54 protein-coding genes and 4 pseudogenes (2 of these 58 cut by a window edge) are annotated in these 55,766 nt (G+C 59.5%); 32 read left to right on the forward strand and 26 right to left on the reverse strand.

Annotated elements, in window-relative coordinates:
* Positions 1-107, forward strand: partial view of a siroheme synthase CysG gene (cysG, locus tag AC1RBR_RS10765; RefSeq protein WP_443532401.1) — the end only. Its footprint begins 1,288 nt before the window's first position; the window shows 107 of its 1,395 coding nt (coding positions 1,289-1,395); its start codon lies beyond the left edge, outside the window; its stop codon occupies positions 105-107.
* A gap of 117 nt (positions 108-224) precedes the next feature.
* Here cysG and AC1RBR_RS10770 read toward each other — a convergent pair whose 3' ends face one another.
* The 8 genes from AC1RBR_RS10770 to AC1RBR_RS10805 form a co-directional block, all read right to left on the reverse strand.
* Positions 225-1,226: a glutathione S-transferase family protein gene (locus AC1RBR_RS10770; RefSeq protein ID WP_492564272.1), complete on the reverse strand. Its 1,002-nt coding sequence runs from the start codon at positions 1,224-1,226 to the stop codon at positions 225-227.
* A 91-nt stretch (positions 1,227-1,317) separates the two neighbouring features.
* Positions 1,318-2,319: a glycosyl transferase family protein gene (locus AC1RBR_RS10775; protein WP_492564274.1), complete on the reverse strand. Its 1,002-nt coding sequence runs from the start codon at positions 2,317-2,319 to the stop codon at positions 1,318-1,320.
* Positions 2,316-2,651: a TusE/DsrC/DsvC family sulfur relay protein gene (locus AC1RBR_RS10780; RefSeq protein WP_492564275.1), complete on the reverse strand. Its 336-nt coding sequence runs from the start codon at positions 2,649-2,651 to the stop codon at positions 2,316-2,318. Before AC1RBR_RS10780 ends, AC1RBR_RS10775 begins: the two co-directional genes overlap by 4 nt.
* On the reverse strand, positions 2,648-2,941 hold the full coding sequence (gene tusB, locus AC1RBR_RS10785) for a sulfurtransferase complex subunit TusB (protein ID WP_047295098.1): 294 nt from the start codon (positions 2,939-2,941) through the stop codon (positions 2,648-2,650). The genes AC1RBR_RS10780 and tusB overlap by 4 nt, the downstream gene beginning before the upstream one ends.
* Positions 2,941-3,297, reverse strand: a complete 357-nt coding sequence (gene tusC, locus AC1RBR_RS10790; RefSeq protein WP_492564277.1) for a sulfurtransferase complex subunit TusC — start codon at positions 3,295-3,297, stop codon at positions 2,941-2,943. The genes tusB and tusC overlap by 1 nt, the downstream gene beginning before the upstream one ends.
* A 1-nt stretch (position 3,298) precedes the next feature.
* Positions 3,299-3,691, reverse strand: a complete 393-nt coding sequence (gene tusD / locus AC1RBR_RS10795) for a sulfurtransferase complex subunit TusD (protein ID WP_047602022.1) — start codon at positions 3,689-3,691, stop codon at positions 3,299-3,301.
* A gap of 180 nt (positions 3,692-3,871) precedes the next feature.
* Complete coding sequence (locus AC1RBR_RS10800) at positions 3,872-4,576, reverse strand: YoaK family protein (protein WP_204894805.1); 705 nt, start codon at positions 4,574-4,576, stop codon at positions 3,872-3,874.
* A gap of 25 nt (positions 4,577-4,601) precedes the next feature.
* The gene (locus AC1RBR_RS10805; RefSeq protein ID WP_492564280.1) at positions 4,602-4,931 is read right to left on the reverse strand and encodes a DUF6388 family protein; all 330 of its coding nucleotides are present in this window, start codon (positions 4,929-4,931) and stop codon (positions 4,602-4,604) included.
* Between the two features lie 134 nt (positions 4,932-5,065).
* On the opposite strand from AC1RBR_RS10805, the gene AC1RBR_RS10810 reads away from it, so the two are divergent.
* Positions 5,066-5,416 carry a hypothetical protein gene (locus AC1RBR_RS10810; protein ID WP_097088098.1) on the forward strand — a complete coding sequence of 117 codons (351 nt, stop codon included), beginning with the start codon at positions 5,066-5,068 and terminating at the stop codon, positions 5,414-5,416.
* Positions 5,417-5,528: 112 nt separating this feature from the next.
* On the opposite strand, the gene AC1RBR_RS10815 is transcribed toward AC1RBR_RS10810, so the two are convergent.
* On the reverse strand, positions 5,529-5,954 hold the full coding sequence (locus AC1RBR_RS10815; protein ID WP_098968166.1) for a GNAT family N-acetyltransferase: 426 nt from the start codon (positions 5,952-5,954) through the stop codon (positions 5,529-5,531).
* 147 nt (positions 5,955-6,101) lie between these two features.
* Here AC1RBR_RS10815 and AC1RBR_RS10820 point away from each other — a divergent pair, with 147 nt between their 5' ends.
* From AC1RBR_RS10820 to AC1RBR_RS10830, 3 genes and pseudogenes are all read left to right on the forward strand, one after another.
* Positions 6,102-6,539, forward strand: a complete 438-nt coding sequence (locus AC1RBR_RS10820) for a hemerythrin domain-containing protein (RefSeq protein WP_492564282.1) — start codon at positions 6,102-6,104, stop codon at positions 6,537-6,539.
* A 222-nt stretch (positions 6,540-6,761) separates the two neighbouring features.
* Positions 6,762-7,397, forward strand: a complete 636-nt coding sequence (locus AC1RBR_RS10825) for a lytic polysaccharide monooxygenase auxiliary activity family 9 protein (RefSeq protein ID WP_492564284.1) — start codon at positions 6,762-6,764, stop codon at positions 7,395-7,397.
* Positions 7,398-7,437: 40 nt separating this feature from the next.
* Positions 7,438-8,460 (forward strand): annotated as a pseudogene (locus AC1RBR_RS10830) (chitinase); the annotation flags it as partial.
* A 108-nt stretch (positions 8,461-8,568) separates the two neighbouring features.
* Here the strand turns inward: AC1RBR_RS10830 and pdxR are convergent.
* A complete protein-coding gene (gene pdxR, locus AC1RBR_RS10835) occupies positions 8,569-10,029 on the reverse strand; it encodes a MocR-like pyridoxine biosynthesis transcription factor PdxR (RefSeq protein ID WP_492564286.1) in 1,461 nt (486 codons plus the stop codon).
* 188 nt (positions 10,030-10,217) lie between these two features.
* Here pdxR and AC1RBR_RS10840 point away from each other — a divergent pair, with 188 nt between their 5' ends.
* From AC1RBR_RS10840 to AC1RBR_RS10890, 11 genes and pseudogenes are all read left to right on the forward strand, one after another.
* Positions 10,218-11,759, forward strand: coding sequence for an FAD/NAD(P)-binding protein (locus AC1RBR_RS10840; protein WP_492564287.1), 1,542 nt, complete (start codon positions 10,218-10,220; stop codon positions 11,757-11,759).
* Positions 11,756-12,967, forward strand: coding sequence for an MFS transporter (locus AC1RBR_RS10845; protein ID WP_095138972.1), 1,212 nt, complete (start codon positions 11,756-11,758; stop codon positions 12,965-12,967). Before AC1RBR_RS10840 ends, AC1RBR_RS10845 begins: the two co-directional genes overlap by 4 nt.
* Before the next feature lie 47 nt (positions 12,968-13,014).
* A pseudogene (locus AC1RBR_RS10850) lies at positions 13,015-14,208 on the forward strand (pyridoxal phosphate-dependent aminotransferase); the annotation flags it as partial.
* Between the two features lie 209 nt (positions 14,209-14,417).
* Positions 14,418-15,197 carry a YqcI/YcgG family protein gene (locus AC1RBR_RS10855; RefSeq protein ID WP_492564289.1) on the forward strand — a complete coding sequence of 260 codons (780 nt, stop codon included), beginning with the start codon at positions 14,418-14,420 and terminating at the stop codon, positions 15,195-15,197.
* Positions 15,197-16,036: an arginase family protein gene (locus AC1RBR_RS10860; protein ID WP_115985544.1), complete on the forward strand. Its 840-nt coding sequence runs from the start codon at positions 15,197-15,199 to the stop codon at positions 16,034-16,036. Before AC1RBR_RS10855 ends, AC1RBR_RS10860 begins: the two co-directional genes overlap by 1 nt.
* Entirely contained in the window at positions 16,029-16,886 is an 858-nt protein-coding gene (gene dapF / locus AC1RBR_RS10865) for a diaminopimelate epimerase (RefSeq protein WP_167797070.1), read from the forward strand. Before AC1RBR_RS10860 ends, dapF begins: the two co-directional genes overlap by 8 nt.
* Positions 16,873-17,835 (forward strand): cysteine synthase A, encoded by a 963-nt coding sequence (gene cysK / locus AC1RBR_RS10870; protein ID WP_027614693.1) that lies wholly within the window; start codon positions 16,873-16,875, stop codon positions 17,833-17,835. The genes dapF and cysK overlap by 14 nt, the downstream gene beginning before the upstream one ends.
* A 48-nt stretch (positions 17,836-17,883) precedes the next feature.
* On the forward strand, positions 17,884-19,035 hold the full coding sequence (metX, locus tag AC1RBR_RS10875; protein WP_081730311.1) for a homoserine O-acetyltransferase MetX: 1,152 nt from the start codon (positions 17,884-17,886) through the stop codon (positions 19,033-19,035).
* On the forward strand, positions 19,022-19,765 hold the full coding sequence (locus AC1RBR_RS10880; RefSeq protein WP_096795626.1) for an SDR family oxidoreductase: 744 nt from the start codon (positions 19,022-19,024) through the stop codon (positions 19,763-19,765). The genes metX and AC1RBR_RS10880 overlap by 14 nt, the downstream gene beginning before the upstream one ends.
* A 48-nt stretch (positions 19,766-19,813) precedes the next feature.
* Positions 19,814-20,728, forward strand: a complete 915-nt coding sequence (gene dcsG, locus AC1RBR_RS10885; RefSeq protein ID WP_492564292.1) for a D-cycloserine synthetase — start codon at positions 19,814-19,816, stop codon at positions 20,726-20,728.
* A gap of 108 nt (positions 20,729-20,836) precedes the next feature.
* A complete protein-coding gene (locus AC1RBR_RS10890; protein ID WP_492564294.1) occupies positions 20,837-21,427 on the forward strand; it encodes an NUDIX domain-containing protein in 591 nt (196 codons plus the stop codon).
* A gap of 126 nt (positions 21,428-21,553) precedes the next feature.
* Here the strand turns inward: AC1RBR_RS10890 and AC1RBR_RS10895 are convergent, their stop codons facing one another.
* On the reverse strand, positions 21,554-22,069 hold the full coding sequence (locus AC1RBR_RS10895) for a methylated-DNA--[protein]-cysteine S-methyltransferase (protein WP_492564295.1): 516 nt from the start codon (positions 22,067-22,069) through the stop codon (positions 21,554-21,556).
* A 150-nt stretch (positions 22,070-22,219) separates the two neighbouring features.
* Between AC1RBR_RS10895 and ggt the strand changes: the two genes are divergently transcribed.
* Both ggt and AC1RBR_RS10905 read left to right on the forward strand, forming a co-directional pair.
* A complete protein-coding gene (gene ggt, locus AC1RBR_RS10900; protein ID WP_095138990.1) occupies positions 22,220-23,947 on the forward strand; it encodes a gamma-glutamyltransferase in 1,728 nt (575 codons plus the stop codon).
* 69 nt (positions 23,948-24,016) lie between these two features.
* Positions 24,017-24,550, forward strand: coding sequence for a cysteine hydrolase family protein (locus AC1RBR_RS10905; protein WP_492564297.1), 534 nt, complete (start codon positions 24,017-24,019; stop codon positions 24,548-24,550).
* Positions 24,551-24,927: 377 nt separating this feature from the next.
* On the opposite strand, the gene AC1RBR_RS10910 is transcribed toward AC1RBR_RS10905, so the two are convergent.
* Positions 24,928-25,569, reverse strand: coding sequence for a TetR/AcrR family transcriptional regulator (locus AC1RBR_RS10910; RefSeq protein ID WP_492564299.1), 642 nt, complete (start codon positions 25,567-25,569; stop codon positions 24,928-24,930).
* Positions 25,570-25,808: 239 nt separating this feature from the next.
* Between AC1RBR_RS10910 and AC1RBR_RS10915 the strand changes: the two genes are divergently transcribed.
* Positions 25,809-26,444 carry a hypothetical protein gene (locus tag AC1RBR_RS10915; protein ID WP_492564301.1) on the forward strand — a complete coding sequence of 212 codons (636 nt, stop codon included), beginning with the start codon at positions 25,809-25,811 and terminating at the stop codon, positions 26,442-26,444.
* A gap of 42 nt (positions 26,445-26,486) precedes the next feature.
* Here AC1RBR_RS10915 and AC1RBR_RS10920 read toward each other — a convergent pair whose 3' ends face one another.
* Positions 26,487-27,032 carry a hypothetical protein gene (locus AC1RBR_RS10920; protein ID WP_047601640.1) on the reverse strand — a complete coding sequence of 182 codons (546 nt, stop codon included), beginning with the start codon at positions 27,030-27,032 and terminating at the stop codon, positions 26,487-26,489.
* An 83-nt stretch (positions 27,033-27,115) separates the two neighbouring features.
* Positions 27,116-27,406: a DUF7693 family protein gene (locus AC1RBR_RS10925; protein ID WP_492564303.1), complete on the reverse strand. Its 291-nt coding sequence runs from the start codon at positions 27,404-27,406 to the stop codon at positions 27,116-27,118.
* A 158-nt stretch (positions 27,407-27,564) separates the two neighbouring features.
* On the opposite strand from AC1RBR_RS10925, the gene AC1RBR_RS10930 reads away from it, so the two are divergent.
* On the forward strand, positions 27,565-29,010 hold the full coding sequence (locus tag AC1RBR_RS10930) for a SulP family inorganic anion transporter (RefSeq protein ID WP_253149988.1): 1,446 nt from the start codon (positions 27,565-27,567) through the stop codon (positions 29,008-29,010).
* Between the two features lie 114 nt (positions 29,011-29,124).
* On the opposite strand, the gene AC1RBR_RS10935 is transcribed toward AC1RBR_RS10930, so the two are convergent.
* On the reverse strand, positions 29,125-30,018 hold the full coding sequence (locus tag AC1RBR_RS10935; protein WP_492564305.1) for a DMT family transporter: 894 nt from the start codon (positions 30,016-30,018) through the stop codon (positions 29,125-29,127).
* Positions 30,019-30,106: 88 nt separating this feature from the next.
* Between AC1RBR_RS10935 and AC1RBR_RS10940 the strand changes: the two genes are divergently transcribed.
* Positions 30,107-31,438 (forward strand): aminotransferase-like domain-containing protein, encoded by a 1,332-nt coding sequence (locus AC1RBR_RS10940; RefSeq protein WP_096795617.1) that lies wholly within the window; start codon positions 30,107-30,109, stop codon positions 31,436-31,438.
* Between the two features lie 65 nt (positions 31,439-31,503).
* Complete coding sequence (locus tag AC1RBR_RS10945; RefSeq protein ID WP_095139012.1) at positions 31,504-31,890, forward strand: c-type cytochrome; 387 nt, start codon at positions 31,504-31,506, stop codon at positions 31,888-31,890.
* A gap of 63 nt (positions 31,891-31,953) precedes the next feature.
* On the opposite strand, the gene AC1RBR_RS10950 is transcribed toward AC1RBR_RS10945, so the two are convergent.
* The 3 genes and pseudogenes from AC1RBR_RS10950 to AC1RBR_RS10960 form a co-directional block, all read right to left on the reverse strand.
* Positions 31,954-33,597, reverse strand: a complete 1,644-nt coding sequence (locus tag AC1RBR_RS10950; RefSeq protein ID WP_492564306.1) for a sensor domain-containing diguanylate cyclase — start codon at positions 33,595-33,597, stop codon at positions 31,954-31,956.
* 227 nt (positions 33,598-33,824) lie between these two features.
* Positions 33,825-34,304, reverse strand: coding sequence for a phage infection protein (locus AC1RBR_RS10955; protein ID WP_492564308.1), 480 nt, complete (start codon positions 34,302-34,304; stop codon positions 33,825-33,827).
* A 124-nt stretch (positions 34,305-34,428) separates the two neighbouring features.
* A pseudogene (locus tag AC1RBR_RS10960) lies at positions 34,429-34,997 on the reverse strand (chorismate mutase).
* 126 nt (positions 34,998-35,123) lie between these two features.
* Here AC1RBR_RS10960 and AC1RBR_RS10965 point away from each other — a divergent pair.
* The 3 genes from AC1RBR_RS10965 (at position 35,124) to AC1RBR_RS10975 (ending at position 38,238) form a co-directional block, all read left to right on the forward strand.
* On the forward strand, positions 35,124-36,482 hold the full coding sequence (locus AC1RBR_RS10965; RefSeq protein WP_492564310.1) for an MATE family efflux transporter: 1,359 nt from the start codon (positions 35,124-35,126) through the stop codon (positions 36,480-36,482).
* Between the two features lie 107 nt (positions 36,483-36,589).
* On the forward strand, positions 36,590-37,585 hold the full coding sequence (locus AC1RBR_RS10970) for an acyltransferase family protein (RefSeq protein ID WP_492564312.1): 996 nt from the start codon (positions 36,590-36,592) through the stop codon (positions 37,583-37,585).
* 92 nt (positions 37,586-37,677) lie between these two features.
* A complete protein-coding gene (locus tag AC1RBR_RS10975) occupies positions 37,678-38,238 on the forward strand; it encodes a YceI family protein (protein ID WP_492564314.1) in 561 nt (186 codons plus the stop codon).
* Between the two features lie 15 nt (positions 38,239-38,253).
* On the opposite strand, the gene AC1RBR_RS10980 is transcribed toward AC1RBR_RS10975, so the two are convergent.
* The 3 genes from AC1RBR_RS10980 to AC1RBR_RS10990 form a co-directional block, all read right to left on the reverse strand.
* Positions 38,254-38,466: a YXWGXW repeat-containing protein gene (locus AC1RBR_RS10980; RefSeq protein WP_027614713.1), complete on the reverse strand. Its 213-nt coding sequence runs from the start codon at positions 38,464-38,466 to the stop codon at positions 38,254-38,256.
* Between the two features lie 41 nt (positions 38,467-38,507).
* Positions 38,508-38,831 (reverse strand): YXWGXW repeat-containing protein, encoded by a 324-nt coding sequence (locus AC1RBR_RS10985; protein WP_492564315.1) that lies wholly within the window; start codon positions 38,829-38,831, stop codon positions 38,508-38,510.
* Positions 38,832-38,969: 138 nt separating this feature from the next.
* Positions 38,970-39,941 (reverse strand): IS110 family RNA-guided transposase, encoded by a 972-nt coding sequence (locus tag AC1RBR_RS10990; protein ID WP_492563214.1) that lies wholly within the window; start codon positions 39,939-39,941, stop codon positions 38,970-38,972.
* A gap of 372 nt (positions 39,942-40,313) precedes the next feature.
* Between AC1RBR_RS10990 and AC1RBR_RS10995 the strand changes: the two genes are divergently transcribed.
* Positions 40,314-41,000 carry a GNAT family N-acetyltransferase gene (locus AC1RBR_RS10995; RefSeq protein WP_492564317.1) on the forward strand — a complete coding sequence of 229 codons (687 nt, stop codon included), beginning with the start codon at positions 40,314-40,316 and terminating at the stop codon, positions 40,998-41,000.
* 193 nt (positions 41,001-41,193) lie between these two features.
* On the opposite strand, the gene AC1RBR_RS11000 is transcribed toward AC1RBR_RS10995, so the two are convergent.
* Complete coding sequence (locus AC1RBR_RS11000) at positions 41,194-41,832, reverse strand: TetR/AcrR family transcriptional regulator (RefSeq protein WP_443532466.1); 639 nt, start codon at positions 41,830-41,832, stop codon at positions 41,194-41,196.
* An 86-nt stretch (positions 41,833-41,918) separates the two neighbouring features.
* Here AC1RBR_RS11000 and AC1RBR_RS11005 point away from each other — a divergent pair, with 86 nt between their 5' ends.
* A complete protein-coding gene (locus AC1RBR_RS11005) occupies positions 41,919-42,506 on the forward strand; it encodes an NAD(P)H-dependent oxidoreductase (RefSeq protein ID WP_095139033.1) in 588 nt (195 codons plus the stop codon).
* Between the two features lie 93 nt (positions 42,507-42,599).
* Here the strand turns inward: AC1RBR_RS11005 and AC1RBR_RS11010 are convergent, their stop codons facing one another.
* A complete protein-coding gene (locus AC1RBR_RS11010; RefSeq protein ID WP_443532468.1) occupies positions 42,600-43,718 on the reverse strand; it encodes a DmpA family aminopeptidase in 1,119 nt (372 codons plus the stop codon).
* 147 nt (positions 43,719-43,865) lie between these two features.
* Positions 43,866-44,981 carry a polyamine ABC transporter substrate-binding protein gene (locus tag AC1RBR_RS11015; protein WP_492564319.1) on the reverse strand — a complete coding sequence of 372 codons (1,116 nt, stop codon included), beginning with the start codon at positions 44,979-44,981 and terminating at the stop codon, positions 43,866-43,868.
* Between the two features lie 111 nt (positions 44,982-45,092).
* Here AC1RBR_RS11015 and AC1RBR_RS11020 point away from each other — a divergent pair, with 111 nt between their 5' ends.
* Together AC1RBR_RS11020 and AC1RBR_RS11025 are read left to right on the forward strand one after the other, a co-directional pair.
* Complete coding sequence (locus tag AC1RBR_RS11020; RefSeq protein ID WP_492564321.1) at positions 45,093-45,872, forward strand: helix-turn-helix transcriptional regulator; 780 nt, start codon at positions 45,093-45,095, stop codon at positions 45,870-45,872.
* Between the two features lie 662 nt (positions 45,873-46,534).
* A pseudogene (locus AC1RBR_RS11025) lies at positions 46,535-46,909 on the forward strand (DUF6124 family protein).
* A gap of 126 nt (positions 46,910-47,035) precedes the next feature.
* On the opposite strand, the gene AC1RBR_RS11030 reads toward AC1RBR_RS11025, so the two are convergent.
* Complete coding sequence (locus tag AC1RBR_RS11030) at positions 47,036-52,114, reverse strand: hypothetical protein (protein ID WP_492564323.1); 5,079 nt, start codon at positions 52,112-52,114, stop codon at positions 47,036-47,038.
* 356 nt (positions 52,115-52,470) lie between these two features.
* Positions 52,471-53,412, reverse strand: coding sequence for a class I SAM-dependent methyltransferase (locus AC1RBR_RS11035; protein ID WP_492564324.1), 942 nt, complete (start codon positions 53,410-53,412; stop codon positions 52,471-52,473).
* Positions 53,413-53,611: 199 nt separating this feature from the next.
* On the opposite strand from AC1RBR_RS11035, the gene AC1RBR_RS11040 reads away from it, so the two are divergent.
* From AC1RBR_RS11040 to AC1RBR_RS11050, 3 genes are all read left to right on the forward strand, one after another.
* The gene (locus AC1RBR_RS11040) at positions 53,612-54,025 is read left to right on the forward strand and encodes a response regulator (protein WP_443536391.1); all 414 of its coding nucleotides are present in this window, start codon (positions 53,612-53,614) and stop codon (positions 54,023-54,025) included.
* Positions 54,026-54,103: 78 nt separating this feature from the next.
* Positions 54,104-54,772: an HAD-IA family hydrolase gene (locus AC1RBR_RS11045; protein ID WP_492564326.1), complete on the forward strand. Its 669-nt coding sequence runs from the start codon at positions 54,104-54,106 to the stop codon at positions 54,770-54,772.
* 968 nt (positions 54,773-55,740) lie between these two features.
* A protein-coding gene (locus AC1RBR_RS11050) for an SDR family NAD(P)-dependent oxidoreductase (RefSeq protein WP_492564328.1) crosses the window boundary here: on the forward strand, positions 55,741-55,766 show its 5' end (the start). 772 nt of this gene lie beyond the right edge of the window; 26 of the gene's 798 nt are visible here — the first part of the coding sequence; its start codon is at positions 55,741-55,743; the stop codon falls past the right edge of the window.

Raw genomic sequence — 55,766 nt, forward strand, 5'->3', positions numbered from 1 at the left:
TGGTGGCGGAGCATGAAGTGCATGCGCCGACGCTGGTGATCGTCGGCGAAGTGGTGCAGCTGCGCGAGAAACTGGCGTGGTTTGAAGGGGCTCAGGCGCAAGTCTGAAAACCGAGTTGCCCTCATTCGCGAGCAAGCCCGCTCCCACATTGGATCTGTGTCATGCACAAATCATCTGTGGGAGCGGGCTTGCTCGCGAAGAGGCCCTCAAAAACACCGAATCAATTAACCCCGCCGCCAAACTCCTTTCCCACTCAGCCGCACCCGATCATGGGCGATGGTGAAATCCTGTTCCGGCCCCTTCGGCACAACCCCCGTCGGATTGATGGTTTTGTGGCTACCGTAGTAGTGATTTTTGATGTGCTGAAAATCCACCGTCTCGGCTATCCCCGGCCACTGATACAGCTCACGCAGCCAGTTCGACAGGTTCGGATAATCGGCAATTCGCCGCAAATTACACTTGAAGTGCCCGTGATACACCGCGTCGAAGCGAATCATCGTGGTGAACAGGCGCACGTCTGCCTCAGTCAGGTATTCGCCCGTCAAATAACGGTTGGCGCCCAGCACCCGCTCCAGATGATCCAGCTCGGCAAACACTTCATCGTACGCCTCTTCATAGGCCTGTTGCGAGGTGGCGAAGCCGGCGCGGTACACGCCATTGTTCACCGCCGGATAAATCCGTTCGTTCAGTGCATCGATCTCGCCGCGTAACGGTGCCGGATAAAAGTCCAGCTCGTTACCGGTCAGGTCATCGAAGGCGCTGTTGAACATGCGGATGATTTCCGCTGATTCATTGCTGACGATGCGCTTGAGTTTTTTGTCCCACAACACCGGCACCGTGACGCGCCCGGTGTAGTTCGGGGTGTCGGCGGTGTAGCGCTGGTGCATGAAGTCAAAGTGGTCGAGCTTGTCGCCAGTCGAGCCAAGCGCCTTGTCGAAGGTCCAGCCGTTTTCCAGCATCAGCCAGCTGACCACGGACACGTCGATCAGGCTTTCCAGGCCTTTGAGCTTGCGCAGAATCAACGTGCGGTGTGCCCACGGGCAGGCGAGCGACACATACAGGTGATAGCGCCCGGCTTCGGCGGCAAAACCGCCTTCACCGCTCGGCCCGGGCTGGCCGGCAGTGGTGACCCAATTGCGCCGTTGCGCCTGTTCGCGCTGAAAGGCGCCGTCTTTGCTGCTTTCGTACCACTTGTCCTGCCAGTGGCCATCGACGAGTAAACCCATGATCAAGACTCCTGATTCCAATAAGCGTTGGAGCCGAGTCTATTCCGATGAGTTCGAACAAAAAGCGCAAAGATCGGGCGTCTATGATCGGTTAAATCGATTTGTTGCGCGCCGCCCAGTACTGCTCGGCAGTTGCGAACGCTTGCTCGCGGCTTTGACCGAGGCCGCGCAGGGCCAAGGCCATGGTTGAAATCAGGGCCATTTGCGGATAGCTGTCGACCACCTCGCCGCGCCACACAGCCTTGAGATGTTCGACGTCCAGCGAGGCCGGTTTGACGTGGCGCTGGCTCGACAGTTGCGGCCATTCCTCGTCCCAGCTCTCGCCGCCCTTGGTGCCGTACAGATGGCTGTCGGCATCCGGGTTGATCTCGATTTCGCCGCCGTCACCCTTGACCACGATCGCCGTGTCGCCGAGCAGACCACTGGCCTCGCGATGTACCGCTTGATAGCCCGGATGAAAAATACTTTGCAGGCCACACCGCGCGCGCAGCGGGTTGAGGATGCGTGCCAGCGAATGGATCGGCGAGCGCAGGCCCATGGTGTTGCGCAGGTCGATCATCTTCTGCAACTGCGGCGCCCAGTCGATCAGCGGCATGAACGCCAGACCGCCGTTGTCCAGCGCGCTGCCGACCTGCTGCCAAGTGCGGCACAGCGGGATGTTCAGTTCGCCAAGCAGTTGTTCGGTGTACAGGCGCCCGGCGGTGTGCGCGCCGCCGCCGTGCATGAAAATCCGCACGCCGTGTTGCGCCAGGCACTTGGCCGACAGCAGGTACCACGGCAGATGGCGTTTCTTGCCGGCATAGGTCGGCCAGTCCAGATCAACATTCAGCGCCGGTGCCTGCAAGCGCTCGCGCAAGGCTTCGGTGAAACCGGCCATTTCCTCGGCGCTTTCTTCCTTGTGCCGCAGCAGCATCAGAAAGGCCCCGAGCTGGGTGTCTTCGACTTTGTTGTCGAGCACCATGCCCATGGCCTCCCGCGCTTCTTCACGGGTCAGGTCGCGAGCACCGCGTTTGCCCTTGCCGAGGATCCGTACGAACTGCGCGAACGGGTGCTCGGCGGGCGTTTCAAGGGTCAGCGCTGGAAAGTCGGTCATAAGCAATTCGTCGGTTTGGGCAGGCCCGCCAGTTTCGCGGCGAGTTTGGCAGGGGTGCCTTTGAACAGTCGGTTCAGGTGCAGGCTGTTGCCTTTGTCCGGGCCGAGTTTGAGTGCGGTGTACTTGATCAGCGGGCGGGTGGCCGGCGACAGCTGGAATTCCGCGTAAAAGCTGCGCAGCAGGTCGAGGACTTCCCAGTGTTCGGGGGTCAGGTCGATGTCTTCAGCAGCGGCGAGGGCGCTGGCAACGTCATGGGACCAGTCGTCGAGGTCGACCAGAAAGCCGTCCTTGTCCAGTTCGATGGCGCGGGCGCCGACATTCATCGAGTTCATAGCCAACTGTTGACCTTGTCGTGGTGGATCGACAGTTCGACGAAGGCCGGGTAATCGATGGCTTCGGCCCAGTCGGGAGCAACGATGGCACGGGCCTGCAGGTCTTCCGCGAGGGCGAACAGCTTGACCCGGCGCTCGTTCAGCGTGGCGAATGGCGCAGTGCCCGGTTGCAGGGCGTAGACCGCGTCGCCGGATAACAGCAAGGCGTCGGCAGCGCCGATCACGCGCAGGCAACTGTTCAGGCGCTCGTCGCCGAACGGGGAATGAGACAACACATGCAAAGTCGACATCAGAGGGTGATCACCTGGTCGTAACGGTCAATAAGGGCGGTGATTTCGCTGGCGCCGAGCGGCTGCGCTTCGTCCAGCGACAGACTGCTCAGACCACGATTGCTGGCGCTGTCGGCGCAGTAGAACAGCTCTTCAACGCCGAACATCGGCAGCGCCTGCAGGTTGGCGCTGAGATCTTTCTGTTGCAGAACCTTGGCGTTCTGTCCGGCGACCAGTTGCAACACGCCATCGTCGAGAAACAGCAGGCCGATCGGCAGATCGAACGCGCCACCGGCGAGGACGATGTCCAGCGCTTCGCGGGCGCCAGGGCCGGACCATGGCGACTGGCGGCTGATGATCAACAGGGATTTGGCCATCTCACGCGCCTCCGAAGCAGATCAGTCGATCGGCGTCCTGCACCGCATCGTGCAACTGGCCGAGGCCGGACAATTCCCACGGCGCGCTGACCGCGACGGCATCACGCTGGTAGCGTTTGGCTTCTTCGTCATTCAGTACGCCACGGCGCAAGGCGGCGGCGATGCACACTACGCCGTCCAGTTGCTGCTCGGTGATGAACGCGCGCCACTGTTTGGGCAGGTCCAGCTCGTCCTGCGGGGTGACCACCGCGTCGGAGGCGTTGTACACACCGTCCTGATAAAAAAACAGCCGGACAATCTCATGCCCGCCGGCCAGCGCAGCCTGCGCAAACAGCAGGGCACGGCGCGAGGAGGGCGCATGGGCGGCGGAAAACAGCGCAATGGCGAACTTCATGACGGACTCGATCAGCAAAACTGCGGCCATGATAAAGCTTTATGACGGCATCCGCGAAACCGAAGTCAGGCGCATGCCCTCTGTGGGAGCGGGCTTGCTCGCGAAGGCGTTGGGTCATTCAAAAAGTCTTTGACTGATGCACCGCTTTCGCGAGCAAGCCCGCTCCCACTGGATCGTCTTTCAACGGGGCATATAGCCCAGTTGCCAACGCCGCGGAATGCTCAGGGACAGCACGCCCAGCACCGCCGCCAGCAAGCCGCTGGCGAACAATGCCCGAAGCCCGAAATGCTGCTCCAGCAGCGCGCCGAGAATCGCGCCGATGAACATCCCGCTCCACGGCACCAGTTGCACCCGCCAGCCATTACGCCGCTCGCCGAGCATCCAGCGCCCTAGTCCACGGCCGAACCGCGACAGCGCTCCGGTCACGTAGGTCAGGCCCACCGGCAGGCCATTCACTTCCTCGACCGCCGCGTTGAGCATGCCCATCGCGATGATCGCCGCCAGCAACGCCGGCAGTTGCGTGTCATACGGCCAGGCCGCCGCCAGGCAGAGCAGGGTGGCGATGCACAGCAACAAGGGCAGCGTGCGCCGGCCGCCGAGGCGTCCGATCACAATCCCCAGCGCATTGCCGATCACGAACGTGACGACGAGGATCACCAGACGCAAGGTCAGACCGAGGTCGCCGTCACTGATCGCCACTGCCAGCCGCGTGGTGTTGCCGCTCATGAACGAAACGAAATCGCCGCTGGCCATGAAGCCGATCGCATCGGTCATGCCGGCGAGTACCGACAGGCTGGCGACCAGCGCCAGACCGATGCGCCCGCGCCATTTCTGCCGATGCAGATGCCCGGAAGTGGCGCGGTGAGTCGAAGTGGAGGGCAGCATCGGCGACGATATCCTTCAGCGGCGGTTACGGTTCCAGCCCATACAGATCGCAGTAATCTGCCCAGCTCATGTGCGCCATTTCCGCTACCTCGCGATGCACCTCCATGCGCTGGGTCTGATACTCCTCAGGCGTTGCAGCCGTGAGCAGCAAAGTCAATTCCCAGGCAAACAGCCCCTGTTCTTCAGCTTCGGCCTCGAAGGCTTCATGCAAGCGTTCTTCACGATACTGCGCGGCGGTTTCACCCTTGGCCTGGGCCAGCAGCGGATTGAGATGATCGAGGGTTTCGCGCAATTCGGGGCGCGCGTCGAGAAACAGTTTCAGGGCTTGTTCATGTCGCTGGTCGGTGGGCGCCATGTGTGTTCCTTGTGAGGCTGATGACCCTAGGGTGCCGGAGCGGCTGCCGCATGTCGCGCTATAAATGCAGTAAAGCAGAACGATTTTGCCCGTTGCGATGATACAGTCCGCTTTTTTCTGAATGAGCGAATGCAATGCGAATTCTGATGGTAGCGCTGGCCGCGACCCTGCTGGCTGGCTGCGCGGGTTCGGTGATGGACGATTCTCGCACCAAAGCCCCGTACAAGGTTCTGACCTCGGACAAGCCGGAGAAAGTTGTCGCTCAGTGCGTACAGTTCGGCTGGCAGGACGAAGCAGTGTTTGGCGTGGACGCCGGAGCGTATCTGCAACCGGGCAAGAAGGGTGGTTCGACGGTGTACACCCGTTCGGCGGAATCATTTGTCGACGTGACCAGCGATGCTTCGGGCACCGTGCTCAACTACTACGCGCAGAAGGATGATTTTGTCGCCAAGCGCCGGTTGGCGGCGTTGGCGACCTGTCTTTGATATTGCGCTGAAGCGGCTGCGGTCTTCGCGAGCAGGCTGGCTCACACACATTGGATTTGTGTTCGCCACCGATCCTGTAGGAGTGAGCCTGCTCGCGATAGGGCCAGTGAGTTCAACCGATCAGACGCTTCTGGAAATAATGCCGGCTATGCCCCGGCGGGTAATCAACGATCTCGCCAAACTGGCTGAATCCCAGCTTCTCGTAGAACGCCGGCGCCTGAAAATCGAAGGTGTCCAGCCAGATGCCGAGGCAGTTCTTCTCCTTGGCCAGATTTTCCGCCATGGCCATCAGTTCCGAGCCGATGCGTTGCCCGCGACCCTGTTCCGGGACGCACAGCAACTCGATGTACATCCACTGGAAGATCACCCGGCCGTACAAACCGCCGAGAATCGCGTCGTGCTCATCGCGCACCAGCAGGGCGAAAGGTTCAGAGGTGGAACCACCGGTCCGGGCGTCGTTATACGCAATCAAAGGCTCGAGAATGGCTTTGCGCTGTTCTTCCGTAGGGTTCTGCGACAGCTCGATTCGCAACGTCATGTGCAACTTCCTTGTGAGGTGAACCGCCAGCCTATCCTGCCCGGGGAGCGTCTTCCAAGTCCTTCCTCATCCCTTTGGAACCGCCGCTGTCGCGCCGGGGTCTAGCTTTTACAGCGTCATTCCGAACGCGGTTGATGAGGATCCCCCATGAATATTTTCGAAGCCCTTCGCGAAAGCCACGACCGCCAGCGCAGTTACGCCAAAGCCCTGGTCGAAACCAGCGGCGACACCCCGGAGCGGGTTGAGGCCTACAAACAGCTCAAGGCTGAACTTCAGGCCCATGAAACCGCCGAAGAACGCCACTTCTACATCCCGCTGATGGAGTTCGACAACGGTGTTGACCTCAGTCGCCACGCCATCTCCGAGCACCATGAAATGGACGAGATGATGGAAGAACTGGATGAGACCGAGATGTCCAGCCCGGCGTGGCTGGCAACGGCGAAGAAGCTCTCCGAAAAAGTCCATCACCATCTCAAGGAAGAAGAGCAGAAATTCTTCCAGATGGCCGGCAAATTGCTCGATGACAAGCAAAAGGAACAACTCGCTGGCCAGTACGAAAAGGAGTACCAGGCGCAACTGCCATGAGTACTGAATGCCAGTTTTTGCAGTGTCGGCGTGTAGGCCTTTGGCCATGCGTTGGGTGGGTCTTGTCGTAATGGACTGTATATTCATCCAGTATTTTCGGCGTTTTTGACTTGAGACGCCGATTGACTGCGACAAAACCGCCGATGGACAAAAAAACCACCTCCGTTAGCTTGAAGGCCTCTCCTCGGACAGGAGAGTTCTTAAATCAACGGAGTGAAAAACATGAATCAACCACAAGCTCAAACCCAACTGCGACACGGTCGCGTCACCTCTCCAGCCAGCCGCGGTGCGGTAGCCATCGAGCAAGGATTGCTCGGTGCCTGGCAGGTCAACGAAATGGAAGGCGGCAAGAACTTTCCGGCGCTGACGGCAGGGCCTTTTCCTGCGCCGTATGGCAGCGACAGTGACAGTGTCACGCCGCCCGCCGACGGTTACATCCTCAGCGGTGGCAAGACCGATGCCCGTGACTGCGTGAACTTCACCGACGAGGAAATGGGCAAAAAGCTCAATCGTCCGTTCAGCTGGCCACTGCTCAGTGTCACCCCTGGCCAGACGCTGGAAGTGAAGTGGGAATACACCGCGCCGCACACCACACGTGGCTACCGCTGGCTGATCACCAAGGATGGCTGGGATCCGAAGCAACGTATTTCCCGTGCACAACTCGAAGCGCAGCCTTTCGCCGAAGACTTCTACACTCAGGTGCCGTATTACAGCTATCCGGGGGAATTGAAGGCCAAGGTCAATCATTCGGTGAAATTGCCGGCCAACAAAAAGGGCCGTCACGTCATCGTGTTGATGTGGATCGTTGCCAACACCGGCAACGCGTTCTATCAGGCGTTCGACGTCGACTTCAAATAACGGCGTTACGCTCAACCCACAGGTTCTGAAGGATTAGAACATGTCAAATATCGACTTCACGCTAGTGCAAAACCAGGCGGCCGACGCGGCCTCGCTGATGCCGAGCATCGCCGGCAAAAAAATACTCATGGGCTTCTGGCACAACTGGCCGGCGGGTCCAAGTGACGGCTATCGTCAGGGCCGCTTCGCCGAAATCGCTCTGGAAGCGGTGCCCAAGGAGTACAACGTGGTCGCGGTGGCGTTCATGAAGGGCAGCGGAATTCCGACCTTCAAGCCGTACAACGTCTCCGATGCCGAGTTCCGGCGTCAGGTCGGCGTGCTCAACAGCCAGGGGCGGGCGGTGCTGTTGTCCCTGGGTGGCGCCGATGCGCACATCGAGTTGCGCAGCGGGCAGGAACAACCGCTGGCCAATGAAATCATCCGTCTGGTGGAAACCTACGGCTTCGATGGGCTGGACATCGATCTTGAACAGAGCGCGATTGATTTCGCTGCCAACAAGACCGTGCTGCCGGCCGCGCTGAAACTGGTCAAGGATCACTACGCAGGCCAGGGCAAGCACTTCATCATCAGCATGGCCCCGGAGTTTCCGTATCTGACCACCAACGGCAAATACGTCGGTTACCTGCAGGCACTGGAAGGCTATTACGACTTCATCGCGCCGCAGTTCTACAACCAGGGCGGCGACGGGGTCTGGGTACCGGAAGCCAATAATGGCAATGGTGCGTGGATCGCGCAGAACAACGATGCGCTGAAGGAGGACTTCCTCTATTACCTGACCGAAAGTCTGGTGACCGGTACTCGGGGCTTCACCAAAATCCCGGCGGAAAAATTCGTCATCGGCCTGCCGGCCAACGTCGATGCGGCCGCCACCGGTTATGTGATCGACAGCACCGCGGTCGGCAATGCGCTCAAACGTCTGGCGATCAAAGGGCTGCCGATCAAGGGCCTGATGACCTGGTCGGTAAACTGGGACAACGGCGTCAGCAAGGATCGCGTGCCGTATGGCTGGGAATTCAGTCGGCGTTATGGACCGCTGATTCACGGAGCGAAAACAGCGGCACAGGAAACGGATGACACGTTGTCGCGCGTCGCCCGTTAGCAGCAATTAAAGAGCCCGGTAGCGCTGCCGGGCTTTTTTGCGTGGGCCAGGCAAACAATGCCCGGATGTGAGTCATAGCGGAGCGGGTTGTTTATCCGATTGGAGCGCGCTCGATACATTGAATGACTTGACGAGATCCAGCAAGCAGGCAGCCGCCTGATTGATCTGCGTATCGGTAAGCGCCGCGTAGCCAATCAGCACGCCGGGTTTGACCGCGTGACTGCTGGTGAATGCGGATACCGGTTGCAGGCAAAGATTGAAGAGGGCAGCCCGTGCGCAGAATTCTCTTTCATCAATGTCTGCGGGTAACCAGAGCACAAAATGTAATCCGGATTGCTCGCCGGAAATCTGCAGATCAGGGTTTTCTCGCAGCTTTGAGATCAGCAAATCGCGTCGATGTTGATACGTCTGTCGCGAGATGCGCAAATGCCGTACATATTTTCCGGTGCAGAGAAACTGGTTGAGTGCGAGCTGACCCAGTATGCCGGGCGTCTGGCCGGTGTCTTCGATGAGGTTGATGACTTTCTTCTGTAAATGTTTGGGAATGACCATGAAGCCCAGACGAAAGTTGCTGAACAGGGTTTTATTGAAGCTGCCGCAGAAAATCACCCGGTCGTTTGTATCTATTGATTTGATGGCGGGCAGGGGAGCACTGCCATAGTTGTACTCGCTGTCGTAGTCGTCTTCGATGATGATCGCATTTGCAGCGGTGGCCGAGGCCAGCAGGGCCTTGCGGCGTGCCATGCTCATGCAGACACCCAAAGGAGCCTGGTGGGAGGGCGTGACATAAATGGCCTGAACCGGACTGGCGGGTGACAACGCTTCAACGATCAGACCTGCATCGTCCACTGGAATATCGATGATTGTGTTGCCGGAACAATTGAATATCCGCCGGGCCCAGTAATAGCCGGGATCTTCCATGGCAACGACGGCCTCTTTTCCCAATACCCGGCTGATAAGGTCGAGACAGTGTCTGATGCCATGGGTAATCACGATGTCCTGAGGTGAGCAGTCAATCCCGCGGTAGATCTGGATATGGTCGCAAATGGACTTGCGCAAGTTTTCGTCACCGCCGAGTGACGAGGCCGATACTGCGGTGGCGAGGTCTTTGGCGGAAGGTGTGCATAACGACTTTACATCTTTTTCTTCGAGCAATCCCGGATCGGCCAGTCTGGCAATAAACGGTACATATGGCTGTAAATAAGTAATGGGAGCAGGTGAATCGGATGACCGGTGAGTATCAAGTTCGACTTGCAGTTCCTTAGTTCTGGTCGCGGCGATCAGATTGTCCGGCAATGTTGCGCAGACCACCGAGCCGGCACCTCGCTTGCGAATGATGAAACCTTCTTCGCGTAATTGATCGAAAACAGTTTCCAGGGTCCCTCGGGAAACTCCCCATCTTTGCGCAAGCGTGCGCGTGGAGGGCAGCGCTTCGCCGGACGGGAGCCGGCCGGAACTGATCAGGTGTTCAAGGAAACGGCACAAAAGCTGATGTTTGGTGGACAGCGAATGTTCGGTCAATTCGAACGGCAAGACTAGGTCGAGGCCAACTGGCCGCTTACCTCTGGTCATAGTGGTACACACCAAAATCCATTTAATGGATCTTCATCTTAGCGCGGCATACAAATACGCTCAACGCCGCTCAAGCTAACGCGTTGAGGGGTGGCGCGCGAGTCATTGGGGTCAAGAGAAACTGGATTGGTATAGGGATATCGTCGGCAATGACTGCTTTTGAAAAACTGTCAACACTCAATAAGACTAATCATCGCGAGCCGCAACTAAAGATTGCGATAGTCGGAGGGGGTGCAACAGCGATTAGTGTAATTGATGCGTTGCAGCGCGACGTTAAGCTGAAAAATATGGATGTTGCAATTACTCTCTATGAGCCTGACAAGAAAATCGGTCCAGGTCGCGCTTATCAAAACGATGGTGATTATGGATTGATTAATCGCCAGGCCCGATTCATGTCCGTTAAAAGTGACGATCCCCGGCACTTTGTAGGATGGGTCACTCATAAATATGGAAGTGCACTGGCGCAACTTGATTTCTTGCCCCGTCACTATTTTGGTGAGTACCTGTCCGATTGTTTTGCCGAGCAAGTGGCGCTGGCGCGTGACCTCAAGCGACCGATTCGGGTGATCGGGCAAAAGGTCACCAGCCTGACGATGCACGATGACAAAGCGGTCGTCGGTGTCGAAAACGGGCCGCAACAAGTATTTGACCGGGTGATTCTGTGCATCGGTACCGCTGAACCGGCAGATATCTTCTCGTTGGCCTGTTCCCAGAATTACATCGGTAATCCGTATCCGATGTGGACCAAGTTTTCCGCGATTGGCGGCGACGATCAGGTGGCGATCATTGGTTCCAGCCTCTCTGCTGTCGATGCAGTCCTGGCCCTGAGTGCCCAGGGACACCGCGGCAAGATCGTCATGCTGTCGCGCAATGCGCTGCTGCCAGCGGTGCGCATGCCGCATCACGACTTCACTTACAAGGTCATCACCCGCGAGCGTATCGAAGAGCTGCGTGATGAAGCGGGGATGATCTCTTGGTCGAAATGGCTTGGCCTGATCACCTTCGAACTGACTGCCCAAGGCGTGGATCTGGAGAAGCTCAAGGCTGAACTGGCGCCAGGTCAACTGCCGTTCGAGCGGCTGGAGCGCCATCTTCAGGCGTCGGCCCGCGGCGAAAAGTGGCTGTCCATCCTGATTGATATTGCCAACGACTACGTCGAGCTGGCCTGGGACAGCCTGAGTGCTGGCGATCGCAGTTACTACATGGCCAACTACCATTCGATTTTCATGAGCCTGTGCAACCCGATGCCTCCGGCAACGGCCAACAAGTTGCGCAACATGCTTGAGTCCGGGCACCTCGTGATTCGCCCTGGCCTGAAGGGCGTGGAGCTGAGCCCTGGTGGTGGTTTTGTCCTCAATTATCAGGCAGGCGCCTGTCATGCCGACTGGGTCATCAATGCCACGCGATCTGAAACGGGTGGCGTCGGGCAGACAGGTACCGAGCTGGTGTCCTCGATGGTCAACAATGGCGTCGCTCAGCACCATCCGTTTGGTGGCCTGCACGTGTCATTCGGTTCGCACAAGGTCATCGACCGCAGTGGCAAGGCCAGCGACGCTATTTATGCCTTGGGCCAACTGGCTGCCGGTAACCATTACTACACCAGTTCACTGGCCATGATCACACGTCAGATCGACCGGGTTCTGCCGCATTTGCTGACGACTGATCAATACCTCAAGGAGCTTTCTGCGTGAAATCCAGCCGCCCCGGAATCCTGTTACCTGCAGCGTTGTTGTCGGCTGTAATCGTGCCGCAGCTCGGACTTGGCCTGATGACGCCTACGGTTGCAAAACTGGCGGAAGAGTTTCGAGTCCCCCATGAGGCGATTCAGGAAACATTCGTTGTTTACATGATCGGGTATGCGTTGTCCGTGGTATTGGCGGGGATTCTTGCCGATCGTATCGGAGCCCGTCGTGTACAGATTTCGGGGTTGTTGATTTGTGCTGCCGGGTGCCTGCTTGCAGCGTTCTCGGACTCCTTTTACCTGTTTGCGGTTGCGCGTTTCATGCAGGCCCTCGGAGGGTGTGTAGGGACCGTAACCACCAGACTGATCGTGAAATCCGATTATCCGGAAAGCAAACGCCTGCGAATTCTCACCACTCTTGCCTCGGCGATAGCGCTCACACCGTGTATTGCACCGTTGCTCGGCGGCATGCTGTTACCTTCGTTGGGATGGCGCTGGATGATGGGCGGCGTGGGGATCTTCAATCTCGCGGCATTGGTGCTTTTCTGGCAGGTCGACACCTCTCCGGGGGCATCGGATTCGACGGGCCGCAGCATCATTGCCGTTTATGCCGCCAACTTCAAAAATGCGGATTATCTGGCTTATGCCGCCGGGATCAGTCTGGTGTGGATGAGTTACTTCGTGTTCCTGTCCTGTTCGACTTATGCGCTGCAGACGGAACTGGGCATGTCCAGTCTGGGTTACGGCGCGGTGATCTCCCTGTGCGCCGTCGGTTATGTGATTGGCAGTACGCTGGCGCGAGCATTGAGCGCCAGGTGGGCGTTGAACGAGATCCTGCTGCTTGGAAGCAGGGTAGGCATGGCCGGGTGCATGTTGCTGGGCATTCTGCTGTCGGTGTTCGGCAGTGTGCTGCCGGCGCTGCTGATTCCGATGGTGTTCATTCTGTTGTCGGTCGGGATGGTGATTCCCGCGACTCAGGCCGGATTATTGAAGAGTGTCAGCCGCGATATCGGTATTTCCTCCGGGCAGTTTTTCTTTTTCCAGATGGCGGCGGGGGCCGGTTACGGTTTGCTGGTCAGCTCCTTTTCCGAACTGGGCGTTCGTGGCCTGGCACTGTTTATCGCCATTCCGATGGTCGTGTTGTTCGTTTTCCTGAATATGTCGCGGGCACTGTCGAAGTCCCCGGATGAGCAGTTGAAGGCAGTCTCTCGGACCTGAGTTTGCTGTTGCTGCGACCCTGATAAAAAAAACAAGGATGTGTAGTCGTGCAGTATCTGAAATCGCTGAAGTTGAACAGTGTGTGTTATGACATTCGTGGCCCGGCACTGGAGCAGGCCAGAAAGATGGAGGAGGACGGCCAGCGCATTCTCAAGCTGAACATCGGCAATCCCGCGCCCTTCGGTTTCGAGGCACCCGACGAGATACTCCAGGATGTGATCCGTAATTTGCCGACGGCGCAAGGTTATAGTGACTCCAAAGGCTTGTTCAGCGCCCGCAAGGCCGTCATGCAGTACTGTCAGCAGAAGCAGATCGAGGGCGTCGGCGTCGACGATATCTACTTGGGCAATGGTGTCTCCGAGCTCATTGTGATGTCACTGCAGGCGCTGCTGAACAACCGCGATGAAGTGCTGGTGCCCGCACCGGATTATCCGTTGTGGACCGCTGCGGTGAGTCTTGCCGGGGGCAATGCGGTGCACTACATGTGCGACGAACAGCAGGACTGGTGGCCGGACCTTGATGACATACGGGCCAAAATCACCCCTAACACCCGAGCTTTGGTGATCATCAACCCCAACAATCCCACCGGTGCGGTGTATCCGCGAGACGCGCTGCTGGGAATGCTGGAGATCGCGCGCCAGCACAATCTGGTGGTGTTCTCCGACGAGATCTACGACAAGATTCTCTACGACGAGGCGGTGCACATCAGCACCGCCTCGCTGGCGCCGGACCTGCTGTGCCTGACCTTCAACGGCTTGTCCAAGTCGTACCGGGTGGCCGGGTTCCGCTCCGGCTGGCTGGTGATTTCCGGGCCGAAGCAGCATGCCGCCGGCTACATCGAAGGCATCGACATGCTGGCGAACATGCGCCTGTGCGCCAACGTTCCGGCCCAGCATGCGATCCAGACCGCGCTGGGGGGTTACCAGAGTATCAATGACCTGGTCTTGCCTCAGGGGCGCCTGCTCGAACAGCGCAACCGGGTGCATGAACTGCTCAACGCTATTCCCGGCGTCAGTTGCGTCAAGCCGATGGGCGCGCTGTACGCATTTCCAAGGATCGATCCGAAAATTTGCCCGATCAAGGATGACGAAAAGTTTGTCCTCGAACTGCTGATGTCGGAAAGGCTGCTGGTGGTCCAGGGAACCGCGTTCAACTGGCCCGCAGCCGACCATTTCCGCGTGGTCACGTTGCCGGCATTGCCGGACATCGAAGACGCCATGGCGCGGATTCATCGATTCATCAGCAGCAGGTCAGTCAACAACCTGAGCGTTCGCCGAATGTCGAATAACGCCCGGGACCTGTGGCCGGTCTTCTGATTCCAGACGCAGATCAAGTAAGCAAGTTGTCATGCCAGACGTAAGTTCGTGGCAGGTGTGACAGCGCGAAGTGCCAGACGGCTGGATGCCACGCTCGGCCATCTCTCTAAGTTGTGCAGCATAAAGGAATGAGTATGCGGAACTTTGATGCGCAGGTTTCTTATCGGGTCATGCTTTCTCAGGATGAGATTAATCATCGTGGGGTCGGTTGGGAAAAAGAGGCTTTGAATGAACTGGAAGAGCGACTTGGGGCAGGGTCCGACTTTCCCTGCATCTTTTCCAAGAATGCATTCAAGAAGTCTTCGATCAAGTTTGTATTTGTCGACACTTTGGATGCCCAAGGGCTGGCGAAACTGGCTGAAGGCTTGAAAGAGTATGTGACGCTTTCCAGAACATGGAGTGGTTCAATCGAAGACGCTTATCCGCTTATCGTGTTCTTTTCAACCGACGCAATATTCGCCAGTACGGCGCAGGAGTATCAGGCCGCGGGGTGGGGCGTGTTGCAGAGCCTGCACTGGCTGGATGAAAGCCCGTGGCCGGACAGCGTCGATGTCGACCCGGAGTCACCGTTCTGGTCGATGTGCTTCGCGGGAATGCAACTTTTTGTGAATATGAGTTCTCCCGCACACAAACTTCGCAAGAGCAGAAACCTCGGGTCGAGATTTGCGCTGGTGATTAATCCGCGTGAACGCTTCGATGTATTTGCCGGCGATACCGTGGGCGGACGTAATGTTCGCGCCAATATACGTAAACGCATCCTTAAATATGATTCGGTGCCCCACGCCTTGCAATTGGGCGGGTTTGGCTCTGACGCCAAAGAGTGGTGGCAATACGGTTTGATTGAAGAAAATGCAGAGCGTACGGATGTTTGTCCATTCAAACATTCCAGCCATGAAAATAAAGAGGAAGCCTGATGTTCAAGTTGATTGTATCCAACGGCAGAGTGGCAGACCGCACGGCATTTACCCGTATCGGTGCGTTGAAGGCCGCGTCGGCACTTGAAGCAAAGTACGGTGTAGCGCCGCTGTATATCGGTGATGGCAGTTGCGAGCCGGCTGCCGATGACTGGACAGTCAGTCTGCCGGCAGGACGCGAGCAGATCGATTCGCTGCATCGCGCCGTGGCCTGTGCGGTAGAGGAGCAGCAACTCACAGTGGTCATCAACGGCACCTGCCCGGCCAGCCTGGGCAGCGTACCTGCGGTGGCCAGACATTACCCGGACCTTTGCCTGGTGTGGGTCGATGCCCATGGTGACTTCAATATTCCGACGACCACTGACACGGGCTACCTGGGCGGGATGGTGGTGTCGGCATTATGTGGCCTCTGGGACAGCGGCTGTGGCGCCGGCGTGCGTGCGGAGAACGTCATTCTGGTCGGCGCGCGTGACATCGACGGGCAAGAGCAGCGTCTGCTGAGCGCCAATAATGTGCGCACGCTTTCCCCGCAGCAGGCAACCGCCGACGCAGTGCGCAGCGCTATCGGCCAATCGAAGGTCTGGGTCCACATCGATTGGGATTCTCTTGAGCCTGGCTATGTGCCCGCCGATTACGCAGTGCCTGACGGTCTGCTGCCACAACAGCTCGCGGCGATCCTGGGAGCGATTCCGCTGGAGCAGATCGTCGGCCTGGAAATCGCCGAGTTCAATGCATCCTGCGATGCGGCGACGGCACAGCGTGCGACCCAGTGCATCATCGATATCGTTGACCCGCTCCTGTCCAAGGCGTGTCTTGAGGCGAGTGTGTGCCATGCATAAACCGCCTGCTGCTGCCCGACTGCGTTTCAGCAAGATGCACGGTGCGGGCAACGACATGATCATTCTCGATCTGCGTGATGCGCAGGATCCGTCGCGCGAATTGTGCAAGTACCTGGCTAACCGCCATAAAGGTATCGGCGCCGATATGGTTCTGGGTGTCAAGGCTGCGCGCAATCCATCGTCCGTGGCCTCGTTCGACATCTGGACGGCGCAGGGCGAGTCCTCCCGGCAATGCGGCAACGGTGCGCGGTGTGTCGCCGCATGGCTGGTTCGGGCAGGTCTGACCGAGGCGTCCGAATTCACCCTCGACAGTCCCTCCGGTACCCACCGGGTCCGGGTCATGGAGGACGGCAACTATCAGATCAGCATGGGCGCGCCGAATTTCTCGCCCGCTGCTATCCCGGTGTTCGGCTTCGACCAAGCGCAGTCGGCTTATCAACTGGAACTCGCCGGGCAACACCTGGCGTGTTCGGCGGTATCGATGGGCAACCCGCATGCGGTGATCGAAGCCGAACGTGATCAGTATGAGATTCCAGCTGTCGGCAGTGCCCTGCAAAACTCCGGGTATTTCTCCCCTGACGTCAACGTCGGGTTTGTACAGCTGCAATCGCGCAACAGGATAAAACTCAAGGTCTACGAATTCGGCGCTGGCGAGACGCTGGCCTGCGGCAGCGGTGCCTGCGCGGCGGTCGCGGTGCTGGCGCGGGCCGGGCGGGTCGACCGCTCGGTCGATGTCGAACTGCCCGGCGGAACCCTTGAAGTGACATGGGAGAGTGACTTGTCCGCAATGTACCTCTCCGGCCCTGCTGAATTCGTATTTGATGGAGAACTCGCTCATGCCGTTGTATGAAAGCATTCTGGACACGATCGGCCGTACGCCAATCGTCAAGCTGCAAAGGCTCGCCCCGGAACACGTCAGCATTTATGTGAAGGTCGAGTCGTTCAACCCCGGTGGTTCGGTCAAGGACCGACTGGCGCTGGCTGTGGTGCTCGACGCCGAAGCCAGAGGCCTGTTGAAGCCTGGCGATACGATCGCCGAATGTACCTCCGGCAACGTCGGCATTGCGTTGGCGATGGTTGCCGCGGCGCGCGGCTATAACTTCGTGGCGATCATGTCCGACAGTTACTCGATCGAACGGCGCAAGCTGATTCGCGCCTATGGCGGCAAGGTTCTGCTGTTTCCTGCTCATCTGGGCAGCAGCGGCGGCAACCAGATTGCCGATGAACTGGCACAGAAATTTGGCTGGTTCAGATCGCGACAATTCGATAACCCGGCCAACCCTTCCTATCACCGCGAAACCACCGCCACCGAAATCCTCGGTGATTTCGCCGGTAAACGCCTGGACTACTTTGTCACCGGTTTCGGCACCAGCGGCACACTGACCGGCGTTGGCCAGATGCTGCGAGTCGCGCGACCTGCGGTGCAGATCGTTGCCGCAGAACCGGAAAATGCTGCGTTGCTGTCGGGCGGCACCTGGGGCGTGCACCAGATCCAGGGACTCGCGCCCAACTTCACGCCGACCATCATGGACAAGACCGTCATCGATAAAGTCCTGACCGTGAACGAGTACGAGGCGCGCGACACTTCGCAGCGCCTGGCCAGGGAAGAGGGGATCTTCGTCGGCATTTCTTCGGGCGCCTCGGTCGCCGCAGCGTTGAAGGTTGCCGAGACCGCAGCGGCCGGTTCCGTGCTGCTGGCCATGCTGCCGGATACCGGTGAGCGTTATCTCTCGACCTTCCTGATGGATGGCATCGCCGAAGGTTCCGACGATGACTGGTTGCAGTCGCTCGAGCCATAACAGGCAACCGGTTACTTGGCGAAGCAGGCGCTCTAAGGGATTAGCATCATGGTGGAAACTCTTCCGGCAGCAGATTACATCGAGTTCGCGCGCCCGTTTCCAATGCATCGTGGAGGTGTACTGGAAGATTTCAGGCTGACGTATGAGACGTTCGGGCAACTGAATGATCGTCGCGACAACATCGTCCTGGTGTTGCCCGGCATGTCCGCCAACAGCCACGTCTGCAGTGTCGCCCGCGATCCTGAGGCGGGCTGGTGGGAGGACTTTGCCGGTTCAGGCAAGCCGATCGATACAGACCGCTGGTATGTGATCTGTTTCAACTACCTGGGTGGTTGCAAGGGCTCGACGGGGCCGCTGTCCACCGAGCGGGCGAGTGGCAGGCCTTACCAGTCGCGCTTTCCCGAGCTGAGCATCGAAGACATCGTCGACACGATCGTCATGGCCGTGAAAGCGCTGGGCATGGCGCAAGTGACCTGCCTGATCGGCGCTTCGATGGGTGGCATGTGTGCGCTGGCCCTGTTGACCCGGCATCCGGGGTTTGTCCGGCATCACATCAACCTGTGCGGCGCGGCCAGTTCACTTCCCGTGTCCACGGCCTTGCGTTCATTGCAGCGGGAAGCCATTCGCAGTGATCCGCTGTGGGCCGGTGGGGAGTATTCGCCGGATGCGCGCCCGATCCACGGCATGACGCTGGCCCGCAAGATCGGCCTGTTGAGTTATCGCTCCGGCGCGCAATTGAATCGCCGTTTCAGCCGCAGCGATCAGGCGGCCGGTAAATCCGCCGGGATGACCCACGACTTTGAAGTCGAGGATTATCTGCAGGCCAATGCCTGGCGATTCGCACGGGATTTCGACCCCAACAGTTATCTGCAGCTAAGCCGCGCGATTGATCTTTATGCCTGTCTGACGCCGCCGCAGGGCGGTTTTCAGACTGCCGGGCTGGAGCAGGTTCTGGTGGTCGGCGTCGAGAGCGACACGCTGTTTCCTGTCGCGCAACAGCAGCACATCGCTCAAGGGCTCGAACAGGATGGTGCCGAGGTGACCTTTGTCCGGCTCGATTGCCCGGACGGACACGACGCCTTTCTGACCGATCTGCGGGCGTTCGGGCCGCTGCTGGAACATTTCATGAATCGTATTGGTTCCGTCCTCCCTGCGGGCAGGGCGGAGCGTTGTCTGGAGTTGCACGATGAACGATTTTGACAAGGTTGCATTGGTAACCGGCGCCAACCGTGGCATCGGTTTTGAGGTGGCGCGACAACTGGCCGCCGAGGGCGTGACGGTGGTGCTCAGTGGCAGGAATTATCAGGCTGTCGCTCAGGCGGCCGATGAGCTGACCGGCATGGGCTTGAAGGCGTTCCCGTGCCTGCTGGATGTCACGGATGAAGACAGCATCGCCTCGGCGGTCAAATTGCTGGAGGCGAAGTTTGGTCGACTGGATATCCTGATCAATAACGCCGCGATCCGTATCGAATCCTACGGGTTGAACCCTTCGCAACAACCACTTCAACAGTGGCGCCAGACGTTTGAAACCAACCTGTTCGGCATGGTCGCGGTGACCCAGCATTGTCTGCCGCTGATTCGCCAGTCTGCGGCCGGACGCATCGTCAACGTATCCAGTCTGCTGGCATCGCTCACCACCCATACGGACGTCGATTCCTACGCCTATTCACCGATGTTCAAATCCTTGCCGGGCTACAGCGCCAGTAAAAGCGGGGTGAATTCGTGGACGGTTCACCTGGCTTACGAACTGCGCGACACGCCCGTCAAGGTCAATGCCGTGCACCCCGGTTACACCAAAACCGGCATGAATGACGGCGCCGGTGATCTCGATGTGCAGGAAGGCGCGCGAACCAGTGTCGCGCTGGCGCTGATCGGCGCCGATGGCCCCACGGGCACTTACCGCCATCAGGATCGCGTGATTCCCTGGTGAGTCGTTGCTGTTTTTCTGCTTTTAACTGTTCAGTAGAAAGGATTCTTCATGATTAAGCTTGCACTCGTCACCGATAAGCCGAACCTGCACATTGACTACGACATGCCGCCATTGCTGGAAGCCTGCAAGCAACTGTCGATCAACGCCGATGTGTGCTTCTGGGACGATCCGTCAGTCGATTGGGCGGCGTATACCGCCGTATTGATCCGTTCACCGTGGGACTGCATTGAAAGCCTCGACGAATTTTTTGCCTGGTGCGACAAGGTGCATGCACTGACCTGCCTGTTGAACGTGCCGTCCGTGGCCCGGTGGGGTTTGAACAAGTTGTACCTGAAGGACATTGCTGCGCGCGGCGTGCCGATTATTCCCAGTGTGTTTCTGGCGCCCGACGACGCTCCCGAGGTTTATCTGGCTGACTTCCTCGACGCGAACACCGACAGCCGCGAATTTGTCGTCAAACCGACGATCGGCTCGTATTCGCGCGGAGTGAAACGGTTTGTCCGCGGCGGTTCCGAGGCCGCGCTGGCGCACATCCGCGCGCTGCAAAAGCGCGGTTCGCACGTGATCATCCAGCCGTACATCACCACCATCGACACTTACGGCGAGACGGACCTGACCTTCTTCGATAACACCTTCAGCCATTCCATCCGCAAGGGCGCCATGCTCATGGCGGACGGTACGGTGAACGTGCCGACCCCCGAATTTCGCCAGCCGCGCGAGGCGGATGCCGAGGAGCAGGCGGTGGCGCTATCGGCGCTGGTGGCTTCTGCCGAGGTGCTCGGACTTGAGCTGCCGTTGCTCTATGGCCGGGTCGACGTGATCCGCGACTATGACGGTCGGCCGATGATCATGGAGATGGAGATTTGCGAACCGTCGCTCAACCTGCCGTTTCGCGCCGACAGTGCGCTGAACCTGATCAAGGGCGTGCTCAAGCGCATCGACCGGCACCTGGTCGATCTCTGACAACCTCCGCGAACGCCGATTAACAAGCCCGACAGCATTGCCGGGCTTTTTTTGTGCGCGCGATTATTCGACTATGGGCGTTTTCCGATGGCACAAGGAACAGGCGTCATGACCAAGACAGCCGAGCGGGTCAACATTGTCGACACTCAGGTGTTGTCCCACGACTGGTATCTGTTGCAGAAAATCACCTTCGACTACCTGCGCAACAACGGTGACTGGCAGCGGCAGACTCGCGAGGTCTACGACCGTGGCAATGGCGCGGCGATTCTGTTGTTCAACCGCGACAAGCGCACGGTGGTGCTCACCCGCCAATTCCGCTTGCCGGTGTTCGTCAACGGCCACGACGGCTTGTTGATCGAAGTGGCGGCGGGGCTGCTGGAAGGTGCGGCGCCGGAACAGCGGATCCGCGACGAGGCCGAAGAGGAAACCGGTTACCGCGTGCATGAGGTGAAGAAGGTCTTTGAGGCCTACATGAGCCCCGGCTCGGTGACCGAAAAGTTGCACTTTTTCATCGCCGAATACGACGCGAAGTCGAAGGTCAGCGAGGGCGGCGGTCTGGAAGAAGAAACCGAAGAACTGGAAGTGCTGGAGTGGCGCTTCGATGAGGCACTGGCGGCGTTTCAGCGCGGCGAGATCTGCGACGCCAAGACCATCATGCTGTTGCAGTATGCGGCGATGAATAATCTTTTCGACAGCTGATTCAGCGCCAATCCATTGTGGCGAGGGAGCTTGCTCCCGCTGGGCTGCGCAGCGGCCCCAGGTTTTTGCCAGTTCTGCGCACTGGAGCGGGAGCAAGCGCCCTCGCCACATATGGCATTTACAGGGTTAAAACAGGTCGCCTGTTCTACCGACATCAGACCAGTCACCACCCTCCAGCACCAGCAACCGCTCTTTGGCCTCAAGCCCGCCCGCAAACCCGGTCAACTTCCCCGACGCGCCGATCACCCGATGACACGGCGCCACAATCGAAATCGGATTGCGCCCGTTCGCCGCGCCCACCGCACGCACCGCCGTCGGGTTGCCGATCTGCTCGGCGATCTGGCTGTAAGTGCGGGTTTCGCCAAACGGAATGGTCAGCAGCGCCGCCCAGACCTTCTTCTGAAAATCGGTGCCGACAAAGTCCAGCTCCAGATCGAAACGATCACGGCGGCCGGCAAAATATTCTTCAAGCTGCTGCGCGGCTTGCTGCAGCAGCGGATTGTCCGGTGCTTCAGTCATCGGCCCGAGGCGCACCCGGCCCGGTTTGTCGTTTTCCCAGAGGATGGCCGCCAGTCGTGCGCCGTTCGCCACCAGCTTCAATTCGCCGACCGGTGAGGGCAGGGTGATGAACGTATAAGACATGGACAGAACTCCGGATCGGTACGGCGAGAGCCCCCAGCATACTGCCTGAGCGGGGAGGCGCAAATCGCAATAGCGACCATACTGCTTGGTGCTTTTGCTGCGTTCCCCTCTGTTCTGCACAGAACCCGAAAACAAAAAAGAGATCGACTCATGAAGTACGAACCTTTGGCCAAAACGCTGATTGCGACGTCACTGGCACTGAGCTGCCTCATGGCCCACGCCGCTTCCGTAGCACCGGTTGCCGCCGAAAACGGCATGGTGGTCACCGCTCAACACCTGGCCTCACATGTCGGCGTCGATGTGTTGAAAAACGGCGGTAACGCGGTGGATGCGGCGGTCGCTGTGGGCTATGCGCTGGCGGTGGTGTATCCCGCAGCGGGCAACCTCGGCGGTGGCGGTTTCATGACCATTCAACTGGCGGACGGGCGCAAGACGTTCCTCGACTTCCGCGAAAAAGCCCCCCTGGCGGCGACCGCCAACATGTACCTGGACAAGGACGGTAACGTCGTCCCGGATCTGAGCACCCGTGGTCACCTCGCCGTGGCAGTGCCGGGCACCGTGTCGGGCATGGAGCTGGCGCTGAGCAAGTACGGCACCAAACCGCGCAAGGACATGATCGCCCCGGCGATCAAACTGGCTGAGGACGGTTTCGAACTGGAGCAGGGCGACGTCGATCTGCTGGACTACGCCACCGATATGTTCAAGAAGGACATGCGTGATTCCGGCTCGATCTTCCTGCACAACGGCGAGCCGATGCAGGTCGGGCAGAAACTGGTGCAGAAGGATCTGGCGAAAACCCTGCGCACCATCTCGGACAAAGGCGCCGACGGTTTTTACAAGGGCTGGGTGGCCGACGCCATCGTCACATCCAGTCAGGCCAACAAGGGCATCATCACCCAGGCCGACCTCGACAAATACAAGACCCGCGAACTGGCCCCGGTGGAGTGCGATTACCGTGGCTACCATGTGGTCTCGGCACCACCGCCAAGCTCCGGCGGGGTGGTGATCTGCGAGATCATGAATATTCTCGAAGGCTATCCGATGAAGGATCTGGGCTTCCATTCGGCCCAGGGCATGCACTATCAGATCGAAGCGATGCGTCATGCCTATGTGGATCGCAACAGCTATCTGGGCGACCCGGATTTCGTGAAGAATCCGATCGAGCACCTGCTGGACAAGAACTACGCCACCACGCTGCGCAATGCGATCCAGCCGCAGAAGGCCGGGATCTCCGCCGAGCTGAAACCCGGCGTCGCCCCGCATGAAGGCAACAACACCACGCACTATTCGATTGTCGACAAGTGGGGCAACGCAGTGTCGGTGACTTACACCCTCAACGACTGGTTCGGCGCCGGGGTGATGGCGAGCAAGACCGGGGTGATCCTCAACGACGAGATGGATGACTTCACCTCCAAGGTCGGCGTGCCGAACATGTACGGTCTGGTGCAGGGCGAGGCCAACGCCATCGCCCCGGGCAAAACCCCGCTGTCGTCGATGAGCCCGACCATCGTCACCAAGGACGGCAAAGTGGTGATGGTGGTCGGTACGCCGGGTGGCAGCCGCATCATTACCGCGACCTTGCTGACCATGCTCAACGTCATCGACTACGGCATGGGCCTGCAGGAAGCGGTCGACGCGCCGCGTTTCCATCAGCAATGGATGCCGGAAGAAACCAACCTTGAAGACTTCGCCGCCAGCCCGGATACCAGGAAGATCCTCGAGAGCTGGGGCCACAAGTTCGCCGGGCCGCAGGACGCCAACCACATCGCCGCGATTCTGGTCGGCGCGCCGTCGCTGGGCGGTAAACCGGTGGGCAAGAACCGTTTCTACGGGGCCAACGATCCACGGCGTAACACCGGGTTGTCATTGGGTTATTGAGCGGCGTAAAAAGGGCGGCGGGGCTTGGCTCCGCCCCCTGTCTCAAGGATCGATCAAGGAAGGCCCATCATGTCTAGCGCATTGCTGATCATCGACGTCCAACAGGCTCTCTGCTCGGGCGAGTATCAGTGCTTCGACATCCACCGTGTGATCGACACCATTAACCAGCTCAGCGCGCGCGCGCGCAAGGCGGGCGTGCGGGTGGTGCTGATTCAGCATGAGGAAAAGGACAGCCCGCTAGCCCATGGGGCCGAAGGTTGGCAACTCGCCGCCGGCCTGCTGACGACCGCCGAAGACCGGCGCGTACGCAAAACCACCCCAGATTGGTTTTATCAGACCGAGCTGGGCAAGCTGCTGCCCAGCGAAGACTTCGAACGTCTGATCATCTGCGGCCTGCAGACCGACTACTGCGTCAATGCCACCGTGCGCCAGGCCCATCAGCTGGGTTACGACGTCGTGCTCGTGGCTGACGCCCATTCCACCGTGGACAACGGCACCATGAGCGCCGAAGACATCATTGCCGAACACAACAAGGACCTGGCGCACCTGACCGGCGCCATGACCCGGGTCGACGTCAAACCCGCAGCCGAGATCATTTTCTAAAACCAGCGCATACCCCTGTGGGAGCGAGCTTGCTCGCGAAGCGGTGGGCCTGTGACGCATGCGTTGGCTGACCCGACGCCTTCGCGAGCAAGCCCGCTCCCACAATGATTGATGGTGTTCACGGATTCCCATGTCCAGCACAAATCCCCTGTGGGAGCGGGTGTTCACAGATTCCCTTGCCCAGCACAAACCCCCTGTGGGAGCGGGCTTGCTCGCGAAAGCGGTGGGCCTGTGACGCATGTGTTAGCTGATCCGACGCCTTCGCGAGCAAGCCCGCTCCCACAATGATTGAGGGTGTTCACAGATTTCCATGTCCAGCATGAGTTCCCTGTGGCGAGCGAGCTTGCTCGCGCCGGCTGCGTAGCAGCCCTCACATTTCAAGTCGCAAACAGAACTCCACGAATCGCCCCAACCTGCGGGGCCACGACGCCCTCCAGCACCAGCCGCGTAATGGTCTCGGCTGCCGTCGCGTAATCCTCATCCTGCGGCACTTCGCGCCCGGTGATGCAGCCTATCTGCCAGCCAATATTGGTGTAGGTGCGGGTTGCCGACCAGATGAACAGCATCAGGTGTTCCGGGTCCACCGGGGCCAGCAGGCCGCGCTCGATCCAGCTGCGCAGGCACTCGACGTTGCGGCGGGCTTCGGCGTGCAGCAGGTCGCGGCATTCGTCTGGCAACTGGCGCCCGCCGAGCAGCAGCTCACCGCTGAATACCTTGGCAATCGCCGGGTGTTCACGGGCGATACGGATGCGCGCGGCGATGTAGGCGCGCAGGCCGATCATGGGATCGTCGCTTTCGCGCAACGCCGCTGAGGCTTCCAGCAGCGGTTCGACAAACTCCAGCAGAACCTTGGAATAGAGGTTTTCCTTGGTCTGGAAGTAGTAATACAGGTTGGCCTTGGGTACGCGGGCGCGAGCGGCGATGTCGCGGGTCTGGGTCGCGTCGAAGCCGTTGGCGGCGAATTCTTCGCTGGCGGCGGCGAGGATCAGTTGCTCGTTGCGTACGCGGATGGCGCTCATGGGAACACGGTGTGAATAGAAGGCATGGGAGATTCGGGCAAAATTTGGTTTCGCAATATACAAAACTATATAGCGATGAGGCCAGCTAACTGCTCGACTCGTGTCAGGGCCGACTGATTTTTTGTGTAAATTTCCCGATTCAGTCTTTCCTCTGGCGAGCGCTCTCTCTAGAATCCGCCCGGCCTTCGCAATGGAGGCTCTTTGATATCATTTGGCTGGGTTCTCATAGGGAAGACAACATGCAATTCGGGAAAATCCTGGCGCTGGGCCTGGTGCTTGCGCTCGGTGGCTGTGCCAGTTTCACCAAAGACGAGGTCGCGCCGGTCAAGCTGCCATCGATGGCCAGCTACGCCAACAAACCCAATGTCTATGTGGACTTCGACTTCTATCAGGGCGAGCCGAAAAGCGCTTCGGCCGTAGAAGTGCCGCAGGCGCGTGACCAGCTCAAGCCTGAGCTGCAAAAGATTCTGAGCGATTCGGGTCTGTTCGGCCGTGTCACCCTGGACGAGTTCCAGAAGCAACCGGGCGACTACAGCCTGCGTCTGAAAATGTACAACCATCCGCCGAATGCCGGTTCGATGGTGCTGGGCTTCATCAGTGGTTTCAGCCTGGGGGTGATCCCGGCATACGGTACCGATCAGTACACCATGAGCCTCGAAGCCGTGGACGGCACAGGTCAGGCCCTGACCACCGCGAGCAACCATGATGCGGTCGGAACCTGGATCGGTATCTGGTTCATTCCGCTGATGGGCAACACCCCGAAGGCGGCGGTCAACGACACATTCGCCCGTCAGGTCAACGCGCTGCTCAAGCAGATGATCGACAACAACAACCTGAAATACTCGGCACTCGAGCCCCGTACTCCACGGGTCTGATGCCAAAAAAAAGAGCCGCAATCGCGGCTCTTTTTTTCGCCCTTACTTCAGGGCCTGGATGAACTGCGGATCGCTGTACAGTTCCTTCAACAGATCACGCAGCATCGGGTTATAGGCGTTGACCGCGTTCGGAATCGCAATGAAACCAAAGAAGCTGCTGCTCCACTGGCTGCTGACATGCTTGGTCGCGTCGTAAACCACGTTCTGCCCATTAAGCAGGGTGAAGCGTGCAGCGAGTTCGCCATCGCCCGTGCCCATGCCGGCCGACAGGTTGTTCTTCACCACCAGCACTTTCAACTGACGCTGAGCCTGCGGATCAAGCAGACCGGCCTTGCGCAGTTCTTCGGTGATCGCGTCCTGGATATGCGCCGGGATGCTGCCGGATGGCGAGCGCACCGGGTTGGCTCGAACTGTCAGCGAACCTTCGCCAGACTCGGCAGTTACCTGAGGATTGCTGATCGCTTGCAGGGGCGGGGTCTGCTTGAGCTTCTGAACGTTTTCGAAGCTCGGCTCATAGCGGGTCATGGTCATGCCACAACCTTGCAGCAGCACTGCCAGCATCGGGATCAACAACAGAGACTTTTTCACGGCGTTTCCTTGCGTGAGGAATAAGGGGGGCGAATTATGGGCAGAGTGCCATCACTGGGCAACCGACTTCACCGTGAAAGTGCTCAGAGCTTCAACAGATTCTCGATCTGCGCCAGTTCCCAGGTACTGAGCAGATTCACCGGGTCGGTGCCGTTACGGCTGTTGAATTGCCATTCGCGGCCATCCGGGCAGCGGCACTGTTCACAGTGATGCAAGTGCCCACCCTCAAAATCAAGCAACAGGCGCCAGCCCTCGATATCGACCGCGATCAGTCCGGCATCACTGGATATCTCGGATCTGTTGAACATCAGCACACCCAGCGCAGCCTCGCGCAAGCGCTGGCAAACGTCGCGGGCGGTCAGCAATGCAGTCATGGTCGTACTCGATGGGGGCAGAAGCGCGTCAGGATAAATCGCGCGTCGACGGGTGTCAGCGATCACTGGCCCGATTCCGAACTATTCCGTAACATTCGCACCCCTCATTTTCGCGAACATCCGCGGCCACCCTCGTTGGCCGCTCAGTCAGGTAAGCCATGAAACCGAAACGTCTGCGCGCCGATGTCCTGGCCGGACTCACCACCTCGTTTGCCCTGTTGCCCGAATGCATTGCGTTCGCGCTGGTGGCGCATCTCAATCCGCTGATGGGCCTGTACGGCGCGTTCATCATTTGTACGCTGACGGCGTTGTTCGGCGGCCGGCCGGGAATGGTCTCCGGCGCAGCAGGTTCGATGGCGGTGGTGATCGTCGCGCTGGTGGTGCAGCACGGCGTGCAATACCTGCTGGCAACGGTGTTGCTCGGTGGTTTGATCATGATGGCGTTCGGCTTGTTGCGCTTGGGCAAACTGGTGCGCATGGTGCCGCACCCGGTGATGCTCGGCTTCGTCAACGGCCTGGCGATCATCATTGCGCTGGCGCAACTGGAGCATTTCAAGAGCGGTGAACACTGGCTCAGCGGCACGCCGCTGTACCTGATGACCGGGCTGGTGTTGCTGACCATGGCCATCGTCTACATCCTGCCGCGCCTGACCCGCGCCGTGCCGCCGGCATTGGTGGCGATTCTCGGTGTTGGCCTGCTGGTCTACCTGTTCGGCCTGCCGACGCGCACCCTTGGCGACATGGCGCACATCGCCGGCGGTCTGCCGAGCTTCGCGCTGCCGGACATCCCGTGGACGCTGGAAACCCTGCGCATCATCGCTCCGTACGCGATTCTGATGGCACTGGTCGGCCTGCTGGAAACCCTGCTGACCCTGAACCTCACCGACGAAATCACTGAAACCCGCGGCTACCCGGACCGCGAGTGCGTGGCGCTGGGCGCGGCGAATGTGGTCTCCGGCGCATTCGGCGGCATGGGCGGTTGCGCGATGATCGGCCAGACCGTGATCAACCTCAGCTCCGGCGGCCGCGGGCGTTTGTCCGGGGTGGTGGCGGGGGTGCTGATTCTGCTGTTCATCCTGTTTCTGTCGCCGCTGATCGAGCGTATTCCGCTGGCGGCACTGGTGGGGGTGATGTTCGTGGTTTCGCAGCAAACCTTTGCCTGGGCGTCGTTGCGGGTGTTGAACAAAGTGCCGCTCAACGATGTGCTGGTGATCATCGCCGTGACCACTATCACCGTGTTCACCGATCTGGCCACCGCCGTGCTGTGCGGGATCATCATTGCCGCGCTGAACTTTGCCTGGCAGCAGGCCCGCGAGTTGTACGCCGATGAACACCTGGAAGCCGACGGCAGCAAGCTCTACCGCCTGCATGGCACACTGTTTTTCGCCTCGACCACGCCGTTCCTCAACCAGTTCGACCCGGCCAATGACCCGGCCCGGGTGACTCTGGACTGCCGGCATTTGAGCTTCGTCGATTACTCGGCGATTGCCGCGTTGAAGACCCTGCGCGAGCGTTACCAAAAGGCGGGCAAGGAGCTGCAGGTGTTTCATCTGTCCGAGCGCTGCAAGAAGCTGTTGAAACGCGCCGGCGTCGAACACCACTGAGTGCAGTTGTGGGAGCGGGCTTGCTCGCGAAGGCGGTATGTCGGTGAAACGGTATCGACTGCCATTACGCCTTCGCGAGCAAGCCCGCTCCGACAGCGGCGATGCCAAAAATCACTATCGGGAAAATTTCTTCGCCCCGGCCACACAAAGAATCACGCCCACCGTCACCACCAGCATGCCGATGCTGACTTGCTCATGCAGCAACGTCGCTGCCAGCGCCAGGCCGAAAAACGGTTGCAGCAACTGCAGTTGACCAACCGCGGCAATCCCGCCCTGGGCCAGACCGCGATACCAGAACACGAACGCGATCAGCATGCTGAACAGCGAAACGTAGCCCAGACAGACCCATGCCGACACGCTGGTGCCGCTGAAGGACGGCGGGGCCAGCCACAGGCTCGCGATTGCCATCGGGGGCAGCGACAATACCAGCGCCCAACAGATCACCTGCCAGCCACCCAGGGTGCGCGACAGTTTTGCGCCTTCGGCATAACCCAGACCACAGACCAGAATCGAGGCCAGCATCAGCAGGTCACCGGTGGGCGAGGCGGACAATCCCTGTGACAAGGCGAACCCCACCACCAGAGCACTGCCGAGGATCGAGAAGAACCAGAATACCGGGCGCGGACGCTCGCCACCGCGCAACACGCCAAACAGCGCAGTGGCCAATGGCAGCAAGCCGACAAAGACGATCGAATGCGCCGATGTCACGTGCTGCAATGCCAACGCCGTCAGCAGCGGGAAGCCGAGCACGACGCCCAATGCCACGATCAGCAACGAAAACCACTGATCTCTGGACGGCCGCCGCTCACGGAACAACCACAACAGGGCAACGGCCAGGACGCCGGCAATGGCGGCGCGCGCGACGGTGAGAAACACCGGGTCAAACTCCAGCACTGCCAGGCGCGTCGCCGGAAGCGAGCCGCTGAAGCACACCACGCCAATAAAGCCATTGATCCAGCCGCTGGTTTTTTCCAGTGCCGGGTTGCTCACGTTTGAAGTCCGTTCCATACGATTCACACTCATTGTGGGTTGCTTTGAGAGAATCCTATGATCGAGAATCAGGACAATCAAAAAATTGTCATGGATACATCCCGACATGTCCCGCTCTCGTTACAAGACCCTCGTCGACACTTACGCCGCCGACATTCGCACCGGACGTCTGGCGCCCGGCACCCGTCTGCCGACGCACCGGCAACTGGCCACGCAGGAAGGGCTGGCACTGGTCACGGCCTCGCGGGTGTACGCCGAACTCGAAGCCATGGGGCTGGTCAGCGGCGAAACCGGGCGCGGTACCTTCGTGCGCGAAACCTCGTTGTCGCCGGGGCAGGGCATCGACCAGAAAGACGTGGCCGTCGGCATGATCGACCTCAATTTCAACTACCCGTCCTTGCCCGGTCAGACGCAATTGTTGCGCACCGCACTGCGCCAGTTGGCGTTGTCGGGAGATCTGGAAGCGTTGTTGCGCTATCAGCCCCATGCCGGCCGGGCCCACGAACGGGCTTCGGTCGCGCGCCATTTGCTCAGTCGCGGTGTCAACGTCGACGCCGAGCAAGTGCTGCTGGTCAACGGCGCCCAGCAGGGGCTGGCGGTGACGCTGATGGCGTTGCTCAAGCCCGGCGATGTGATCGCCGCCGATGCGCTGACCTATTCCGGGTTCAAAGTGCTGGCCGAGGCGTTGCATCTGGAAGTGGTGGCGATCCCGGTCAACGAGCAGGGGCCGGATCTGGCCGCGCTGGAAAAACTTTGCCGCAGTCGCTCGGTACGCGCGGTGTACAGCATGCCGACCCTGCACAACCCGCTCGGTTGGGTGATGCCTATCGAGCAGCGCGAAGAATTGGCTGCCATCGCGCGACGGCATGATCTGACCCTTATTGAAGACGCGGCCTACGCTTTTCTGGTGGAAGACCCGCCGCGTCCTCTGATCGACCTGGCGCCTGAGCGCACGGTGTACGTCTCGGGCCTTTCGAAGAACATCGCCACCGGCCTGCGCGTCGGTTTCATTGCTGCGCCTGCGGCCCACGTTCCTGCGTTGGAGCGGGTGATCCGCGCAACCACCTGGAACACCCCGGGACTGATGACCGCGATTGTCTGTGGCTGGCTCGACGACGGCACCGTGATCGAGCTGGAAGCGCAAAAACGCCACGATGCTCAGGCGCGCCAGGCGCTGGCTGCCGAGTTGCTCAAAGGGTTGCCGTGCGTCGCCCATCCAAACTCGTATTTCCTGTGGCTGCCCTTGCCGGAAGACGTGCGTGCCGATCAGATTGTGGTGGAGCTGATGCAGAAGCAGATTTCGGTCACCACCGCCGAGCCGTTCGCCGTATCGGCGCATGTGCCGCATGCGATTCGACTGGCCCTGGGTTCGGTGGAAATGGATGTATTGCGGCAGGCCTTGACCACCGTCAGGAAGGTCATTGCCGCTTACCTGTAAAACGAGGCCCGGGGGGACAGATGTTACCCTTGCGCAGCCAGATTCAAGCCGTTCCGGAACCTTAGATGAAAAACACCGTTGCACTCTTGCTTGCCTTGACCGCCACCGCCGTACTGTTCAGCTCGACCACCCGCGCCGCAGGCGATCCGCAAGCCGGCGAAAAGATCTTCCCGCGCCTGTGCGGCGGCTGCCACCAGGTTGGCCCGGATGCGCGTTCGGGATTCGGCCCACAACTCAACGGCATTATCGGTCGAGCGGCTGGGACCTCGGCCAATTACGTGTATTCCGAGGCGATGAAAAACTCGGGCAAGACCTGGGACCGCGAAACGCTGACCGCGTATCTGAAGGATCCAAAGGGCGTGGTGCCGGGCACGCGGATGATTTTCTGGGGGCTGAGTGATGAGGAGAAGATCGATAATTTGTTGGCGTATCTGCAGCAGTTCCCCAATTAAAGATTTTGCTCGGTCGGCCCGGCAAACCAGGCCAACGGCATTTGCGAAGTCAAAGAGGGCCGATCAAGCCACCTGATTACGGCCCGCCGCTTTCGCCTGATACAACTGCTGGTCGGCACGTTTGATCAGCATTGTGTGGCTGTTGTCCGCCGGGTCGGCCAGTGCGACGCCAATGCTCACCGTGACCTGTCCGATGTCGGGAAAGTGCGCTTGGGCCACGGCGACACGGATTTTTTCCGCGACCACCTCCGGTGTATCAGGCTGGGCGACTTCCGGTAGCAATACGGCGAACTCCTCGCCGCCGTAACGGGCGACGAAATCGGTGGCACGCACGCTGACCTGAATGAGTTGCGCCAATTGCTGTAGCACGTCGTCGCCAATCGCGTGGCCGTAGGTGTCGTTGATGCGCTTGAAGTGATCGGCGTCGATCAGTAGCAGGGCAAACGGTCGCCCGGTGCGCCGAAACAGCAGGCTGTATTCGCTGAGCTTTTCATCGAAGCGGCGACGGTTGTAAACGCCGGTCAGGGCATCGTGGGTCGCGAGGTTCAACAGTTCGGCATTGGCTTGCATAAGAGCGGCGGTGCGCTGGGCGACGGTGGCTTCCAGCGAGGCGTTGGCTTCCTGCAGTTGGCGCTCCTTGGCCAGCAGCGACTGGGTCATGGCGTCGATCGACTGCCCAAGCTGAGCGATTTCCCGCACCGGGTGCTGCAGCGGGAAGTGTGCGCCGGGCTGCTGGTTCTGCACCTGTTTGGCCGAGTGCGCGAGTTGCTCGATCGGCCGGCTCAGATACTGCGCCAGATAGTACGCCACCAGCCCGAATGCCACGGCGGCGGCCACACCCAGCAGCAACAATTTATAGAGCAGCAGGCGCGCCGGCTCCAGAGCGGTGTCCAGTGGCTGGCGCACGGCAATCGACCAGGACAGCGCAGTACTCGAAGGCGTCGGTACGGTGACCATGCTGGTCAGGTAACCGTTGCCGACCGACCAGCCCGGCAACTTCGACACATTCACCGCCAGTTGTTGGCCCATCAATGCTTCCGGGTACAGCACCTTGCCGTCATGATCGATGATCAGCGCTTCGATATCCGGCGATGCATTTTTATGCGAGAACGCTGCCGATTCGACGATACGCGTCACCCAGCTCCAGTGCGCGTGCGCCCCCAGCACGCCAACCACCTGGCCGTCGGCGTTGCGGATCGGGGCGGCGAAATCGATGAAACGCAGCGGTTCGCCGTTGGGCGTTCCCGGCAGCAGTTTGGCCAGCAACACCGCTTCGTGCGGGTCACCGGTGTACTCACCCCGCAAGCCAGCCTGGAACCATGGCCGCTGCTGTACCGATTGCCCGACCAGCAAATTGTTGACCGCTTGATGCACATGGCCGTCGGCATCGGTCACGCCCATCCACGCATACTCGGCCCGGGCCTGGGTGCGCAGTTGCATCGATTTGAGAATTGCCGGGCTGTCGAGATCGCCGCGTTCCAGATGCGGCGCACGGCTGAGCAGGTAAACCTCGAGCTGGCGCTCGCGCAACTGGTCACCGAGCAGCGTCGCCGCCGAACGCGCGGTATTGAGCAATGAATTGCCGCTGACCTGTTTCGTCTGTTCGGTGGCGATATGACCGACATATAAACCGACGCTCACCAGGGTCAGCAGGGACAAACCGGCGAACCAGAGGGTCAGGTGGCTTCGCAGACTGGCTTTGAGCATGGGCAGGCAAATTCTGTTTGGACGTTGTGGCCGCATGGTATGCGCATTAAGCGTCGGGCTGCCAGTCGGTCGCTTCGGATAAGCACCGTCGGAAGTTTCGCCAATGCTCTGCCTGGCAAGATCGTTTCTGACGCGAGTTGTTGAAAAGAACCACGGCTGCAAACGACGAAATGAAAAAGCCCGGCTGATCAGGCCGGGCTTTCTTTGACTGCTTCAGAACCGTTGTTTCAGGCATTGCGGCTTTCGATCAGACGATCCGAGCCACCTTCGGCAACGCGGCGCTCCAGCAGACGATCGGAGCCACCTTCGGCAACGCGGCGCTCCATCAGACGGTCCGAGCCACCTTCGGCAACGCGGCGCTCCATCAGACGATCCGAGCCACCTTCGGCCACACGGCGCTCCAGCAGACGGTCCGAGCCACCTTCAGCGACGCGACGTTCCAGCAGACGATCCGAACCACCTTCAGCGACGCGGCGTTCCAGCAGACGATCCGAACCACCTTCAGCGACGCGGCGTTCCAGCAGACGATCCGAACCACCTTCGGCCACACGGCGCTCCAGCAAACGATCAGAACCACCTTCAGCCAGACGGCTTTCAATCAACTTGTCCGAACCGCCTTCAGCGACCAGGGTGTGAGCGGGTGTTGCTGCAAAAGCGTTAACTGCAAGAACCGAGAAAGCGATGCCGAGGATGGTTTGGCGTTTCATGATCGTGTGCTCCGGGGTGTATTGGGTTGGTATGGAGCTGATGTTACGCCGCGGATTTTTTATGAGAACTTCATTGGCGTGATGTTGACTATCGACGCCAGCGATGTAAGCCGGAACGCCTGATTCAGAGCTTCTGCACCCGTATGCATAGCTCGCCGGTGGCGCGGGTCAGGGCCAGATCATGCAGTGTGTCGTGGGTCAGACCCTGCCGAGCCTTGGCCAGCCAGACCGGGCAATTCGGGTCGCGGCGATGCGGCGCGAAGTCGGCGTACTGGCGCAGCAGGCGGGTCTGCAATTCATCCAGGCGCGGACGAATCTGCTTGGCCAGATCCGGTCGCGGGGTGTCTGGCGCCACACCAGCCGCTTGCCATTGCGCGAGCAATCCGTACTGCACCAGTTTGTTCGCTTCCATTTGTGCAGCGATCAACTGGGCGACGTCTTCGGGGTCGAGCTGGTATTCGGTCGCCAAAGTGCGGCATTGGCGATGACCTGGGCTTCGCGCGGGCTGTCCTGAATCGGCTTGCCACTGTCCCATTTGGTAAGGGCGACGAGGTCGCCGATGTTCAGGCGTTCGTTCAGGGTGGTCAGCAAAGGACGCAATGCTTCGGAGGAAGCAGGGGGCTCGGCGGCGTGCGCCATGTGACTGAAAAGAACCAGCAGGGAACAGGTCAGAGCATTTCGCAACGGATTCATGGGCAGGCGCGTTCCACAAAAAATAGTGCCGACATTTAAGCCTTGAGCAGAGGCGATGTCGACCGACTTTATCCCGCCCATCTAGCGTAATATCCCTCGCATCTCCCACCCCGAGAACGATCCTTAATGCAAACCCCCAGCACCATCAAACCGCTCTGGCAAACCTACCTGTTGTTCCTTGCGCCGATGGTGTTGTCCAACTTCCTGCAATCGATGTCGGGCACGGTCAACAGCATCTACATCGGACAGATGCTCGGTACGCAGGCGCTGGCGGCGGTGTCGGGGATGTTTCCGGTGATCTTTTTCTTCATCGCGCTGGTGATCGGCCTGGGCGCGGGCGCCGGGGTGTTGATCGGCCAGGCGTGGGGCGCACGCGAGGCACACATGGTCAAGGCGATCGCCGGGGCAACGCTGTTGCTGGGGGTGCTGATCGGTTTGCTGGCGGCGGCACTCGGCAGCGTGTTTGCGCGGCAGGCCTTGCAAGGGCTGGGGACGCCGGCGGATGTCCTGGACGACGCAGTGGCGTATGCGCACGTGATGATGTGGATTCTGCCATCGATGCTGGTGTTTGTGCTGTTCACGCAATTGCTGCGCGGGGTCAGCGATACCGTGTCGCCACTGTTGGCGCTGATCGTGTCGACCTCGGTCGGGCTGGCACTGACCCCGGCGTTGATTCGCGGCTGGTTCGGTCTGCCACAGTTGGGCATTCAGAGCGCCGCCTACGCGGGTCTGGCCGGTAACCTGTCGGCAATGGCATGGCTGGCGTGGCGGCTGATTCGCAACAAACATGCGCTGGCGCCGGACCGCGAGTTCTTCGCGGCACTGCGGCTGGACGCGGCGATTCTCGGCAAAGTGCTGCGCATCGGCCTGCCGACCGGGGTGCAGATGATTGTGTTGTCGCTGTCGGAGCTGGTGATTCTGGCGCTGGTCAACCAGCATGGCTCGCAGGCGACAGCGGCCTATGGCGCGGTGACGCAGATCGTCAACTACGTGCAGTTTCCGGCGCTGTCGATCGCGATCACCGCATCGATTCTTGGCGCGCAGGCCATTGGTGCCGGGCAACTGCAACGCCTGGCAGCGATCCTGCGCACCGGGCTGTTGATCAACGTGTGCCTGACCGGCGGTTTGATCGTGCTCGGTTACCTGTTGTCGCACTGGTTGCTGGGATTGTTCCTGACCGAAGATTCGACCCGGGCGATGGCTGAGCACTTGTTGCACATCATGTTGTGGAGCCTGTTGGTGTTCGGTTTCCAGGCGATCATCGGCGGCATCATGCGCGCCAGCGGAACGGTGCTGGTGCCGGTCATTATTGCGATTGTTTGCGTGGTCGGCGTGCAGTTGCCGGCGGCATACTGGCTGGACGGTCAGTACGGTTTGCAGGGTGTGTGGATGGCGTTCCCGGTGGCTTATCTGGGCATGCTGGTGTTGCAGACGCTGTATTACAAACTGGTCTGGCAGCATCAGAAGATCGAGCGTCTGGTCTGACGAACAAAGAGGGTCGTCCCCGGGCGGCCCTTTTTCGTGTCGCTGGCATTGTCGATCAAAGCGTCGTAGCTTACCCGCCATAACAATAAGGATGTTTGAGGGTATCGATGGGAGCTTTCCGTCTGTTGCTGGCCGTTCTGGTCGCCGTTTCTCATATGGGCAAGACGGTCGCAGGGTTCAATCCGGGAGTGGTCGCGGTCATCTCCTTTTTGATCATCAGCGGGTTTGTCATGACTTCGCTGATCGAGCGCAACTACAGTGTCCCCGGGAAAATCGGCCTGTTCTACGTGGACAGGGCCTTGCGGTTATACCCGCAGTTCCTGTTCTACTTCCTCCTCTCTTGTACGGTGATCCATTTCCTTCTGCCCGGCACTCCTCAGGCGGCGGAACTGACGCTTAAAACAATCGCCAGCAGCGTGCTCATGCTGCCGCTCGGCTTCTACATGTTCGGAGTCGCGGGAACCGAAATCGTCCCTCCGGCCTGGTCGCTCGGCCTGGAGATGTGTTTCTACCTGGTGATCCCGTTCCTGCTGATTTTCAAGCTGCGGGGCGCTGCATTTGTGCTCTCGCTCGGCATTTTCATGCTGGCGTGTCTGGGTTACCTCAACACGGATGTCTACGGTTACCGGTTGCTGCCCGGGGTACTTTTTATCTTCCTGTGCGGCAGTTATCTGTATCGGTCTCAGGCCAAAGGGGTGGCAATCGCCGCTGGTACAGCGGTGCTGGCAGGGTTGCTCTTCGTCGCGATCATGGCGGGGCTGATCGAACGTCGCCCGTTCAACGCGGAGGTGAGCCTGGGTATCGCGTTGGGCATCCCTGCGGTGTATCTGCTGACTCGATGCAAATATCACCGGGTTGACGAGTTTCTCGGCAACATCAGTTACGGAGTGTTCCTCAATCATTTTGTGGTGATGTATTTTTTGCGCGGTTTCTGGCCGGTTGCCTACGACGCCCACATCGTGGTGGCGGTGCTGGTGCTGGCCTTTGCGCTGAGCGGGGTTTCCTACTACTGCGTCGAACGCCCGGCGTTGAAGCTGCGTCATCGGCTGCGTCGCGGGCAGCGGCAGAGCGTTCAAGCCCAAGGCGTCGAGACGCCGGCCTGAACTACACCGGCAGACAAATGACATGGCGCATTCGCGGGTTGTTTGCTTAAGTCAGTCGAGGCCTCGAAGGTTTGCCCTGTCCGGAGAATCCCATGCGTGCCCGATTCACCGCTGCGGCACTGTTTGCCTGCCTGTGCGTCACGAGTGTGGCGCACGCCGCTGAATACAACCGCGTCAATACCACCGCCAGCCAGATCAGTTTCACCTACAGCCAGATGGGCTCGCTGATGTACGGCACTTTCGGCAAGTTCGACGCGACACTGCAGTTCGACAGCGACAACCTCGCCGGCGCCCACACCACATTGCACATCGACCTTACCAGCATCGACGCCGGCAGCACCGACGCCAACACCGAACTGGTGAAACCGGCGTGGTTCGATACGCAGCGCTTTCCCGTGGCGGTGTTCGAGTCCAGCCGTTTTACCCGGGTGACGGGCAATCATTATCTGATCGCCGGTCAGCTCACCCTCAAGGGCATCACCCGCGAGGTCGAGGTGCCGGTCGAGCTGAAACCGGACAGTTCGATCGGCATTTTCGACGGCGAACTGGTGCTCAAGCGCAACGAATTCGGACTTGGTGCGGGGGAGTGGGCGGACACAGTGGTATCCAACGATATTGCAATCAGGTTCAAGGTGGTGGCGCCACAGCAGTGACGCCAGCCGCTCAGGTCAGTAGGCGCGCCAGTGTCCCGGCGCCCAGCGCCACTCACGTCCATCCCAACGATAATGACCGGCGACCCAGTGATAACCGGGCGCTGGCATGACCGGCACGACTTCCACCGGCGGCGGTGGCCGATGCGGCCGTACCGGTTCGACAATGCAGCCCGACAGGGTGATCGCGACCAGTGAGGCGGCGAGCAGGGTTTTCAGGTTTCGCGACATGGTGGTCTTCCCGGTAGATGAAGTTTGCAGGCGAGGCGGTTTCAACGGGCCCAGTGACCTTCGATCCAGTACCAGTTCGGCCCGCGTGCCTGCCAGTGCCCCGGCCGCCAGTGCGCACCATGGCGCACCGGTTGCCAGTGGCCGGGCATCCACACATAACCGCGTCCTTCCCAGCGCCAGTGGCCCTTATCCCAGACATAGCCGGGACGCGCGCCGGGCATCACTTCCATACGCATCGGTGGTGGGGCTTGCTGAACAATCACCACCTGCTGGGCAAACACCGGCGCGCTGGCCAGCGCCGCCAGCGTCATCGGCACCAGCAGCAGGGTCTTTCGCCATTTGAACAGTGAACGCAAAACGCTCATGACAACTCCTCAAGGCCTGCGTGAAAAAGTGAACGCAGTAGAAGAATTGGACGCCAGATCGGCGAAAGATCCGGTCCGCGCAGGATGAAATTTTCTTCAGGTCAACCACCATCCTCCCTGTAGATACCGTCTTGCCCCTTACCGGGCAAGTGCCAATTTCGGGTCAAATGGTTGGCCCGATTTGAGCACTCCGTAAACGAAGTGCAGCAACTTGCGCATGGCTGCACAGATGATCTGTTTGGGCGCCTTGCCATTGGCCTTCAAGCGTTCCTTCATGGCGATGATCGCCTCGTTGTGCTTCAGCGCTACCAGGCCTGGCATGTACAGACCCGCGCGGACGCGAGCCGATCCGATCCTGGAAATCACTGTTCTGCCTTTGAGCTTTCCCGAGTCCTGCAGCTTTGGGTTCAACCCCGCAGCAGCGACCAGTTTGCGAGGGTCGTCATATTTGCGCAGGTCGCCCAGTTCGGCCAGCAGCCGCTCAAGGGTTTTCTGCCCGATACCGTCGATGGTCACGATCAAGTCGCGCATCTGGCGCATGTCCGGATCATCGTCGATGTGTTTCTTGATCGCTTTGTGCGTTTCAGCGATCTCTTTTTCGATGTGGCGCAGAACGGAGTTGATCGAGTCTTTGACCTTTTCGTCGGACACATCCAGACGATTGAGCTCCATCTGTTCCATTTCCTGAAGATCATCCAGCCGACGCACCATCGCCTTCAGTTGGCGGTATTTCAGTGGCTCCGGTGCCCAAAGCTGAAGCTTTTCAGCCTTTTCCCGAGCAAAATCAGCGATCAGTTTGGCGTCGCTTTTATCGGTTTTGATCCGGCGTAACTCGCTGTCGGCGTAAGCATGGGTCGTGGCCGGATTGACGACACAGACCCGGTAACCCTTGCTGTAGACGAACTCGGCAAGTTCCAGGTGATAGATGCTGGTGGCTTCCATCACGATCAAGGCTGTAGGCTCGACCTGCTTGTTCAACCAAGCTTCAAATTCTTTGAAACCCTTCGAGTTATTAGGCAGCTTGGCCTTGGTTTTGTGCTTGCCGTTCGGCAAGTGCGTGGCGATATCAAAGGTATTTTTAGCGACATCGACACCGACGAAACTGGACATGACTGTCTCTCCATTGATCCGTTTTCGATCATCACTGCACTCTGTCCAACCTTGCGAATGCGAGCTCTCGCCAGAGACGGGCCCAAGATACCGTTCGAACTATATGAGTGAGTGTGGAGGGCTGGAGCACGATCTACATCACAGGCAAAAAGCCTAAGGAGCTGCACGGCTTCCAAGTCCCTCCCTCGATGATCAGTCGAGAACTATCGCTCCTGACGGAGCGATAGTCGAGATACAAGGAGCTGCCGCAGGCTGCAATCTTTTGGTTTTTTAGACACAAGATCAAAAGATCGCAGCCTGCGGCAGCTCCTACATAAAGCGGGCGTCGGGACACGGTATGATGTCGCGGTTTTCCGCCGGAGTTCAGCTGTCATGCCACGCATCACCCACTACAAATCCCCATGTCCCGAAAGCGTCAACAGCCAGATTCTGCAACTGGTGGTCGATTACCTCACCGACATCAGCGCGGTCGGTCTCGGCCCGAGCAATCTGCTGTACAACGTCTACCAGTACGCGGTCGGCTATGAGGTGCATCTGTATCTGGAAGCGCTGAACGGCGAGAAGGGCACCGAGGTGGAATTGCTGGTGGCGACCGCCGAGGATGATCCGGAAAAGGTCACCGGTTTCCTCCTGTATCTGCCGGTGCAAGGCGACTGGGAAGCGTGCAGCGTCGCCTACATGGCCGTGCGCGAAGGCTATCGGCGTCAAGGCGTGGCGCGGGCGATGATTGGCGAGATGGTGGCGCGTTATACGCATGCCGAACTCACCTGCAGCGTCGGCAAAGTGCCGTACTTCGAGGCGCTGGGTTTCGAGGTGATCGGCGCGCGCGAAACCCAGGTGCTGATGAGCACCCGGCATTACCGCAGCAACGGCCTGCGCGGTTTTATCGACACCACGCCGATCTATCGCTCGCTGGAAGTGCAGCAGATCCACACCTACCTGCTGCAGAAAAACGGCAAGCGCGCCATGCTCGATGCCGAAAAACAGCGCGACCGGCATCTGGATCAGGTCACCCGGCACACGGAAGAATTCGTGCGTCAGCGTTTAACGCTGCACTGAGCGCGGCGCAAAAAAACAGACAAAAAAAGAGCCTCAAGGCTCTTTGATGGGGAGAAGTAGAGCCCATGAGGCTCAAGCTGCGCATGAAACAGGGAACAGGCTTGATTTGGGGTTCAGAACACCCGTTCCCTACGCAGTCGCTCAGGAGTCAAGCGCCTGCGTAGCTTCATGATGGGAACGCGCGGGGGCTGACTCAAGTACCGCTAGTCGCACGGGCGGCGGCCCGTTCCACCATCGCGATGATGGTGGCGAACAACTCGTCCTTCGCTTGCCCGGCACTGATTTCAGCGCTGGCGGCAGCATTCGACAATGCCTCGGCAGCACCGAGCATCGCGCGCAAACCGGCCTGGGTGATTTCCCCGCCAGCAGCCAGCGGTTGCAGCACACTGCGGCACTTTTCGAGGAAGATTGCCTCGTAGTCGCGCTTGATCTTTTCCAGCTCCGGCGTGCTGCCCAGCGCTGCAATTACCCCCGGAATCTCATTGCCCTGCAATAACACGCAATCGACGTACGCCGTGGCGATCACCGTCGCGGTGTCGATCAGCGTTGGCGGGCACTGGTCGATCGCTGCATCCATCACCGCAGTCTGGCGCGTATCGAAGTCGCGATACAGCGCCGCGAGCAAGCCCGAGCGAGTGGTGAAGTGGTCGTAGACCACCGGTTTGGTCACCCCGGCCTTGTCCGCCAGATAACCCAGGGTCAGAGCATCGGTGCCCTCGGCCCGAATGATCTGCCAGGCGACATCGAGCAACTGGCGGTTGCGATCTTCGCGCGACAGGCGACGTCGTGGTTGGGCAGGGGGATCGGCTTCGGTCATTTCTTTGGTTGACATCGCTTATATACCAAACGTAACTTACTGTTCGTAACTTACCAAGAGTATATAGCCCTTGGTCAGCGCAAACTTACAGGAGAATGACCATGCACGCATTGATTGTTGTGGCGCATCACGAACCGCGCTCGCTGACCCACAGCGTGGCAACGCAGATTGCCGAGGGCTTGACCCGCGCCAACCCCACCAATACCCGGGAAATCGCCGATCTGTACGCCGAGGGATTTCAGCCGGTGTTCGGCGCAGCGGATTTCGCCGTGCATCACCGTGAGGCGCGGCCGCCAGCCGACGTATTGGCGGAACAGGCACGGATAGATCGGGCCGACGCCCTGGTGCTGGTGTTTCCGGTGTACTGGTGGTCGATGCCGGCGTTGCTCAAGGGTTGGATCGATCGGGTGTTCAGCAACGGCTGGGCGTTCGATTTCGCTGGCGACCTGAAGCATGTGAAGAAGCTGCAGCGCCTGCGCGTGCATCTGGTCGGCCTTGCAGGGGCCGATGAACGCGCCTACGAACGCCACGGTTATGGCCCGGCGATGAAGGCGCAGATCGAACACGGGATTTTCGATTACAGCGGGGCGACGGTGGTCAGCTCGACGCTGATGGTGGAGTCGGAGGTGCGTGATCCGCAGGAGCATCTGCAGACGGCACGGCACATCGGCGCGCAGATGTTCACCTGAGTCGCACCTCCTGTAAGAGCTACCGAAGGCTGCGATCTTTTGATTTTTTTAAAGCAAGATCAAAAGATCGCAGCGTGCCGCAGCTCCTACAGGTCAACGTGATCCGGGCCAGCCGGCCTTGGCGAGGGCCGCGAGCAGCGTTTCCGAATCCAGCCCCGGTACCGCATGCCCGTTGCCCTCGGTGCTCTCGCTGGCGAGCAGGGCGTTGATGATCGCTTCTTCGACTGCTTCGGTGGCGGCCAGGAACAGCTCGCTGATGTGGTCATTGTTGACCATGCGCAAGCCGTCGCAGGTCGGCGCGCCTTTGCCCTCGTAGGCGGCGGGCGGCACGTGTTCGTTGCCGGTGGCGAAGGCGATGAAGATGTCGCCGCTGTGATCTTCGTTGCCGCCGCCGCTGCGCGCCAGACCGAGGCTGGCGCGCTGTGCCAGGCGCGTGCATTGATGCGGCAGCAGCGGTGCGTCGGTCGCCAGGCAGACCACGATCGAGCCCATGCCCGGATGCGGCAGTGAAGCACGCAGGAACGGCGAATCGACCTGCTCCATGTAGCGCCCCACCGGATAACCGTCGACCCGCAACTCACTGCGAATGCCGTGGTTGGCCTGGACGATCGCGCCCACCGTCCAGCCGCCTTGAGCGCTGCTCAAACGCCTTGAAGCGCTGCCGATGCCACCCTTGAATTCGTGGCAGATCATGCCGCTGCCGCCACCGACGGCACCTTCTTCAACGGCGCCGTCATGTGCTGAACTCAGCGCCTCGGCGACATGCTCGGGTTTGACGTGAAAACCATTGATGTCGTTGAGCAAGCCATCGAAGGTTTCCAGCACCACCGGCATGTTCCAGTAGAGGCGCCCGTCGTCCGGTTGCTGTTGGCGATCCAGCGCAATCAACGCATCGCGCACCACGCCGAGGCTGTGGGTGTTGGTGAAGGCGACGGGACTGGTCAGCAGCCCGGCTTCGCGAATCCACTCAAGGCCGGTGGCATCGCCATTGCCGTTGAGCACATGCACGCCGGCGAAACACGGTTGCTGGTTGGTCGAGCCGCGACGCGGTTCGATCACTGTGACGCCGGTGCAGATGTCACGTCCGCTGTCGCTGCGACCACGCACGTTACTGTGGCCGACGCGCACGCCGGGAACGTCGGTGATGGCGTTGAGCGGGCCGGGTTGCAACTGGCCGATGCGGATGTTGAGGTCACGGGCACGGGATTTCATGGGTTGTCTCTCTATAAAAATCTGAAGGACTCACGGACCTTGTAGGAGTGAGCCTGCTCGCGATTGCGGTGAGCCAATCAACAAAGATGTTGAATTCAAAGACGCCATCGCGAGCAGGCTCACTCCTACAGGGGAAATGTGTTGGGGTTACTGACCGTTCTTGATCTTGCTCCACACCCGCGTGCGCACGCGCTCGATGGCTTTGGGCAGCGGCTCAAGCGTGTACAGGGTGGCCATCGCCGCCGCCGACGGATATACCGCCGGGTTATCCCGCGTGGCCGCAGCCACCAGTGGGGTGGCGGCGCGATTGCCGTTGGGGTACGACAGGTGATCACTGACCGGCGCGATCACTTCCGGGCGCAGCAGGTAGTCGATAAACGCCAGACCCTGAGCGCGGTTCGGCGCATCCTTGAGCAGCACCAGCGTGTCGAACCATACCGGCGCGCCTTCCTTGGGCAGGCTGTAGGCGATCTTCACGCCGTTGTTCGCCTGTTCGGCGTTGGTTTTGGCTTCGAGCATCGCGCCGGACCAACCGACGGCCACGCAGATGTTGCCGTTGGACAGGTCACTGATGAATTTCGACGAGTTGAAGTAGGCGATGTGCGGGCGCAATTTGAGCAGCAGCGCTTCGGCTTTCTGATAGTCCTCGGGCTTGGTGCTGTTGGGCGGCAGCCCGAGGTAGTGCAGGGCCACCGGGAGCATCTCCGACGGCGAATCGAGCATCGCCACCCCGCACTGGCCAAGCTTGGCGAGGTTCTCTTCCTTGAACACCAGATCCCACGAATCCAGCGGCGCCTTGTCGCCGAGTGCGGCGCGCACCTTGTCGACGTTGTAGCCGATGCCATTGGTGCCCCACAGGTACGGCACGGCGTATTGATTGCCGGGGTCGTTGTTGGCCAGTTTGCTCAGCAGATCGTTGTCCAGATTCTTCCAGCCCGGCAGTTGATCGCGCGGCAGCGGGGCGAGGGCGCCGGCCTTGATCAGCGTCGGCAGGCTGAAGTTGCTCGCCACCACCACGTCGTAACCGCTGCGGCTGGTCAGCAGTTTGCCTTCGAGCACTTCGGCGCTGTCAAAGGTGTCGTAAACCGGTTGAATGCCGCTGTCGCGCTTGAAGTCAGCCAGGGTATTGGGGCCGATGTAGTCGTACCAGTTGTAGACGTGCACGCTCGGTGCGTCGGCGGCACTGGCGACGGATGCGACGCCAAAACAGGCGAGCAGGCCAAGGTTGATGCCCCGGTTGATATAGCCACGACGACAACGCATGATGCGGCACTCCTGGCCTGCGGCAGGCCGGTGATTGACAGGAGTGCTCAGCCTAGCGGGGCGGGCGTGCCTGACCCATTCCCATCATGGGTTACTCAAAAGGGGTAGAGCGTGGACGCGTTGTTGCAGGAGTTGCCGGTGCATCAAAGTCTGGCGCGGGTGTTTGCCACGGTTGGGCAGGACGGTTTCTGGCGCGCGCTGGTCGACACGCTGCGCCTGCTGGTGCCGCTGGACAACGCGCTGGTGGCGCTGATGAAGGCGGGGCAGGCACCGCAATTGCTGATCGACTTCGACAGCAAGGGCCGCGCCGATGAACAGGAAGAACTGGCCAGCTACAGCGCCGGGATGTACCTGCTCGATCCGTTCTACCAAACCGCCTCGACCGGCATCGCCGATGGCCTGCACAGCCTGGCCTCGGTAGCGCCAGACCAGTTTCTGCACAGCGAGTATTACCAGAGCTACTTTCGCTCGGTGGTCGGTGAGGACGAGTTGCAGTTCATGATCAACATCGAGGGCGGGGTGCTTGGCCTGTCACTGGGGCGCTCGACGGCTTTCGATCTGGTCGAGCAGGGCCGTCTGCTGTGTGTGCGCGACTGGGTGTTGGCGGCGATGCGGCGCCATATGCAGCTGTTGCCGCCGCAAGGGACCGGCAGCGAGCCGGTGGCGGGGGATCTGGCAACGCTGCTCGATCGCTTCGATGCACGCCTGACCACCCGTGAAGTCGACACCGCGCGGCTGATTCTGCAAGGCTTTTCCAGCAAGGCCATCGCCCAGCAGATGGGCATCTCGCCGGAGACGGTGAAGGTGCATCGGCGCAATCTCTATCACAAGCTCAATGTGAACGGGCATGGCGAACTGTTCGCACTGGTGCTGCGCCCACCCACTGCCTGAACCTGTGAGAACTGGCTTGCCAGCAATGACGGCCTCAAAGTCCACCAATCCCCAACTGAATACACCCGATCCAATTGTAGGAGCCAGCCTGCTGGCGAAGACGGCTTACCAGCCAACCAATCTCCAACTGAATACACACGGTCAAATTGTGGGAGCTGGCTTGCCAGCGATGGCGGCTTGCCAGCCGACCAATCCCCAACTGAATGCATTCGTTCCAACTGTGGGAGCGAGCTTGCTCGCGAAAGCGGCCTGCCAGACAACATCAAAACAACAGGGTAACTCTCGATACCCCCGCGCATATAAACCTAACTCCGCAATCACGTTTAAACTACACGAACCGTTACGCCATAACGGCTACAACGCCTTGCGCCGTTACCTACGCCTACGCCAGAATCCGCCGGCTTACACGACCATACCCTGCGCTATATCGTTTCCCTGCCACTGCCCATCGGTGGTCGGGTTTAGTAGCCCGTATGGTTTTAGTAAGTGCATGAGTCCCATTGAGCCAGGCGTATCTATTGCCTGCACTTCGATGTGGTTGTGCGCAGGGTGCTCTCGAGCGCGCCGGTCTTGCTAATTCCTCCGGTCTACTAACCTGTGCACAGCCGCCACCCTTCTTTTAGGAGAGAACGGTCGCAGCCTTAATCAGGAATTAGATATTTATGTTCAAAGCCACACCCAACCCCCCGGACACCTCAATCCCATACGACTCAGCCCTCGACCCGCAGAAGATAAAAGCGGCAACCGAGCGTGCCATCAACTTCTACCTCAACCCCGGCGCCCTGAAGATCTTGATCCCTTAAACCTCGTCACGCCAATCGAACAGAATCTTCCTCATCGGCTTCACCGTGGACGAAGAAACCTTGCTCGTTGAAGCCTGCGAATCGTTAGCCGCCGCCAGCGGTATGGCCCGCGACATCGGCGACGCCGTCGACAACTCACAACGCCGAGCCATGCTGATGCTGCATCAGGTGATCATGCTCAGTGAACTGATGGTCAACCGGGTACTGGACGGTGGTGATTCAGGCGCTGGATAATGTTGTGCCATAGCAATAGGTGCCAGGGGACGAATTAATGAATCCGTCATATGGCACCTCAGTCTGACCACGCCTCCCATGAGCTGCGGAACGCTGAATTATTTCTGTTGTATTGAATTTTTTTGGTCAGCCGTATAGCTCGAATTTATCAAAATACAAGTGCTGCCCCAAAACTCCACGAATTTCCATGGATGCAATTCCTTCATTTGAGAAAGAAAGTTGCTGCTGAGGACCATCTATAGCATTAAAGCTCTTTGATCCTAGTTTTCTTCCGTTGCTATCAAAGTAATCAGATTGAGCACTTGCATTTGGAGATTGGTTTATGGCGAATTCATACCAAAAATCTACTCGTCGGTACGTTTTCAGAAAGCGAATCCTGAAGTTAAATGAGCCGGGCACGCCGTCACCACGTACTTTTGAGATAAATAGCACACCCCCACTTAAACCGACCCCTGGTCTCCCATAAGGCATCACGGTCCCCATGTAATGTTCCGCACTTGTAATTGCCGTGATCTCCATTGTGCTGAGTCTTTTCGTTTGCCCCATATATATGGTCCATTTAGACTCACTTTCAAAATCCTCTTTAGTTATCGAGGCGGCTACAGTGAAAGTTCTAGGCTGACTGTCCACAGGGTTAACTGGGTACAATGCGCGTGCAATCAGACTATGGCCTCCGATCGTTAGGCCCGAGATGTGAAGAGACCATAGTTCGTTACTGTCCACAGAGATAACTGGCCCCACTTGGACGCCATTATCATAAATTTGCAGTTGTTGTCCTGCCGGACCTTCGCCGCCTACAGTTACGTTAGTGTCATAAGTAGTAGCACCAGGGTTTACGGTTCCTTTAGAGTCGGTGACCATGGTGATGCGAGGAGTGAATAAACTGGCAACATTAACGACACGCGGCGGATCCGACACTTCCCCACTGCCATACAGAGCAGTGGCGGTGAACCTGTGGGAGGCGGCGCTCAGGTTCCTTGCCGTGAACACCCAGTCACCACTCTGTGGATTGACGTCGGCCGTGGCTATCTCGATGTTGCCGTCCTTTATCAGGACTTTCTGACCTTTAGCCCCTTTTCCTTTGAGCGTGACCGTGGTGTCGAAGGTCGTGCCATCTGGGAGAATCTCTACTCCTTTCGAGTCTTCCGCACGAGTGATGGTCGGTGGGTTACTGGCCGTCACCGTCAACGTCCACGCCGCGGACACCTGACCACTGCCATACAGCGCGATGGCGGTGAAGCTGTGAGCGGCCACGCTCAAGCCTGTCAGGGTCAGTTCCCACAGGCCGGTCGTCAGGTTAACCGTGGCTTCACCTTTGACGGTGGTGCCGTCCTTGATCTGGACTTTCTGACCTTTGGCCCCGGCCCCTGACAACGTGATCTGGGTATCGACGGTGAATCCGCCTTTGGCAATCTCATTCCCTTTGGAGTCGATGGCCTTGGTGATGGTCGGTGGGTTACTGGCCGTCACCGTCAACGTCCACGCCGCGGATACCTGCCCACTGCCATACAGCGCGATGGCGGTGAAGCTGTGAGCGGCCACGCTCAAGCCTGTCAGGGTCAGTTCCCACAGGCCGGTCGTCAGGTTAACCGTCGCTTCACCTTTGACGGTGGTGCCGTCCTTGATCTGGACTTTCTGACCTTTGGCCCCGGCCCCTGACAACGTGATCTGGGTATCGACGGTGAATCCGCCTTTGGCAATCTCATTCCCTTTGGAGTCGATGGCCTTGGTGATGGTCGGTGGGTTACTGGCCGTCACCGTCAACGTCCACGCCGCGGACACTTGCCCACTGCCATACAGCGCGATGGCGGTGAAGCTGTGAGCGGCCACGCTCAAGCCTGTCAGGGTCAGTTCCCACAGGCCGGTCGTCAGGTTAACCGTGGCTTCACCTTTGACGGTGGTGCCATCCTTGATCTGGACTTTCTGACCTTTGGCCCCGGCCCCTGACAACTTGATCTGGGTATCAACGGTGAATCCGCCTTTGGCAATCTCATTCCCTTTGGAGTCGATGGCCTTGGTGATGGTCGGTGGGTTACTGGCCGTCACCGTCAACGTCCACGCCGCGGACACCTGGCCACTGCCATACAGCGCGATGGCGGTGAAGCTGTGAGCGGCCACGCTCAAGCCTGTCAGGGTCAGTTCCCACAGGCCGGTCGTCAGGTTAACCGTCGCTTCACCTTTAACGGTGGTGCCATCCTTGATCTGGACTTTCTGACCTTTGGCCCCGGCCCCTGACAACTTGATCTGGGTATCGACGGTGAATCCGCCTTCGACAATCTCATTCCCTTTGGAGTCGATGGCCTTGGTGATGGTCGGTGGGTTACTGGCCGTCACCGTCAGCGTCCACGCCGCGGATACCTGCCCACTGCCATACAGCGCGATGGCGGTGAAGCTGTGAGCGGCCACGCTCAAGCCTGTCAGGGTCAGTTCCCACAGGCCGGTCGTCAGGTTAACCGTGGCTTCACCTTTGACGGTGATGCCATCCTTGATCTGGACTTTCTGACCTTTGGCCCCGGCCCCTGACAACGTGATCTGGGTATCGACGGTGAATCCGCCTTCGACAATCGCTACCCCTTTGGAGTCTTCCAATCCGGTAATTTCTGGCCGCACATCCTCAAACGCTTTGATCGTGTAAGTGCGCACTGGGAAGGGCACCGCCTCGCTTTCATTCGTGCTCTTGCCGAACGCGGCTTTGAACTCCATGGTCAACGGGCTGCCATCCTTAAGGTTTCTCAAGCCTGCAAAAGCGATGCTCCGCTCGTAATAACCTTGTTCGAGCCACTTGTCGCTGACCATTGAGCCTGGTGCCGTATGAATCTGCAGGTTGTAGTCGCTGCCATCAGCGTTCGTCCCTTTCAGACGCAGCCAGACATATTGGCCTGTGGCAATCAACGGCCAGACGCCCATGCGATAGGTGGCATTGCTGGTCAGATTCCCTACGTTGAACTCCGGGCCGTCGCCGTCGTTGTCCGCGTCCTTGATGATCGGTTTGAGCAGTTCATTCTGCGGCATGCTCAACACAGTCAAATCAAAGACGAGGGACGGCAGCGGCTTGCCGTCGCGGATGACGACGTAGGACACCTTCACATCTTTGTTCAGGTTGAACGCGACCACACTATTCGGAATCGCAAACTCCCGGTTGCTGCCCAGCGGCCGAGGAACAGAGGTGTGCGAACCGCCTGCGGGCGTACCCTGTGCGCCAGTCCAGGTGGCGATGATTTCATCAGTTGGCAGCAACGCGCTGTTGTCCGGCACCACGATGGTCAAGGTGTCCCTGACCAGCAGCGGGTTGAGTGCGCTGTCGCCGTTGTTCTCCTTGATCGAGGGGGCGAGCAGTTCCAGCGCGACGCCCACGGTGAACACCAATGGATTCGAAAGGCTGGTCTCATCTGTGGCATGGCGCCAGAGCTGGTAGCGGACGGTGATCTTGCTGCCGCGGTTCGGTTCGATGTGTTGGGCGACGAAGGCGGCGTCCAGGTTGATGATCCAGTCTTGTTGGGCGGTTACGGCATTGAATGTGCGGGACCCGGGTTCCTCGCCGGAGATGTCGCCCACCCACTTCCAGGTGGCCTCGTCGTTGGCTACCCATGGCTTCACCACAGGCCTGGGGATGGTCAGTTTACTGGTACCGCCGGGCAGTGTGGCCGGGTCGAGGACGCCGTTCGCCACCCCGAGGACAATCGGGGCGTCCAGCTCGAATTTCGGTTCACCCACATTGAGCAATTTCGTGTGCAGCGATTCGCGTCTGAGGATCTCGTCGCCTTCGGCTATCAGCAGGTCGTACCACCCCTTCAGGGTTCCGCCGTCAAGGAGCTTGAGGTTGTAGTCATCGACGGTGATGACGAAACCTTCGGGATTCTCGACTTCATCCTCCTCCGGAATGTGCCACTCCAACTCAGGCAGGAAGGTGCTGCCGTCCGGGCTTTTACCCAACAGAAACAGCTCGATGCCCATGCCGTACTCGATGGCCGGATCGAACGGAATGCGGACGTTGATTTGAGTTGCGGTGGGATCGATGAACTCTCCCTCGGCTTCTTCGATGATCGGTGCGGCCAGGCGGTGGGCTGCGCCGGTGACTTGTACAAATTGCCCTTTTGAGCGTAACGGGTCACTGCTGCCGCTGCGTTCCAGCCGATAGAAGAAACTGACCTGGGTATTGACCAGTTTACGCACGGCCGCAATGGACAGCTTGAACTCGTAGTTATGCGGGATATTGTCGACGGTCTGGGGCAGGGCGGTGACTTCGACTTTTTCGCCCTCCAGGGTGGTGCCGAGCATGGTCAAGTGAATGATGTCATTCATCTCGAAGTCTGGTCGGTCGGCCGTGACATGCACCGTGATGTCGTTGTCGCCCTGTTTATCGGCGTCGAGTTCATTATTGACAGCCTCCTGAACAATCGGCGCGGCCAGCAGGTCGATGCCGGTGGTGACGACGATGCGGGTTGCCTTGCACCAGTCTTCCGATTCATTGCCGACGATGTCGCGCACTTTGAAGGTGACTGCCAGACCGAAGAGGTCGGTGTCACCAGCCCGTTCAATAGTGGCTTTGGAGACCGTGATCAATATCGGGTTTGCCGCTGGATCGACGATCTGCTCCTGGGTCACTGGTGTGGAATACTCAAAAAAGCCACCCCAACTGAGATGGATGACGTCGCCCACCGCGATGTCCGGGTAAGGCAAGCCGCTGCCGGACTCGGATCTGATGACAATCGGCACTCCCGCTTCGGCAACGTCTTTGTCCACGCCGCCGTTGACGATTTCCGGGGGAATGTACATGTACAGGTTGGAGTGACCAGGGCCCGGGTCGATGTCCTGGCCAGCGGGGAGTTCCAGTTTGACGAAGAGGTTAAGGGGCTTGTCCGGACGCTCTTCTTTTTGATTGGGCTGTTTGATTTCGTAGGTGAGTTGGTAAGGACCTGTCTGCAGATGACGGGGAGCCACCCACAAGAGGGTCGGTTGCTTGAGCTCGGCCTCGTCAATGATGGGACGCCCGTCGACCTCACGGTCATTGAGCAGCAGCTTGACGGTATCTCCAACAGCCTTGGTGGCCCAGATGGGGATGACGACAAGCAGGCCGAGGTCGGGAAAAGTGAACACCGCCGCCCGGTTGATCCCCCACTGGCCGGAAGGCAGGAGGCGCCCGAGCACTATCGGGTCCAGCAGTGAATGGGGGGCAGAGATTTTCTTCTTGGGCTGAACGAGCATGGACGGAACTCCAAGCGAACTGTCGGAAGACAAGGGCATGGAGTTATTCAGCGCTGAAGACGACGGCTGTGGCTACTGTCAGAAATTACAGGTAGGGAGGTATTTGCGATGAACGGTCGGGGGGCGCTGAGGTGATTGCGAGTGGGCAGGATAGCGCGGCGATCATCAGCCGCGTGCTCAATGATCATTCGTTGAAGACGGGTACGATTTGATCTCGGCCTGAAACGACAAAACCCGCCGCCCCGGTTGATCGGGGCGGCGGGTTTTGTCCTTCTGAAGAAATGGGTTGCCGGTGAGTCAGTCTTCGCGAGCAGGCTCACTCCTACAGGGATGAGCGGGGTTTGCGGGATGTCGGGTCAGTCGAGGCGTTTGAAGACGAGCGCCTTCAGGCCGCTCTCAGGATCAATATCCGGAAACTCAGGCGGATTCTCCAGCCGCTGCTCAAAGCGCAAGCTTGGCGCCTCTTGCGTCACGCCATCGATCAAAAAATCCGAACCAAATGACGGATCATTCATGCACGCCAGCACCGTGCCGTCTGCCGTGAGCAATTCCGGTAAACGACGCAATACGCGCTGGTAGTCCTTGGTCAGCAGAAAACTGCCCTTCTGGAACGATGGCGGGTCGATGATGACCAGGTCGTACGGGCCGCTGTTGATCACCTTGCCCCAGGATTTGAACAGGTCGTGGCCAAGGAAACTCACCTTGCTCAGGTCATGCCCGTTCAAGCGATGATTGTCGCGGCCACGGCTCAGAGCGGCGCGGGACATGTCGAGGTTGACCACATGGCTGGCGCCGCCTTCGATTGCTGCCACGGAGAACCCGCAGGTGTAGGCGAACAGGTTCAGCACCCGTTTGCCTGCGGCCTGCTCACGCACCCAGTTGCGCCCGTAGCGCATGTCGAGAAACAGCCCGGCATTTTGCTTGCGGCCCAGGTCGACGCGGTACTGCAAGCCGCCCTCGACGATGCTCATCTCGTCGATTTCATTGCCCAGCAGCCATTCGGCAGTGCTTTGCGGCAGGTAACGATGTTGCACCAGCAGGGTGTGCGCGCCGGACTGCTGCCACTGGGTCGAGGTGCTGAGGTCGAGCAGCGATTGCTTGAGCGCTTCGAGCTGTTCGGGCTGCGGCTCCTTGAACAGCGAGACCAGCACCACGCCTTGCAGCCAGTCCACTGTCAACTGTTCCAGCCCCGGCCAGCAACGCCCGCGGCCATGGAACAGGCGGCGGGTTTCGCTCGGTGCCGCGGCGAGTGCAGGCAGCAGATGGGCGCGGAGGGTGGCGAGGGCTTCAGGGTTCATCAGTCACGGTCGGCAAGCAAAAGGGCCGGCATTTTAACCACAAAAACCGCCTGACGAACGCCGGTCAGCCAAGGCCACTGTCGACTGTTAAGAAAAGACCTGTATCAAAAATGAATTTATGCAGGGCGCGCTGCTCATACCAGATAAGCAGCGGATTTGAGCCGCTAAGTCGTTAATGCAATTCAGGGAGTGCCAGTTCATGAGTCCAACATCGACACCGAGCGCGCTCCTTCCTGGCGGGTTGATTCTGGTGGTTGAGGACGACCCGTTGATTCTGGAGTTTCTCTGCGAAATTCTTCAGGAGGAAGGTTTCAAGGTCGAGCCGCAAACCAGCGCGGATGCCGCCAAGCTGTATCTGGAAAAGCACGCGTCGGATGTCGCGTTGCTGCTCACCGATATCACCATGCCCGGCGAAATCAACGGCGCAGGGCTGGCCAATCTGGTCGGCGAGCGCTGGCCGGAAAAACCGGTGATGGTCATGTCCGGTTATGAAACCCCGGAGACTTCCGGGGTCAAGCATCCGGTGGCGTTCATCAAAAAGCCTTGGGCGATCGGCCAGTTGCTTGACTGTGTCGACAGCGCGTTCAAGTCCAAGGCGCCACGTCTGCACTGAGGTGGCGGGTCGAACTGCCGGGTAAAAATGCTACATTGCCCGGCCAATCCGCCCAGTTCTGTCAAAGGATGCGACCTTTTGTCTGCTCACGATAACGTCTTCGACCGCGCGTTCGGCGCGTTCCTGTTCGACATGGACGGCACTGTCCTCAATTCCATCGCTGCTGCCGAGCGCGTCTGGGCTGCGTGGGCTAGACGTCACGGCGTTGATGTCGAAAGTTTCCTGCCGACCATTCATGGCGCCCGCGCCATCGACACCATTCGCCGCCTGAACCTGCCGGGGGTCGATGCCGAAGCGCAAGCGGCGTTCATCGCGCAGGCGGAAATCGATGATGTCGAAGGGATTGTGCAGATTCCTGGCGCGGCAGCGTTTCTCGCCAGCCTGCCGGCCGAGCGCTGGGCGATGGTGACCTCGGCGCCTCGGGATCTGGCGGTGCGGCGGATGGCTGCGGCGGGGATTCCAGAGCCGGCGCTGATGATCACGGCCGAGGACGTGACGGCGGGTAAACCTGATCCGGCGGGTTATCGTCTGGCGGCGAAACGCCTAGGGCTTGATGCTCGTGACTGCCTGATTTTCGAAGATGCCGCTGTTGGCATTCAGGCCGCTGAAGCGGCGGGGGCGGGGCTGCTGATCATTACCACGACGCACCAGCATCCCCTCGAAACCCGCCATGCGACCATCGACAGTTATGAGGCGCTGAGCGTCACCGTCGACAGCCAAGGCCAACTGCGCCTGCAAAAAATCTGACACAACACAATCCTCTGTGGGAGCGGACTTGCTCGCGAAGGCGTCGAATCAGTCACCATTGATGCCGGATGTACCGGCCCCTTCGTGAGCAAGCCCACTCCCACCCTTGATCACGGCCAGCCGAGACCTCCATTCACCGACAATCCCCCAGTGGGAGCGGGCTTGCTCGCGAAGGCGTCGGGTCAGTCACCATTAATGCCGGATGTACTGGACCCTTCGTGAGCAAGCCCACTCCCACCCTTGATCACGGCCAGCCCGAGAACCTACATCCACCGACAATCCCCCAGTGGGAGCGGGCTTGCTCGCGAAGGCGTCGGGTCAGTCACCATTGATGCCGAATGTACCGGCCCCTTCGTGAGCAAGCCCACTCCCACCCTGGATCGCGGCCAGCCCGAGAACCTACATCCACCGACAATCCCCTGTGGGAGCGGGCTTGCTCGTGAAGGCGTCGAATCAGTCACCATTGATGCCGGATGTACCGGCCCTTTCGTGAGCAAGCCCACTCCCACCCTGGATCGCGGCCAGCCGCAGAACCTCCATTCACTGACAATCCCCTGTGGGAGCGGGCTTGCTCGCGAAGGCGTCGGGTCAGTCACCATTAATGCCGGATGTACCGGCCCCTTCGTGAGCAAGCTCACTCCCACCCTTGATCACGGCCAGCCCGAGAACCTCCATTCACCGACAATTCCCTGTGGGATCGGGCTTGCTCGCGAAGGCGTCGGGTCAGTCACCATTAATGCCGGATGTACCGGCCCTTTCGTGAGCAAGCCCACTCCCACCCTGGATCGCGGGCAGCCGCAGCACCTCCATCCACCGACAATCCCCCAGTGGGAGCGGGCTTGCTCGCGAAGGCGTCGGATCGGTCGGGACCGGTCTTTGGTCGGCAACGCCTTCATCCGGCGTATATCAGGTCTACGCTGATCCATTCCTTGCAATTTCCGTGTATTGCCGATCAAAGAGGTGAACCCATGAAAATCGACTTGAGTGGAAAACT

It is taken from the genome of Pseudomonas sp. GW823-FHT01D03, from assembly GCF_058798255.1.

Bases quoted from the DNA above. Each gene is read 5' to 3' on its own strand.
- AC1RBR_RS10965 (WP_492564310.1), top strand. From the start codon at position 35,124: ATGCAAACCCCCAGCACCATCAAACCGCTCTGGCAAACCTACCTGTTG.
- cysK (WP_027614693.1), top strand. From the start codon at position 16,873: ATGCCGTTGTATGAAAGCATTCTGGACACGATCGGCCGTACGCCAATC.
- AC1RBR_RS10955 (WP_492564308.1), bottom strand. From the start codon at position 34,304: ATGAAACGCCAAACCATCCTCGGCATCGCTTTCTCGGTTCTTGCAGTT.
- AC1RBR_RS10800 (WP_204894805.1), bottom strand. From the start codon at position 4,576: ATGCTGCCCTCCACTTCGACTCACCGCGCCACTTCCGGGCATCTGCAT.
- AC1RBR_RS10820 (WP_492564282.1), top strand. From the start codon at position 6,102: ATGAATATTTTCGAAGCCCTTCGCGAAAGCCACGACCGCCAGCGCAGT.
- AC1RBR_RS10775 (WP_492564274.1), bottom strand. From the start codon at position 2,319: ATGACCGACTTTCCAGCGCTGACCCTTGAAACGCCCGCCGAGCACCCG.
- AC1RBR_RS10990 (WP_492563214.1), bottom strand. From the start codon at position 39,941: ATGTCCAGTTTCGTCGGTGTCGATGTCGCTAAAAATACCTTTGATATC.
- AC1RBR_RS10780 (WP_492564275.1), bottom strand. From the start codon at position 2,651: ATGAACTCGATGAATGTCGGCGCCCGCGCCATCGAACTGGACAAGGAC.
- AC1RBR_RS10905 (WP_492564297.1), top strand. From the start codon at position 24,017: ATGTCTAGCGCATTGCTGATCATCGACGTCCAACAGGCTCTCTGCTCG.
- AC1RBR_RS11030 (WP_492564323.1), bottom strand. From the start codon at position 52,114: ATGCTCGTTCAGCCCAAGAAGAAAATCTCTGCCCCCCATTCACTGCTG.
- AC1RBR_RS10805 (WP_492564280.1), bottom strand. From the start codon at position 4,931: ATGGCGCCCACCGACCAGCGACATGAACAAGCCCTGAAACTGTTTCTC.
- dapF (WP_167797070.1), top strand. From the start codon at position 16,029: ATGCATAAACCGCCTGCTGCTGCCCGACTGCGTTTCAGCAAGATGCAC.
- AC1RBR_RS11000 (WP_443532466.1), bottom strand. From the start codon at position 41,832: ATGTCAACCAAAGAAATGACCGAAGCCGATCCCCCTGCCCAACCACGA.
- AC1RBR_RS10985 (WP_492564315.1), bottom strand. From the start codon at position 38,831: ATGAGCGTTTTGCGTTCACTGTTCAAATGGCGAAAGACCCTGCTGCTG.
- AC1RBR_RS11005 (WP_095139033.1), top strand. From the start codon at position 41,919: ATGCACGCATTGATTGTTGTGGCGCATCACGAACCGCGCTCGCTGACC.
- AC1RBR_RS11015 (WP_492564319.1), bottom strand. From the start codon at position 44,981: ATGCGTTGTCGTCGTGGCTATATCAACCGGGGCATCAACCTTGGCCTG.
- tusC (WP_492564277.1), bottom strand. From the start codon at position 3,297: ATGGCCAAATCCCTGTTGATCATCAGCCGCCAGTCGCCATGGTCCGGC.
- AC1RBR_RS10980 (WP_027614713.1), bottom strand. From the start codon at position 38,466: ATGTCGCGAAACCTGAAAACCCTGCTCGCCGCCTCACTGGTCGCGATC.
- AC1RBR_RS10950 (WP_492564306.1), bottom strand. From the start codon at position 33,597: ATGCTCAAAGCCAGTCTGCGAAGCCACCTGACCCTCTGGTTCGCCGGT.
- AC1RBR_RS10970 (WP_492564312.1), top strand. From the start codon at position 36,590: ATGGGAGCTTTCCGTCTGTTGCTGGCCGTTCTGGTCGCCGTTTCTCAT.
- ggt (WP_095138990.1), top strand. From the start codon at position 22,220: ATGAAGTACGAACCTTTGGCCAAAACGCTGATTGCGACGTCACTGGCA.
- AC1RBR_RS10975 (WP_492564314.1), top strand. From the start codon at position 37,678: ATGCGTGCCCGATTCACCGCTGCGGCACTGTTTGCCTGCCTGTGCGTC.
- AC1RBR_RS10860 (WP_115985544.1), top strand. From the start codon at position 15,197: ATGTTCAAGTTGATTGTATCCAACGGCAGAGTGGCAGACCGCACGGCA.
- AC1RBR_RS11035 (WP_492564324.1), bottom strand. From the start codon at position 53,412: ATGAACCCTGAAGCCCTCGCCACCCTCCGCGCCCATCTGCTGCCTGCA.
- dcsG (WP_492564292.1), top strand. From the start codon at position 19,814: ATGATTAAGCTTGCACTCGTCACCGATAAGCCGAACCTGCACATTGAC.
- AC1RBR_RS10940 (WP_096795617.1), top strand. From the start codon at position 30,107: ATGTCCCGCTCTCGTTACAAGACCCTCGTCGACACTTACGCCGCCGAC.
- AC1RBR_RS10880 (WP_096795626.1), top strand. From the start codon at position 19,022: ATGAACGATTTTGACAAGGTTGCATTGGTAACCGGCGCCAACCGTGGC.
- AC1RBR_RS11010 (WP_443532468.1), bottom strand. From the start codon at position 43,718: ATGAAATCCCGTGCCCGTGACCTCAACATCCGCATCGGCCAGTTGCAA.
- metX (WP_081730311.1), top strand. From the start codon at position 17,884: ATGGTGGAAACTCTTCCGGCAGCAGATTACATCGAGTTCGCGCGCCCG.
- AC1RBR_RS10855 (WP_492564289.1), top strand. From the start codon at position 14,418: ATGCGGAACTTTGATGCGCAGGTTTCTTATCGGGTCATGCTTTCTCAG.
- tusD (WP_047602022.1), bottom strand. From the start codon at position 3,691: ATGAAGTTCGCCATTGCGCTGTTTTCCGCCGCCCATGCGCCCTCCTCG.
- AC1RBR_RS10945 (WP_095139012.1), top strand. From the start codon at position 31,504: ATGAAAAACACCGTTGCACTCTTGCTTGCCTTGACCGCCACCGCCGTA.
- AC1RBR_RS10815 (WP_098968166.1), bottom strand. From the start codon at position 5,954: ATGACGTTGCGAATCGAGCTGTCGCAGAACCCTACGGAAGAACAGCGC.
- AC1RBR_RS10895 (WP_492564295.1), bottom strand. From the start codon at position 22,069: ATGTCTTATACGTTCATCACCCTGCCCTCACCGGTCGGCGAATTGAAG.
- AC1RBR_RS10910 (WP_492564299.1), bottom strand. From the start codon at position 25,569: ATGAGCGCCATCCGCGTACGCAACGAGCAACTGATCCTCGCCGCCGCC.
- AC1RBR_RS10825 (WP_492564284.1), top strand. From the start codon at position 6,762: ATGAATCAACCACAAGCTCAAACCCAACTGCGACACGGTCGCGTCACC.
- AC1RBR_RS10935 (WP_492564305.1), bottom strand. From the start codon at position 30,018: ATGGAACGGACTTCAAACGTGAGCAACCCGGCACTGGAAAAAACCAGC.
- AC1RBR_RS10925 (WP_492564303.1), bottom strand. From the start codon at position 27,406: ATGACTGCATTGCTGACCGCCCGCGACGTTTGCCAGCGCTTGCGCGAG.
- AC1RBR_RS11040 (WP_443536391.1), top strand. From the start codon at position 53,612: ATGAGTCCAACATCGACACCGAGCGCGCTCCTTCCTGGCGGGTTGATT.
- AC1RBR_RS10810 (WP_097088098.1), top strand. From the start codon at position 5,066: ATGCGAATTCTGATGGTAGCGCTGGCCGCGACCCTGCTGGCTGGCTGC.
- tusB (WP_047295098.1), bottom strand. From the start codon at position 2,941: ATGTCGACTTTGCATGTGTTGTCTCATTCCCCGTTCGGCGACGAGCGC.
- AC1RBR_RS10840 (WP_492564287.1), top strand. From the start codon at position 10,218: ATGACTGCTTTTGAAAAACTGTCAACACTCAATAAGACTAATCATCGC.
- AC1RBR_RS10995 (WP_492564317.1), top strand. From the start codon at position 40,314: ATGCCACGCATCACCCACTACAAATCCCCATGTCCCGAAAGCGTCAAC.
- AC1RBR_RS10930 (WP_253149988.1), top strand. From the start codon at position 27,565: ATGAAACCGAAACGTCTGCGCGCCGATGTCCTGGCCGGACTCACCACC.
- AC1RBR_RS10915 (WP_492564301.1), top strand. From the start codon at position 25,809: ATGCAATTCGGGAAAATCCTGGCGCTGGGCCTGGTGCTTGCGCTCGGT.
- AC1RBR_RS10890 (WP_492564294.1), top strand. From the start codon at position 20,837: ATGACCAAGACAGCCGAGCGGGTCAACATTGTCGACACTCAGGTGTTG.
- AC1RBR_RS10770 (WP_492564272.1), bottom strand. From the start codon at position 1,226: ATGGGTTTACTCGTCGATGGCCACTGGCAGGACAAGTGGTACGAAAGC.